Raw genomic sequence first — 47,633 nt, forward strand, 5'->3', positions numbered from 1 at the left:
CATCATGTTTTCGGCAACGCCCGGACCGGCCGACCCATGAACCGTCACCCTGCCGCCGTCATTCATGCCGGCGCAGTAGTAGCCGACTGATCCTCGGACAGCGACCGTAACGGGGCTGTCGATGCCAACGGCAACAGCATGACTGCCGCGTGGGTTGATGACTTCGAATTCCGTATCGTTCGCACCTTTGGAAAGGGCATGCAGCGCGCTGTTCAACTCGCGAAGAGGGGTGTTGGAAAGATCGAATGTGGGCATTGAATCCTCATTGTTCCGGGAGACGGTCTGAGCCGGCTCCTCCTTTTCAGGCGTCCCTCAGGCGGCCTTGTCGTGATCCCAGAAGTAAACGGTTGCCGGCTCCGGCTCCCAGACACGGGCATTCTCGATGCCGGGAAGGTTGACCAGCGCGCGATATTCCGAGCCGAAGGCGACATACTGGTCTGTTTCGGCCATGACGGCAGGCTTGCATGCGATCGGGTCGCGCACCACGCCGAAGCCGGACTTGGTGCCGACAACGAAGGTGAAGAAGCCATCGAGATCGTCGAGCGCACCGGTCAGCGCCTGGCCGAGATCCTTGCCCTTGGCCATTTCGGCCGTCAGATAGGCGGCGGCGACTTCGGAATCGTTCTGCGTCTCGAAGGTCATGCCTTCGCGTACCAGCTCGCGGCGCAGGTTGTTGTGGTTGGACAGCGAGCCGTTGTGCACGAGGCACTGGTCGGCGCCGGTCGAGAACGGGTGGGCGCCGAGCGTGGTGACGGCGGATTCAGTCGCCATGCGGGTATGCCCGATGCCGTGGGTTCCGCTCATCGCACGGACGTCGAACCGCGCCACGACGTCTTTTGGAAGACCGATTTCCTTATAAATCTCGACGCTTTCGCCCGATCCCATGAGACGGACTGCCGGGCGGATCTCTTCGAGCACTTTGCGTACATTTCCGAGCATGGATGCTTCCAGCTCGATGATCGCATGCGTGCTCTTGATCGACACATCGGCTCTAATGCCCGCCTTCTCAAGGTCACCAGCAAGGCCTTCGAAGTCCACGCCCGGATTGGCGGACTGGACGGTAATTTTCGCCCTGCCCTCAGCAGAACCGCCATAGATTGCGATGCCAGCCGAGTCCGGTCCGCGATCCGTCATGGTGATCAGCATATCCGAGAGCAGATTTCCAAGCTGAGGCTCAAGGCTCTTGTCCTTGAGGAACAGTCCAACAATGCCGCACATAGCGTGTGCCTCCGTTCAGTTGATGGAGAAACAGCTAGCACGCAGATTATCCTAGATCAACTCGGAAGAACTAAATGTTCGTAAGAAGAAACATTTTGGTTAGGCGATGGGCAGAATGCGTAAAAGATGCGCGGCAAAATGGGGCAAATGCCCATTGAGTGGACGCACTGGAAATACATTCAGGGAAATCGGCGCGCAAAAGCAGCGGCCTTTGGCTCTACAAGGATGCCAAAGGCCGCGATGTCTGCGCAATTCGACAGGCCAGAAGCCGGTCAGGCTTCGCTGCCAGCTTTGTTTGGATAGGAAATGATCGAAAGATAACGGCATGGAAGCTGAACGAGCTGTTCCGGTCCGTGCGGAGCGTCAGCGTCGAAGAAAAGGCTGTCCCCCGGCTCCATGTCATAGAGCTGGTCGCCATGCCGATAAACAACTCGACCTTCGAGCATATGAAGGAACTCCATCCCATCGTGCTGGAATGTCGGGAAAACATCCGACGCTGTCGTCAGCGTGATGAGATAGGGCTCAACCGAAACGCCGGTTGTGTTGTTATCGATATGTCCAAGCAGGCTATACTGGTGGCCAGCACGCGTGCCTCTTCGCTCGATATTCAGCCCCTGCCCCGACTTCACGAACGTAGCCTTGTGTGGCTCCTCGTATCCGCGAAAAAAGGTCGTGATCGGCACGCCGAGCGCCTTGGACAGAGATTGCAAAGTGCCGAGCGAGGGGGAGATGTTGCCGCGTTCGATCTTCGAGAGCATTCCGGATGAAACACCCGTTGCGCTCGCCAGATCCGCGATGGTGATGTTCAGCTTCTTACGGCACTCCTTGACAGCGTGGCCGATAGCCAGCTCAAGATTGTTTTCACGTGGTTCACGGACAGCGTGGGGATTTTGATCAAGCCAGTGTTTTACGGCCATCGCTTCCGCGAGTTTTTCTGCAGTCATTTATGCGTCGCTTTCCGCGTCGTTGGATTCTCAGATCTTACTCTAAAGCATATTCTGCGCTTCGTGCAGTCTTCGCTGCACGTCGTGCATCCTTGGGGCGCAAGCCAAAGAATGCTGTGAAGGCGTTCGAGAACTGTGCGGCGTTGGAAAATCCCGTCGCAAAGGCAACTTGTGAGACCGACAAGGCACTCTGCTCTATCAATCGCCGGGCATGCTTCAGACGTATCGCACGGTAGGCGCTGGAAAAGGTCGTATCCTGATGCTCGATAAACAGTCGGTTCAGGTGACGGGTACTCACGCCCGCCCACGTCGCCATCGCGTCCCGGCTAAGAGGGTTTTCTATGGAGATCTCCATCTTCTCCAACACGGAAAGAAGGACGCGGTGATGGGTCCCAAACCGTTCGGCGGATGAACCTCTCTGAGGATCCACCGAATCTCCAACCGCTGTGTGAAGATACCAATCGCTCACTCGCCGTGCGAAATCGGCTCCCATACGATCGGTGATGAGGGCGTGCATCATATCCAATGGTGCCACGCCGCCGCCGCACGTGATTCGTGCTCCGTCGATAACAAATCTCGTCTGTCTTGGTGTGAGGTGAGGAAACGTCTCGCGCAACAATGCGGCATGTTCCCAGTGGATCGTAAATTCATGATGATCAAGGAGGCCGGCGGCTGCGAGCATATAGGCTCCGCTCGAAATCGCGCCAATCTTCACACCCTGTCGAGCGAGCTTCCGCAGATGGGGATAAAGACTATCTGCCCCGGCCCAGTCTGCAGGACCACCGCCCGCGCAGACGAAGATGGTGTGAAAGGTGTCTCCCGTTTCGGCCAAGTCCTGACATTTCAGGTCAAAGCCCGCCGAACAGCTTACTGAAGCTGCATTCACCGAAAGTGGAACAACCTCGTACAAAGGGCTTCCAGAGATGAGATTGGCCGCCCGCAATGGTTCGGTCGCCGAGGCATAGCTCATGAGAGCGAAATTGCGGACCGGTACGAACCCGATCCTTTGTGTCATGCTTTTGTCGGTCATGTCCCAAAACACATGAAATACGTCCTTCTACAGCAATAATTGCGATGAAAGGCATGTTAGGTCAATCGATATCAACGTGAGATCGGGACATGAAATATTCGGCTCTATCCATTTTACTGAAGGGCTTGCGGGGCAACCGCACCTGGGGCGCCGCATGGCGCGAGCCGCAGCCCAAGCCACATTACGATGTCATCATCGTTGGTGGCGGCGGTCACGGTCTCGCTACCGCATACTATCTCGCCAAGGAATTCGGCATCACCAACGTTGCCGTGCTTGAAAAGAACTATATCGGCTCCGGTAATGTCGGGCGCAACACGACAATCATCCGCTCGAACTACCTGCTGGAAGGCAACAACCCCTTCTACGAACTTTCGATGAAGCTCTGGGAAGGGCTCGAACAGGATTTCAATTTCAACGCCATGGTGTCGCAGCGCGGTGTGGTAAACCTCTATCACTCGGATGCGCAGCGCGATGCCTATACGCGGCGCGGCAATGCCATGCGGCTGCATGGCGTCGATGCCGACCTTCTCGACCGCGCCGCCATCAAGGCGATGCTGCCCTTCCTCGACTTCGACAATGCCCGCTTCCCGATCCAGGGCGGGCTTCTGCAGCGCCGCGGCGGCACAGTACGTCATGACGGCGTCGCCTGGGGCTATGCACGCGGCGCCGACAGCCGGGGCGTCGACATCGTCATGAACTGCGAAGTGACCGGAATCCGCCAGGAAAACGGCCGCGTGGTCGGCGTCGAGACGACCAAAGGCTTCATCGGCTGCGGCAAGCTGGCGCTGGCGGCGGCGGGCAACTCGTCCCGCGTCGCGGAGATGGCCGGCATGAAACTGCCGATCGAAAGCCATGTGCTGCAGGCTTTCGTCTCCGAGGGTCTGAAGCCCTTTATCGATTGCGTCTGCACCTTCGGCGCAGGACACTTCTACGTGTCTCAGTCCGACAAGGGCGGCCTCGTCTTCGGCGGCGATATCGACGGCTACAATTCCTACGCCCAGCGCGGCAATCTCGCGACAGTCGAGCATGTCGCGGAAGCCGGCAAGGCGATGATCCCGGCGCTGTCGCGCGTCCGTGTGCTGCGCTCCTGGGGCGGCATCATGGACATGTCGATGGACGGTTCGCCGATCATCGACAAGACGCCGATCGGCAACCTCTATCTCAATGCCGGCTGGTGCTATGGCGGCTTCAAGGCCACGCCCGCTTCCGGCTTCTGCTTCGCCCATCTGCTGGCCAAGGACACGCCGCATCCCACCACGCGGCAGATGCGCCTCGACCGTTTCGAGCGCGGCTATCTGATCGACGAAAAGGGCCAGGGCGCCCAACCCAATCTGCACTGATCCGCAGTAGCAAGGACACCGAAATGGCCAGCCTCGTCGCCTGCCCGCATTGCGGCAAAAGACCCAAGGAAGAATTCACCGTCAAGGGTGCCGCGCTGAGCCGCCCCTCGCCCGAAGCAGACGGGGAAACCTGGTTCGACTATGTCTATCTGCGCGACAATCCGCGCGGCGCCTATCAGGAATATTGGCACCACACCTCCGGCTGCCGTCGCTGGCTGGTAGTTACCCGTGACACCGCAACCCATGAGATTTTCGAAAGCCGCGATGCAGCCCTGCGCCGCGAGGTGACCGCATGACCCCTCATCGCCTTCCCGCCGGCGGACTTGTCGAACGCAGCAAACCCCTCTCCTTTTCCTTCGACGGCCAGCGCATGCAGGGCTTCGAGGGTGACAGCCTCGCATCGGCGCTGCTGGCGAACGGCCGCCTGCTGGTCGGCCGCAGCTTCAAATACCATCGCCCGCGCGGCATCCTGACCGCCGGTGCCGCCGAGCCCAACGCGCTGATGACGATCGGCCAGGGCGGACGCACCGAGCCCAACACACGCGCAACGATGCAGGAGCTTTACCAGGGGCTGGAAGCGAAAAGCCAGAACCGCTGGCCGTCGCTCGATTTCGACATCGGCTCGCTGAACAGCCTCTTGTCGCCTTTCCTCGGCGCCGGCTTCTACTACAAGACCTTCATGTGGCCGGCGGGCCTTTGGGAAAAGCTCTACGAACCCTTCATCCGCCGCGCCGCCGGTCTCGGCCGCGCGACCTACGAAGCCGACCCGGATGCCTATGAGAAAAGCTGGGCACATTGCGACCTGCTGGTCGTCGGCGCCGGCGCCGCCGGCCTTGCTGGAGCGCTCTCAGCAGGGCGTGCCGGCGCGCGGGTGATCATAGCCGACGAACATGCGCAGCCGGGTGGCGGCCTGTTGTCGGAAACTGCGGCGATCGGCGGAGCAAAGGCGCAGGCCTTCGTGAAGGACGTGCTGGCCGAACTCGCTGCCCTGCCGAATGTCACGGTCATGCCGCGTACCACGGTCTTCGGCTGGTATGACGGCAATGTCTTCGGCGCCGTCGAGCGCGTTCAGAAACATATCGCCATCCCGTCCGGCAAGCTTCCCGTCGAGCGTCTTTGGCGCATCGTCGCCAAGCGGGCGCTGCTCGCCACCGGCGCCGAAGAACGCCCGCTCGTCTTCGGCGGCAACGATATCCCGGGGGTGATGATGGCAGGCGCGATGCGCAGCTATCTCAACCGCTACGCCGTTGCGCCCGGCCGCCAGGTGGCGATCTTCACCACCAACGACAGTGGTTATGCGCTGGCGCAGGATCTCGAAGCTGCCGGCATCGTACCGACGGCGATTATCGACAGCCGCGCGGCCACACCTTCCGCCTACACGGGCCGAGCCCGGATCGTTTCGGGCGCGGTCGTCAGGGATGCCACCGGCGGCAAGGTGCTGTCCGGCATCACAATTGATAGCCGCAGCGGCAGTGAATCGCTGAAGGTCGATGCGCTCGCGATGTCCGGCGGTTTCAGCCCGGTCATTCACCTCGCCTGCCATCGCGGCGGCAAGCCGCAATGGTCCGATGAGCTCTCGGCTTTCCTAGCCCCCTCGGGTCTGAAGGGATTGGCTCTGGCGGGTGCCGCTGCCGGCATCGATGGTTTGGCGGCCTGTTTGGAAGATGGCGCTGCAAAGGGCGCGGCCATTGCGGTGGAACTCGGCTTTGCCGCCGCCAAGCCCGGTTTCGGCGCCGTCTCCGGCGAGATCTCGTCGCCGCCGGCCAAGCCGCTCTGGACCATACCGGGCGTGCGCGGCAAGGCCTTCGTCGATTACCAGAACGACGTCCACCGCAAGGATCTCCATCTTGCCGTGCAGGAAGGCTATGGTCATGTGGAGCTTGCCAAGCGCTACACAACCAATGGCATGGCGACCGATCAGGGCAAGCTTTCCAATATCAATACCATCGCCCTGCTCGCGGAAGCCCGCGGCATTTCCCCCGCCGAGGTCGGCACGACCACCTTCCGGCCGTTCTACACGCCAGTTTCCTTCGGTGCGCTGACCGGCCCCTCGCATGGCAGCCATTTACAGCCGGTGCGCAAATCGCCGCTGCACGACTGGGCGAAGAAGAACGGCGCAATCTTTGTCGAAACCGGCCTCTGGTATCGTTCCGCCTGGTTCCCGCGTGCGGGCGAAACCGGCTGGCGCGAAAGCGTTGACCGAGAAGTCAGAAACGTCCGCCTCAACGCCGGTCTTTGCGATGTCTCGATGCTCGGCAAGATCGAGATCACCGGCGCGGATGCGGCCGAATTTCTCAACCGGGTCTATTGCAATGCCTTCCTTAAGCTGCCGGTCGGCAAGGCCCGCTACGGTCTGATGCTGCGCGAAGACGGCATGATCTATGACGACGGCACCACGAGCCGCCTCGATGAGAACCGCTACTTCATGACCACGACGACGGCCTATGCCGCAGGCGTCATGAATCATCTGGAATTTTGCGCGCAGGCGCTGTGGCCGGAACTCGACGTCCGGCTTGCCTCGGTCACAGACCAGTGGGCACAGATGGCAATTGCCGGGCCTAAATCGCGAGCGATCCTCGAACGTATCGTTGATGCCGATATTTCTAACGACGCCTTTCCCTTCCTGGCCGCATCGGAGGTTTCGCTCCTCGGTGGCCAGGTGCATGGCCGGCTGTTCCGCATCTCCTTCTCCGGCGAACTGGCCTATGAGCTGGCCGTGCCGGCGGGTTATGGAGAGGCCGTAGCCGACGCGATCACGGAGGCCGGCGCCGACCACGGCATCCAGCCCTACGGCGTCGAGACCCTGTCCGTGCTGCGTATCGAGAAGGGCCATGTCACCCATAACGAGATCAACGGTACTGTCGTGCCGGGCGATCTCGGTTTCGCGAAGATGGTCTCGGCTACGAAACCGGATTTCATCGGCAAACGGATGCTGGAGCGCAAAGGGTTGAACGACCCGCAACGCCAACAGCTTGTTGGGGTGGTGCCACTCGATGAGGCAACAAGCTTCCGCACCGGCTCACATATTCTGGAGAAAGGTGCGGCTCCGACGCTGGAAAACGATCAGGGCTATGTGAGCTCAAGCTGCTATTCGCCGCATCTTGGCTCGACCATCGGCCTCGCCCTCGTGCGCCGCGGTTCAGAACGCCATGGAGAAGAAGTGCTGGTCTGGAATGGTCTGCGCGGCGAATTCACGCCCGCCCGATTGTGCAGTCCAGTCTTCTACGATCCCGCCAATGAAAAGCTACATGTCTAAACCGGGAGATATCTGATGTCCGAATTCCGCGTCACGCTTCGCCCCGCATTGGCTGGCCGACCGCCGATCTCTCGATCTGGCGTGCATATCGAAGCGCTTCCTGAAGGAACGGTTCTGCATCTGCTGGCCAATACCTCCAGTCCGAAGGCCCCCGCACTCGATGCGGAAGCCAAAGCCGCAGGTCTCTCGCTTCGCACTTTGTCTCCGGGGCAATGGTTTGCGGTCAGCGCCGCGCCGTTCCCGTTTGCTGAACTGAATGACCTGAAGGCGATATTGAAACCCAAAGCGGATGTAGTGGATCAGAGCCACGGGCGCGGGCGGATTGCCATCCGCGGTTCCATGGCAACGCGTGTTCTCGCCAAGGGCACTGCCGTGGATTTTGCACTCGCCGAATTTTCAGTTGGACAGTCAACGACGACCCTCGTCGGTCATATTGCCGTATATCTGACGCGCACAGAGGAAGAGGCATTTGAACTGATCGTACTCCGAGGCTTTGCCGAAAGTCTTTGGGACGATCTGGCGCGAATGAGTGTGGAGTTCAGTTAGGAGTACCAGTTACACCTCTCTAAGCCGCGTGAGCGGACCCGAAGCTGAAGACTAGATCCGACAAACCGTCAGACATGGTTGGCGTGGCCGAGTGCCGCGAGGCTCGCCTCCTGCAGGGCTTCACCGAGGCTTGGATGGGCGTGGATCGTGACACCGGCGTCTATGAGGGCGGCGAGATCTCGATGTACTATGATCCGATGATCGCTAAGCTCTGCACCCGGGCACCGACGCGGCATGAGGCGATCGCAGCGATGGCCAACGCGCTCGACGAATATTCGAGGAGCCCCGAAAGCCGCAAAACGCTGATATCAGGCACGCTTGCCAACCGGACCCGCCGGCTGGGCGGTCAATATGTGGTAGTGAGCGGCAAATACCGCTGGCCGAGACTCTGAATGCCGATATGTCTAACCACACCAAAAGCCATTCACCGGCGGCCGCGACATCGACCGGGAAAGGTGGTATTTTAGCCCGTGGTCATTCCATGCCGGGGCCTGGGTCATGGGCACTATTCAGGAAAAACCGTCGGTGGCGTCGTCGTCTTCAGTGGGAAGCACTGTTGTGAACGAAATTCGTCAGACGCCGATTCTCGCGCTCATCATATTCGTGCCGGTCGTGATCCTTCTGGAACGGTTTTCCCCCGAAGCGCACACGCTGCTCTTCGTTATGTCGGTCCTGGCGATCATTCCTTTGGCGGCACTGCTCAGCCGCGCCACCGAGGCGGTCGCCGCCAAAACCGGAGATGCCGTCGGTGGCTTGCTCAACGCCACCCTCGGCAATCTGACCGAACTGGTTATATCGCTCGCGGCTCTCCAGGCCGGTCAATACCTCTTGGTCAAGGCGTCGATAGCGGGTGCGATTGTGACCAACACCCTCTTCATGCTGGGCGGCGCCTTCCTGTTCGGAGGTCTGAAGTATCACCTTCAGGAATTTAACCGGATCAACGCCAGGTTCCAGGCCTGCCTATTGTTCCTGGCGACGATCGCCGTCCTGGTTCCCTCGCTGATCAGCCAAGTGGATCAGCCACCCGCGCTCGCCGTTTCCCAGAAGCTGAGCTTGGGATTGGCCATCATTCTCATCGTTGTCTATGCGCTGGGCATGTTGTTTTCGCTGCGGACGCACCGAGAGCTTTTCGCCAGCGTCAGCCATGCCGAAGAACACGAAAAGCTGTGGCCGGTAAAACTGAGCATAGTCATGCTGGTCGTCGTCACGCTGCTGGTCGCGCTGGTTAGCGAGATCTTCGTGGGATCGGTCCAGGTCGCCGCCGAGCAGCTGGGAATGACGCCGGCCTTCGTAGGTTTCATCGTCGTCGCTCTGGTGGGCGCGGCAGCGGAAATGACAACCGCATTTTCGGCCGCCCGCGCAAATCGTCTGGATCTCAGTGTCGGGGTCGCGTTGGGCAGTGCGGTTCAGATCGCCCTCTTCGTCGCGCCGATTTTGGTGCTTGTCAGCTATTTCATCGGCCCTGAACCCATGACGCTTCAGTTCTGGCGGGGTGCCGTCACGATGATGGTCGTCGCCGCAATGGCGGCGGCTCTTTTGTCCAATGGTGGTCGTGGAGCCTGGTACGCGGGTGTCATGGCCCTGGCGCTTTATGCCATCTTTGCGTTTACGTTGTTTGTCTTGCCTCCGGCAACTCCGTCTTAATCTAACGGCACCACTTATGGAGGGGCACAGTCAGAAAAGTCGCTTGCGACCTCCACAGTATCAGCGCCTGCGCTTCGCATGCCTTTTTACAACCAGACAAGGGATCGAAGATGAGCCTCTATGTGGCCGAAATTTCCGGGCGTGGCGTCCTGGCGTTCGAAGCGGCGAACGATGTCGAGGCAACGACGCGGCTCGCAGACACGCTGCTCCTGCGGGACCTACGCATTCTCCAAAATCAAGGCCGCTCGCTATGGGACGGTGTTTCAAAAATGCGGCTGCGGGAACCGAACCCCAGGGAGCTCGAGATCTGGCAAACCAGACGCGCCGCTGCGGCCTCCTCTTCATCCGATGAAGATGACAAAAGCTGGCGCGTCTTCCTGATCGCCGTGGTCGATCCATCCGCATTCGACGACGACCACGACTATGATGGTCCCGGCGACTGAACAGTGCCACCCTGTTTGCGAGGACCATAAATCGAAAGGCAGGAGCCTATGGCGGGAGGTAAACGGTCTCAAACGAAGGGAATGAGAAGACTGTTTTTCGCCGCGCTCTTCCAGCAGGTTCGCATATTGTGGCCGATCTTTTCGGGAATGCTTATTGTCATGATCGGATGTGGCATGGTCATCGGACAGATCGAGGATTGGCGGCTCGGGGAAACCCTGTATTTCACCTTCGTCACGGGGCTTACGATCGGCTACGGCGATCTTGCGCCCAAGCACACTGTAGCGCGGCTATTGGCTCTTATGATCGGTCTTTCCGGCATCATTCTGACAGGCCTGGTTGCCGCCGTCAGTGTTCAGGCACTCAATGCAGTAGATCGCGATCGAGTAGAACGGGATGATGCTTCCGGCGGCTCTTGAGTTGCGGTTGGCTGTCCGCTGACCAGCACCGACAGCTAGTCTTTCAAGATCGCAGCATAGCGCGGATCGAATTCACGGCTGATTGGTCCGGCGGCAGCTCCGAGTGCGACGGACCAGGGGTCGGCCATGCCGATCTGTAAGCGTGGAACGGTCCGATCGCGACGCTCGGCGATCGAGGGCAGCAACGAACCCATGGCTGTGATGAGCCGGTCCACCAGAATCCGTGGTGCGCTGCCGCATAGGATGACGGTCTGCGGATCGAAGATGGTTTCGATCAAATGCACGCTCCATCTGAGATCGGAGGCGGCCGCTTCGATCCATTCGATGATCCTGCGATCGTCGGCCGATACGAGATCATGGATCTTGGCATAAAGATCCGGATCGGCCGGATCGAGCGATAGATATTGATAGAGTGATGCCAGCGACGCGCGATGTTCGAGGGGCGTCGACTTGCCTCCGACGGCGAGCAAGGCCATGCCGATTTCGCCGGCATTGCCGTTCGCGCCGGTATAGAGCTCGCCGCCGAGAACAAGGCCGGCACCGATGCCGTAGCCGACATAGAGGCAAACCGCATGATCCAGCCCGTGCGCGGCGCCTACCATTCGCTCGGCAATCGTCGCCGCGGCGGCATCGTTTTGGATGCTGACATTAAGACCGGTGCCAACGGCAAGGGTTTCAAGCAAGGGAAACTTCTGCCAGGCCTCCATCATCCAGGGATCGTCGCCGTTGCCGGCAAGGCCGAAGGGACCTGGCATCGCCGCCCCGAGGCCGACCAGCTTCTCCTCGGATTGCGGCGCGACCACTGCCAATTGCTGCCGAACATCCGCGACAAGGTCGAGAATGACCTTGGCGCCTGTCGTCGGTCCACCCGAGGGAAGCTTCGCCTCCAGCCGCACCAGCACATTTCCAATGAGATCGACGGCAATCGCTCTCGTCATATGCCGGTCGATTTGAAGGCCGATCGCAAACGCACCTTCCGGGACCAGAGCGTAGGGCGTCGAAGGCTGCCCGCGGCCATTGCGCACCGTCTGCCGCGATGCCACGAGACCATCGCGCTCAAGTTCGTCGATGATGTTGGAAACCGTCTGCTTGGTCAGCCGGGTGGCGCGCGCCAGATCCGCCCGTGAAAGCGCTCCATTGACGCGCAGAGCATCGATCATAACGCGTCGGTTATGAGCGCTGGTGCCTTCGTGATTGGTGCCGCTCTTGGCCCGGATCGGGCGGCTATCGTTCATGTGCAATTCCCTCTTGACACCAGTAGAATATTGAAGAAGTAATTAAGTCAAGACAATTGACTTAATGAGAAACCGAAGAGTTTCGTGGGAACAAATGGGCCGGCAGTGGCCCGACGATGACCCGAGAGTCGGACATCCGGCTCCCGGCTGCTTTTTAACAACCGGTCGCGGTGAGAGCCGCCATCGGAAATCGCGTGAAAGTCAAAAACTGGAGGGTGGAATGTTGAAATCCCTAAGCAAGACGTTGTTTGGCGCCGCGCTGATCGGCGCGTCTTTTGCATCGCATGCATTGGCCGAAACGACGATCAACGCGCTTTTCATGGCGCAGGCCGCCTATAGCGAAGCCGACGTGCGCGCCATGACCGACGCCTTTACCAAGGCTAATCCCGATATCAAGGTCAAGCTCGAATTCGTTCCCTATGAAGGCCTGCACGATAAGACCGTGCTGGCACAGGGCTCAGGCGGCGGCTATGACGTCGTCCTCTTCGACGTGATTTGGCCGGCCGAATATGCGACGAACAAAGTGCTCGTCGACGTGTCCTCGCGCATCACCGACGACATGAAAAAGGGCGTACTGCCCGGCGCTTGGACCACCGTGCAATATGACGGCAAATATTTCGGCATGCCGTGGATTCTCGATACCAAGTATCTGTTCTACAACAAGGAAATCCTGGAAAAAGCCGGCATCAAGAACCCGCCGAAGACCTGGGACGAACTCACCGAACAGGCAAAGACCATCAAGGACAAGGGGCTGCTGGCAACGCCGATCGCCTGGAGCTGGTCACAGGCCGAAGCCGCGATCTGCGATTACACGACGCTCGTCAGCGCCTATAAGGGTGACTTCCTGAAGGACGGCAAGCCGGCCTTCCAGACGGGCGGCGGCCTTGATGCCCTGAAGTATATGGTTTCGAGCTATAAATCCGGCCTGACCAATCCGAACTCCAAGGAATTCCTGGAAGAAGACGTCCGCAAGGTCTTCGAAAACGGCGATGCCGCTTTCGCGCTGAACTGGACCTACATGTACAATATGGCGAACGATCCGAAGGACAGCAAAGTGGCCGGCAAGGTCGGTGTCGTGCCGGCGCCGGGCGTAGCGGGCAAGAGCGACGCCTCCGCCGTGAACGGTTCGATGGGCCTTGGCATCACCGCAGCCAGTAAGCATCCGGACGAAGCCTGGAAATACATCAGCTTCATGACCTCGCAGCCGACGCAAAACCAATATGCAAAGCTCAGCCTGCCGATCTGGGCATCCTCCTACGAGGACCCGGCCGTCACCAAGGGGCAGGAAGAACTGATCGCCGCGGCAAAGGTCGGCCTTGCAGCCATGTACCCGCGCCCGACGACACCGAAATATCAGGAGCTTTCGACAGCACTTCAGCAGGCGATCCAGGAATCGCTGCTCGGTCAGTCCTCGCCGGAAGACGCTTTGAAATCGGCTGCCGATAACAGCGGTCTCTAATGCCGCCGCCAACGGGTGGCGCAAAGCGCCGCCCGTTTCCAATCCAGTCCGACAAATAAAAAGGGTGGCCTAAAAATGTCCGGCACCTGGATGACGACCCGCGCGTGGCTTTTGATGCTGCCGCTCCTCGTGGTCATGATCGCCGTTATCGGATGGCCCCTGGTGGATACCGTCCGTCTCTCCTTCACTGACGCCAAGCTCGTCGGCACTGAAGGCAGTTTCGTCGGGATCGATAACTACACGAAGATGATCTCAGGTTCGAACTTCCAGCGGACCCTTGTCACGACCGCCTTGTTTGCGATCATTTCCGTTGCCGCCGAGATGGTGATCGGCGTGCTTGCCGCATTGCTGCTCAATCAGGAATTCCGCGGCCGCACGGCGTTGCGTGCACTGATGATCCTGCCTTGGGCTCTGCCGACCGTCGTCAACGCGACGCTCTGGCGGCTGATCTATAATCCGGAATACGGCGCCTTGAACGCGGCGCTGACGCAGCTAGGCCTGATCGATGCTTATCGCTCATGGCTGGGAGAGCCCGCCACTGCCCTTTCGGCGCTGATCGTCGCCGATTGCTGGAAGAACTTTCCCCTCGTCGCGCTGATTGCTCTGGCGGCGCTGCAGGCCGTTCCGCGCGATATCACCGCCGCCTCGCTGGTCGACGGCGCCGGACCGATTGCCCGCTTTCGCTTCGTGATCCTGCCCTATCTCGCGGGTCCGCTGATGGTGGCGCTGGTGCTGCGGACCATCGAAGCCTTCAAGGTCTTCGACATCATCTGGGTCATGACGCGCGGCGGCCCCGCCAACAGCACGCGGACATTGTCGATCCTTGTCTATCAGGAGGCCTTCTCCTTCCAGCGGGCCGGATCCGGCGCGTCATTGGCGTTGATGGTGACGCTGCTGGTGACAGTGCTCGCCGCCGGCTACGCCGCGCTGGTGCGCAAGACGGTTGGGAGTGCTGCCTGATGGAACGCCGGAGCCCGATCTTCACCGTCTTCATCTATGTCGCGGCACTGCTGCTTGCTGCCGTCATTCTCGCGCCAATCCTCTGGCTGTTCGTCATGAGCATTTCGCCGGCCGCCGATCTCGCGGCGAAACCGCTGCGCTGGTGGCCGCAGACGGCCGATTTTTCCCGTTACCGGCTGCTGTTCTCGACGATCGAGAACAGTACCGGCGCTGCATTCACCTCCTCGCTGCGCAACAGCATCGAAATCGCGGCTATGGCGACGATCGCGGCTATTGCGCTTGCCATCCCGGCGGGCTGGGCCGTGTCGCGCACCCCGTCCGTCGGCTGGTCGCTATCCATGGTGATCGGCACCTACATGCTGCCGCCGGTGGCGCTCGCCGTGCCGCTCTATATGGGCCTTGCCTATCTCGGCATGCTGAACAACGTCTTCGGGCTTGCGCTCGTCTATCTCACCATCCTCGCGCCGTTCACGACCTGGCTCATGAAATCTGGTTTCGATTCCATTCCGAAAGAGATCGAATCCGCAGCCATGATCGACGGCGCCGGCCTCTTCCAGACGCTGAAGATCATCACGCTGCCGCTTGCCATGCCGGTGATCGCGACATCGGCGCTCTTCGCGTTCCTGCTGGCCTGGGATGAATTCTTCTATGCGCTGCTCTTTACGTCAGACCAGCGGGCGAAGACCCTGACCGTCGCCATCGCCGACTTGGCAGGCGGACGTGTATCCGATTACGGACTGATTGCGACCGCCGGTGTGCTTGCCGCCCTGCCCCCGGTGCTAGTCGGTCTCGTCATGCAACGCGCCCTGATTTCGGGGCTGACAAGCGGCGGCGTCAAGGGATGACCATGACCGGACAAAAGACACGACTGACAGGGCTTGTCGCGATCGATCGCGAAATGGCGCGCCAGCATGCGGATGCCATCGCCTCCTACCAAGGCGCTGCCGAAATGGCCGCAAAGGCAGCCTCCTCGCTGAAGAAAACGGGGAAGCTCCTGCTCCTCGGCATGGGTGGATCGCATGCGGTGAACCGCGCGGTCGAGCCGCTTTATCGCGCTCTTGGCATTGATGCGATCGCCTTGCCGCTCTCCGAGCAGCTCGGCCAGCCGTTGATGCTGGAGGGCCGAACGGTCTTCGTTACCTCGCAATCCGGCGAAAGCGCCGAAGTCGTCCGTTGGTTCAACGAAACCGGCGGCACGGACGAGACATTCGGGCTGACGCTCGAAGGCGGCTCGTTCCTGGCAAAGGCTGCACCATCCCTGGTCGGCGCCGGCGGCACGGAACTGGCCTTTGCGGCAACACGCAGTCTGACCGTCACGTTTGCCCTCCATCTCGCAATCCTTGCCGCGCTCGGCGAAGACCCGGTGGCGGCACTTGCCGTTTTGAAATCCCCTCGAGACGTCGATATCGCGCCGGCACTTTCCGCACTCGCGACTATCGACACAGTCGTCACGTCCGGCCGCAAATTGCAGGGTGTTGCGGAGGCGCTTGCGCTCGGTTTGACGGAGCTGTCCCGCCGCCCCTGCTTCTCGCTCGAAGGCGGACAGCTTCGCCACGGGCCTATGGAAATGCTCGGGCCGAACATCGGCGTCGTCCTGTTTCGCGGGCGGGACAATACGGCGGGTCTTGTCACCGCGATGATCGTCTCCGCCGTGGAAACCGGCGCGCCGACCGTCGTCTTCGATGCATCCGGTGAGGAGCCGGTGGCGGGCGCCGTGACCCTTCGCTTCGAGCCGGCGACCGGTCTTGCGGCGATCTTCGCCATGCTGCCGATCGCGCAACGGCTGATGATCGCCTTTGCGGAAGCCCGCGTCGAGAATGCAGGAACGCCGGTCCGATCGACGAAAATTACCCGGAGTGAATGAATGAAGCCGCTTGCAGTCATCGGCAATGTCAATGTCGACCTGATCCTCGGGCCTGCCGCACCTTGGCCGAAGGCAGGCACGGAGATCATCGTCGACCATGACGAACTGCGTGTCGGCGGCGCAGCGGGGAATAGCGCGCTTGCCTGGGAAGGCATGGGCGTCGACTTCGAGATCGCGGCAAGTGTCGGCAGCGATGAGTTCGGCCACTGGCTTGCCCAAGCTTTCGGCGAACGGGCTGCGAAGTGGCCCGTGCACCCTGAGCGCACGACGCTTTCGGTGGGGATCACCCATCCGGACGGCGAACGCACGTTCTTCACGACGCGCGGCCACCTGCCGCGCCTCAGCCTTGCCGATGTCTTTGCCGTTCTCGACGGATCAACGCTTTCCGGCGGTTATGCCCTTCTCTGCGGTCCCTTCCTGACGGACGACCTGACGCAGGATTACGGCGCATTGTTCGACTGGGCCGATAGTCACGGGATCGCGCTCGCACTCGATACCGGATGGCCGCTCAATGGTTGGACGGATGAAAATTGCACCGCCACGCGCGGGTGGCTGTCGCGCTGCCGCATTGCCCTGTTGAATGAGGTGGAAGCGACCACGCTCGCAGGTTTGGACGATCCTCCAGACGCCGCACGCCATCTCCGCTCGCATATGCCCGAAGGGGCGATCGTCGTCGTCAAACGCGGTTCTGACGGCGCGATCGCCATCGACGGGGATGGAGCACTCATTGCCGCCACCGCGCCCCAGGTGAAAGTCGTGGATACGATCGGCGCCGGCGACGTCTTCAATGCCGCATTTCTGGCCGCACTTGCCCGCGGCGAAATACTTTCCACCTGTTTGGCTGCTGGAACGGAGGTCGCCTCGCGCGCCATTTCCACCCTGCCCCGCAGCTATAGCGAGCTCAACGCGACGAAGGAGGCCGCACGATGAGCGCGCTCGAGATCCAGAATATCCGCAAGACCTATGGTCAGGTCGAAACGCTGAAGGGCATCGATATCGCGCTTGAGAGCGGCGAATTCCTGGTGCTGCTCGGCTCTTCCGGCTGCGGCAAGTCCACGCTGCTGAACATCATCGCCGGTCTTGCCGAGGCGACCAGTGGCGATGTGCGGATAGGTGATCGCTCGGTTCTGGGCGTGCATCCCAAAGACCGCGACATTGCCATGGTGTTCCAATCCTATGCGCTCTATCCAAACTTGACGGTCCACCGCAACATCGGCTTCGGCCTTGAGATGCGCAAAGTGCCGACGGCGGAGCGCGACAAGGCCGTGCGCGAGGCTGCGAGACTGCTTCAGATCGAAAATCTGCTGGATCGCAAGCCGAGCCAGCTTTCCGGCGGCCAACGGCAGCGCGTAGCGATCGGCCGCGCCCTTGTGCGGAAGCCGGAAGTCTTCCTTTTCGACGAGCCGCTTTCGAACCTCGATGCCAAACTGCGCATGGAAATGCGCACGGAGCTCAAGCGTCTTCATCAGATGCTGAAGACGACGGTCGTCTACGTCACCCACGATCAGATCGAGGCGATGACGCTCGCCACCCGGATCGCGGTCATGCGGGACGGAAGGATCGAGCAGTTGGGCACGCCGGAGGAGATCTATAACAGTCCCGCAACGCTCTATGTGGCAACCTTCGTCGGCGTACCGCCGATGAATCTCCTGAAGACCACGGTTCGCGCCGATGGGCTGCTATTGGAAGGCGCCGGCGCTCGGCTGCCGCTCCCCGAACGCTTCAAAGGGAAGGTCAAAGAAGGCCAGCATGTCATTCTCGGCATACGGCCTGAAGCACTGCGTCTGGAACAGGGCGCTCTATCCATCGAGGCAACGCCCGAAATCGCCGAATTGACCGGTCCCGAACTCGTGGTCTCCGCCATTGCCGGAGATCAGCGGCTGACCGCTTGCCTTGCTCCCCGCACGCCGATCAGCGCCGATCGGAAGATGACTCTGTTCTTCGACGATGAAGCAATACATCTCTTTGACGCAGAAACCGGGCTTAGCTGCCTCCGTTAGGCTCGCTCATTTCGCATCGTGAAAGATGATGCCGACGGTATGGCGCATACCCGATCGAAGACGGCTGACGCCGTGCCTAAGGTTGACGCGATAGCTCCCCTTGGAGCCCTGGACTGGGCGATTGTGGACCGCAAAGGCGACAGCGTCCCCCTGGCGCAGCGGCACCACCTCGACGCGGCTTTGCATGCGCGGGCGCTGCTCCGTCAGAACAAACTCGCCGCCGGTGAAATCCTTGCCCGGTTCGGAAAGCAGGATTGCCACCTGCAGCGGGAATGCCAGGTCGCCATAGAGGTCCTGGTGCAGGCAATTGAAGTCGCCTGGGACGTATTGCAACAGCAGCGGCGTCGGCCGCGTCTGGCCTTGATCATGGCACTGCTTGAGAAAGGCCGCATGGTTTGCACGATAGCGCTGATCGATGCCCATGCGGATGTTCCAATCGTTGGCAACCTCGGCCAACCGCGGATAGAGCGCCGTGCGCAGACTGCCAAGCAGATCCGGCAGCGGATATTTGAAATAGCGGTATTCGCCTTTGCCGAACCCATGGCGCGCCATGTGAATATGGCTGCGGAAATGCTCTTCCTGCGGATAAAGGCCGGCGATTTCCCGGCACTCCTCAGGCGACAGCAGCTTCTCCATGACCGCGCAGCCGAACCCGCTCAGCTCCTCCGACAGCGTCTGCCAGTTATACCCAGCGACGCGCTCTTCTGCGGACAGGACTGAAGAGCCCGATGGACTAAGCTTCGAATGGGCATTCATGATCTAGCCTCCTTATCGATGAGGGCGTTGCTGCGGGCGACAATAGGGCTGAAGCCATCCGTCCGCACTCCGGTCCTTGCTTTCAAATCGGCAAGTCTCGGCTGGGAAAGACAATTTTACTTCCGAATCATGGGATGAAGGATCGGCCGATAGCCGGCGCGAAGGGCCATGAATGTGGAAGGTGGCGTCAACATGCCTTCGGCGTGGATGAGCTTTTGCGGCGGTTCATAGCCATGCTCGGTCCAACGAAAGGCGCGACCGGCGGCGATCGTACAAGCCGCACCGGATGCCAGGATAACCGCACCATCCGGCAGCTCGGAGAGCGGTCCGGGAAGCGGATGTATCCGTTTGCGTCCGCGCTCCATGCGTTCACTATGGAGAACGGCGTCCATTGCACCGACCGAGGGTTCAGCTTGCCCTCTCGCGCCTGCCCATGCCGCGCGAAATGCCTTGGCGTCGTCCCGCCGGCAGAAGAAGCAGGGACGGTGACCCGCGGCTAATGCCACCGCTTCGTCCAGAAAAAAGAGCTCGGTCCAGCTCCGGTTGGCCATGACATCGCGGCGCCGCCCCTTGTATTCGCGAGTGCAAACCAGCCATGCCTTGCTCGACCAGCGCTTATTCAGCAGCGTTTTCGTCGCCGGATCGTGGATGATGCCGCGATTGCCTGTGAACAATCCTCGTTGCGAGATCGCCACGATATCGCCGAAGGGTGTCACACGGTTCTGAAGGGGAGCACTCATGTCAGCATATTGCCCCGCTCGGGCGGCATGCGCCAGATATACCGCGAGCCGAAAGCGTCGCTCATCCGGCTCTCAGCGAACTTGGGTCGCTTCGCGATCCAGCAGAACACGTTTTCGCTCCACGCCCCAGGCGTAGCCGGAAAGCGAACCGTCGTTTCGCACCACCCGATGGCATGGAATTGCGACAGCCAGATTGTTGGCCGCGCATGCTCCGGCAACGGCGCGCACCGCCTTGGGCGAGCCGATCCGGCGGGCGATTTCCGCGTAGGAGACGGTCCGGCCCGCCGGGATTTCCCGCAGCGCCTGCCAAACCCGCTGCTGAAACGCCGTACCGCGAACGTCGAGCGGCAAATCGATCCCAAGACCTGGCGCCTCCACTAGGCCGACGACACGCGCCACAAGGGCCTCATAATCCCCATCGGCACCGATCAGGTTGGCATTGGGAAAACGATCCTGAAGATCGCGCAGCAGCGCGTCGGGATCGCTGCCGAGGAGAATGGACGCCACGCCTTTCCTGCTCGACGCAACCAGGATCGCACCCAGCGACGATTGACCGACCGCGAAACGGATATCTTCATCAGCACCTCCCGATCGATAGTGAGTCGGCGTCATTCCGAGCATATCGGTGGATTTCTCATAGAAACGCCCGCTCGAATTGAACCCGGCATCGTAGATCGCCTCGGTCACGCTGTTGCCGTTCGCAAGGCCTTCACGGACTTTTGCCGCGCGATGCGCCGAGGCATAGTCCTTGGGCGTCAGGCCGGTTGCCGATTTGAACAACCGATGGAAATGGCTGACGCTGCGTCCGGCCGCATCCGCGAGTTCGTGCAAAGACGGTTCCTCCTCGCTCTCTTCGATCAATCGGCAAATGCGCGCGATGATGGCTGCGTTCTCTCCGGCTGCGGAAAGACTATCCGGCTTGCATCGCTTGCAGGCGCGAAAGCCCGTTGCTTTGGCGGCTTCGAGCGAATCATGCAGTTGCACATTCTTGGGGTTTGCAGTTCGCGAAGGGCAGGAGGGTCGGCAATAGACGCCAGTCGTTGCCACCGAATACCAGAGATAGCCGTCAGCGGTCCGGTCTCGGGCGACGATCCGCGCCCAACGCGGATCGTCGGCCACCGCCGTTTGTGTAAACATCATCCGGTTTCTGGGCATCACGGTCATATCACTCGTCCCTGTGTGTTCCGGCGTAAGTCCATCATTCTTGGCAGCGAAAGAGCCGCACAGCCACCCGATTCCTACGTGACCGGAGATCATCAGGAGGTCGCCGCCCGGATGATGGGCGGCGACCCTGCATCAGGCGGCCTTGATAAGGCCGAGCTGCGTGAGGGCCGTCACACCGTCGTCAAGGCCGATTTCCTCGGCGATCCTGCCATTCTCTATGCGCAGGATGGTGGTACCGGTGAAGTGCATCTTGCGACCGGTCGCAGCCGGCAGCGATCCGACCAGAAAGTCGGCAAAGGCCGGGCCGGTATGCGTGCCGCCGCCTTCCCATTGGCCGACGACATAGTCGCCTTCGGCAATGAGATCGGCGGTGCCCCAGAAATTCAGGTCCGGGAATGCCGTGCGGAAGTCGGTCATGAAAGCCTTGATGTCATCATGGCCGCGACGCGGCTCGTGCAGCGAGTATTTCAACAGCATGTCTGGCGCTGCGAGATCGGAAACGACAGATAGGTCGCAGGTCTCACCCCAGAATTCGCTGAACCAGCGCGCGACGATGGCCTTGTTGTCTTCTTCTTTGCTCATGTGGATTTCCTTTTTGACGTATCCAACGGGGATCATCGATTTCGATCGACGACCTGAGCAAAGGGATAGGCTGATCCGGCGGGGTCAAAACTCCGGTTCTTACCGTGCAATCAAATCCGTCCGGCGAACGAAGGCTTTCGCACCACGAATGATGACAGATGGCGCATAAAAGGAGATGCTTAAGTTTGAAAGCAAGAAACGGGGTGCCGGCCGACTGGATTGATGGGAAAGTTCGCCGGCTACAGAGGGAGAACGTAGATGAAAGCTCAAATCATAGTGCTTGCCGCGTTCGCGGTCTTCGCCGCCTCTCCGGTAGCCGCAATCCAGCGGCTGCAGACGGCCACGAGGTCGTGCGCCGAAGTCCAATCCTTCGTTCAGGCAAACCGCGCGGTCATCCTGCAATATCCGTCAACCCGGGGCTCCGGTGGCCTGCTCTATGATCGCGCCGTCGCCAATTCCGATGTCTGCCTCGGCAACGGCTTCGGTGAACGAAGCTCGGTGCCGTCGAAGGACAAGCGCAATTGCCCAATCTGGATCTGCGCCCCCAGCACCGATCTGCGCCCGTGACCGGTTGAAAATAGCGCTGACTTTTGATCGACGCCGTGCCGCGCAAGCCGGCCGAGACTGCAGGCTCACACCGGTGCGAAATCGCTCATCGCGCCGATGAAGGGCTTGGGCAGCGGTGAGGCATAGGAGCCGCGCTTGCTGGTGGAAAGGCCGAGCGACACCAGTGCTTCCGCCTGTTTGACCGCCGCCGCGACGCCGTCGATCACCGGCACGCCGTAGATCGCCTGTAACTCGCGCGCAAGATCAGTCATGCCGGCGCAGCCGAGCACGATCGCCTCCGCCCCGTCCTCGTCGAGCGCCCGTTCGATTTCCGCCCGTAACTTGCCGATTGCGCCAGAGACGGCATCCTCGAGTTCCAGCACGGCGATATCGGAAGCGCGCACTTTCGCCCGCCCACCCATGCCGTAACGCTGAACGAGATTGTCGATCAGGATGCGCGAACGCTCCAGCGTCGTCACGACCGTGAAGCGCTGGGCGAGAAAGCCGGCGGTCGCGACGGCGGATTCGCAAAGCCCCAGAATGGGGACATCCGAAAACGCTCGCGCGGCTTCAAGCCCGGTATCATCGAAACAGGCGATGATCGCCGCATCGTAGCCCATTATCCGGCGTTCCCTCAGTTCGCTCAGCAGGCCGGGAACGGCAAGCGCACCGTCATAATATCCCTCGATGGAGGCTGGACCCATCCGTGACGTGGCGGCGATAATTTCCGTCCCGGACGCAGCAACAGCCCGGGCGGCAATCGCAGCCTTCTCGGTCATCGACGCGCTAGTGTTCGGATTGATAAGCAATAAACGCATGATGTCAGCTTTTCTTGGCCTGCCGGCGGCCGAGCATGGTCATGATGCCGAGCGCCACGAGAATGATGGTGAAGGAAAAGAGAGTGGTCACCGTTCCCAACGCATAAAGCACAGGCGTGGTGACGTTGGTGGTCATGCCGTAGATTTCGAGCGGCAAGGTGTTGTAGGTGCCCGATGTCATCAACGTGCGCGCAAACTCGTCATAGGACAGCGTGAAGCCGAATAGGCCGACGCCGATCAGGCTCGGTGCGATCATCGGCAGCACGACATGGCGGAAGGTCTGCCACGAAGTTGCCCCGAGATCGCGCGCGGCCTCCTCGTAAGCCGGCGAAAAACGGTTGAAAACGGCAAACATGATCAGCACGCCGAAAGGCAGCGTCCAGGTCAGATGCGCGCCGAAGGCCGAGGAATACCAGGCCGGCGCAAGACCGCCCTGCTGGAAGACGACGCCGATGCCGAGAGAGATGATGATAGACGGAACCACCAGACTGGCGACCGTCGCGTAGAACAGCAACGATGCTCCGCGGAAGCGGCGGCGAAAGGCCAGGCCGGCCAGCAACGACACGACGACCGTGACGACCATCACCATCAACCCCAGCATGAACGATCGGCGGAACGAGGCGCCGAAATCGCCGACCGCCTGCTTCTCAAACAGGTTTGCGAACCAATGCAGCGAGACGCCGTTCAACGGAAAGGTCAGGCCGCCATCCGGTCCCTGGAAGGAAAGGATGAGGATCGCCGAAAGCGGACCGTAGAGAAACAGCACGAAGACAATGAAAAAGATGGCAAGGACGTAGAATTCCAGGCTGCGTTTTTCGCGGTTCATCTCAAAGCTCCTTGCGGATATCGACGATCCGCAGGATGGCGGAAACCATCAGCAGGACGAGGATCAGCAGCACCACCGCATTGGCCGCCGCCGCCGGATATTGCAGCAGCGACATCTGGTTTTTCATCATCAGCGCGATGGAGGCGCTCTGGCCGCCGGACATGACCTGCACGGTCGAAAAATCCGCCATGACCAGCGTGACGACGAAGATCGTGCCGATCGCCATGCCGGGCTTGGCAAGCGGGATCACCACGTTCCAAAGGACCTGCCAGCCGCTGGCGCCGGCATCGCGGGCGGCTTCGAACAGCGAGCGGTCGATGCGCATCAGCGTGTTGAAGATCGGCGTCACCATGAACAGCGTATAGAGATGCACCATGGCGAGCACGACGGCAAAATCGGAATAGAGCAGCCATTCGATCGGCTTCGGGATGAGCCCCATCTGGATCAGGGTGGAATTGACGAGCCCGTTGCGCCCGAGCACCGGGATCCAGGAGATCATGCGGATGATGTTCGACGTCATGAACGGCACGGTGCAGACGAGGAAGAGGATCATCTGCGTCGACGTGCGGCGGATATGGAAGGCGAGGAAATAGGCGACCCAGAAGCCAATCACCAGCGTCAATGCCCAGACGATGGCGGTAAATTTCAGCGTGTTGAGATAGGTCTTCCAGGTGACCCACGAACCCAGCGTGTCGGTGTAATTCGTGGTTAGGAAGGCGGGATAGAGACCGGCGAAATCATAATCCCAAAAACTGACGACGCCGATCATTGCAATCGGCAGCAGAAAGAAGAAGCCCAGGATCAGAAACAGCGGCGCCGCCTGCAGATAGGAGACGAACCGCAGCGGCACGCCAAAACCACGTCCGCCACCCGCTTTTTGCGCTGCCTGGTCCGTCTCTGAGGAAGCGATCGTCGCCATGTTCCGGTTTCTCCGTTTGCGGCTTCCTCCCCCCGCTTACGGGGAGAGGATTTGATTTGAGGGCGATGCTGCTTAGGCGGCGATGAACTCGTTCCAGCGGCGAACCATGTAGCGGTCTTCGTCCATCACCGAGTTCCAGCAGGCGACCGCGCCCATGCGGGCTTCGAACGAGCCGCCATCGCGAACGGCGCCGGCCTTCTCCATGACCTTGCCTTCCGGAGACAGGATATCGCCCTGCGCCGGCTTGCCCTCGATCCAGTAGCCCCATTCGTCGGCCGACATGAATTGCTTGGCCGTTTCCATGCAGGCGGAATAGTAGCCCTGGCGGTTGAGATAGCCGCCGACCCAGCCGGACGTGTACCAGTTGATATAGTCATAGGCAGCGTCGAGCTGCGCGCCCTTCAAATGCGAGGCGAGGCCAAGGCCGCCACCCCAGGCGCGATAACCTTCTTTGAGCGGCTGGAAGGTGCAGGCAATGCCCTTGGAACGAACGGCAGCAACGGCCGGCGACCACATGGACTGGATGACGACTTCGCCGGACGCCATCAGGTTGACGCTTTCGTCGAAGGACTTCCAGAAGGCGCGGAACTGGCCGTCACCCTTGGTCTTGATCAGGAAGTCGATCGTCTTGTCGATCTCGGCCTTCGTCATGTTGCCCTTGTCGGCATATTTGATCTTGCCGGCAGCTTCCATGATCATCGCGGCATCCATGATACCGATCGACGGGATATTGAGGATCGCGGTCTTGCCCTTGAAGGCCGGATCGAGAATGTCGGCCCAGCTCGTGATCGGGCGGCCGGTCAAGTCCGGACGGATACCCAACGTGTCGGCGTTGTAGATGGTCGGAACCATCGTCATCCACTGCGTCGGCTCCTTGGCGAATTTCTTGGAGCCCTGCGCTTCGACGAAGCCGACCGTGTGCGGCGCCGTGCCCTGGGCGATGACGCTGTCCGACTTCAGCTTGCCGTTGATGAACAGCGGCACGATCTTGTCGAAATATTTGAGCTTCTTGACGTCCATCGGCTGCATGACGCCGGTCGGGAAGACCTTCTTGGCGATCCAGTATTCGATGTCGGCAATGTCATAGCTGTCCGGCTGGGTAACCGCGCGCTGGGCGGCGGCATCGGAATCGGTCGCCGTCATCTCCAGCGTAATGCCGAGATCGGCCTTGCACTTCTCAGCGATCGCATTGATGTTCGAAACGCCGGTGCCGAACTGGCGAAGCGTGATGTTGGATTGCGCCCAGATGGTCGGAAAGCCGGTGATGAGGCCGGAGCCGGCGATCGCGCCGGCGGCGGCAGCGCCGGTCTTCAATAGCGAGCGGCGGGAGATTCCCTTTACCGCCTTGGTCGTCTTCGTTTCAGTCGTCATGTCAGTTCCCCTTGTGTGATGCTTGAAATTCATGCGGAAGCCCGGCCAAGGAGGATTGCGTCCTCCAGGGCCCAGCTCAGAGACACCGCATCGCCGACCGATACGGGTTTGGCGAAATAATCGCCGTCGCTCGCGATGACCGTGAAGTCGTCGCTGCCCGCGCCGATGACGGTGATCTTCACCGACGCGCCGCGATATTCGATGTTGGAGACGATGCCATTGAAGCCGACGGCCTTTTCGGAGGCCTCCTGCAGGCTCACGCGGTCAGTGCGAATGCCGATATCGACAGCCTCGCCCACCTCCCTGCCGGTTCCGCGCACGGAAAATGTCTGCCCCTCGGGAGCTGTCATCGTCAGAACGCCATCTTCACTGGACGTAACCCGCCCGGAGAGGACGTTGTGGTCCCCCATGAAGCGAGCGACGAAGGCCGTCGCCGGACGCTCAAAGACCTGACGCGGCGCGGCGGCCTGCTCGATCCTGCCATCGTTCATGATGACGATGATATCGGCGAGCGCCATGGCCTCTTCCTGGCTGTGCGTCACATGCACGAAGGTGATCCCGAGCGTCTTCTGCAGCTTCTTCAGCTCTGCACGCATGCGGATCTTCAGGAACGGATCGAGCGCCGACAGCGGCTCGTCGAGCAGCAGGGCCTCGGGGTCTGTAATCAGCGCGCGGGCAAGCGCCACACGTTGCTGCTGCCCGCCGGAAAGCTGCGCCGGACGCCGCGTGGCATAGGCCTCCATCTGCATCAGCTTCAGCATCTCAAGCGCCTTGGCCCGGCGCTCGTCCCTGTCCACGCCCTTCATCTTCAGGCTGAAGGCGACGTTGTCGATGAGGTCGAGATGGGGAAAGAGCGCGTAGGATTGGAACATCATCGCCGTGCCGCGCTTGGCAGGCGGAAAATCGGTGACGACGATGTTTCCGAGGCGGATATCGCCCGACGAAATGCTTTCATGACCGGCGATCATGCGAAGGGTCGATGTCTTGCCGCAGCCGGACGGCCCTAGAAAGCAGCAATAGGAGCCGGCCGGAATCTTCAGGCTGATCGCATGCACGGCGGTCGTCGTGCCATAGACCTTCGAAACGGATGCTATATCGATCTCTGCCGCTTTCGACATCGTGTCTTCCTCTGTTTGAGAAAGACAATGCATCTGCCGTGCCAATTCTGGTGCAGCGCACCAACTCTTTGTGAATCATGATTTTTTGCGGCAAACTCAGAAAATTGCCTCGGGAGAGGTAAACACTCGTCTGCACACGAAATAGGCTTTTGTCTGCAATATCGGCATAAAATCGTATACAATTTAACCGCCATTTTGCGGCAAATTCCATTTAACTTTTGTAAGGAATACGGATACCATCACGCCGATTATCAGGTATCCGATTTCATGACCTCCACAGTCGACGCGCTTCAAACAACCTCCGATTCCACTGAAACCGGTGCGCAGCAGATCCGCGACGCCATTCGCGAAGCGATCGTCGAGCGCAGGCTTTCGCCAGGCACGAAACTTTCGGAAAGCGATGTCGGCAATCTCTTCAACGTCAGCCGGACGCTGGCGCGCGCCGCCTTGCAGGCCCTCTCCTATGAAGGACTTGTCAGCGTCGAGAAGAACCGTGGCGCTTTCGTAGCCTATCCTTCTCCAGACGAAGCCCGGCACATCTTCGCTGCCCGCCGTCTGGTGGAGCCCGGCATTCTCTGCGAAGCGGCAAGAAGGATCACGCCCTCAGAGGTTCAACACCTGAAGCAGCTTCTGCTTGAGGAAGGCCGGCTCATGAACGAGCGCGGCCAGTCCGCGCGCCGCGCCGAAATCAAGGCGTCGGGCGATTTTCATCTTATGCTCGCCTCGATCTCCGGCAATTTGATCATGCAGCGCTTCATGGAAGAGCTCGTCGCCCGCTCGTCGCTCGTGATCGCGCTCTACGGCCAGTCGAGCGCGTCGAGCTGCGGCCATGCGGAACATGGCGACATCATCGCTGCCATCGAGCGCAACGATATCGAGACGGCGTGCCATCTCATGCTCCACCATATTTCGCACATCGAAGCGGATCTCGATCTGCGAGAGCGCAAGAGCTTCGGCCTGAAGGAAGCCTTCGAGCCTTAGACTAGCTTTCCTGGCGGCCCAGCGCCAAGCGTTCGTCGCAACGCACGACGAAGTGATGACAATGATTGATCGCCATGGCATTTTCAGTATGGGCATCGGCTATACAGATGCCCATTTGCTCGCCTCGATACTGCTTGATCGGCGAGCGGCGTTATGGACCAGGGACAAGCGCCTGCAGGCGGCGGCCGAAAAGGCAGGCGCTTCACTGCATACACCGGGCAATGCACGCAACTAAACACCTAAATGGTGCTGCCGAGGCTTCCGGATTTTTCCGATCTCTCGCTCTTGAGGGATCAGAACAGGCGATCCCCCTTTGAACCACTCGACAACAACGATTTATTGGCCTTTCGCTCGGGCCATCTCGCCTTCGTCCAAAAATCATTCGTTCAGACGAGCAGCCAAACGCTTCATGAGATCCATGCGTTCATGAAGAATTGCCACGATAAGGGCAGGCGCCTCCTCTCGAAGCAGACAAAAGACGTAGTGATGTTCGCATCGCGCCATTCGTAACGCCGGATAAAGCGCGCTCATATCCTTGAAAGGAGCTTTGCCCACGGCAAGGTTTGCGATACCTCGCTCCAACGCCGAGACGTAGCGGCGTACGTGGGCGGCACTCCATTGAGCTCGTGTGTAGCGGATTACCGAACGTAGATCAGATTCCGCCTCTGCGGTAAGAATGTAGGCCGTCAAGCACGACCCTCGGCAATCTCCTCGTCGAGGATCTCGCTTACGGTTTTGGTCGACAGTTTTCCGGCGAGCCCTTCATTGATGCGCGTGTTCATTAACGTCTTCAGCTCCTCCCAGGCTCGTTCTCCATCTGTGTCTCCGGGAAAGAGGCGCTCGAGTGCATACTGCTTGATTGTCTTGCCCTGCAAAGCCGCCAGCGCCTTTAAGCTTTGATGTTGCTGGTCCGTTATGTCGATCGTCAATCGGCTCATCTCACGTGTTCCTGAACTATGGAGACCCACATTAGCACATATGTGGGTATGTGGCTACGGCCGCGATGCTCTGATGTCATTTGGACGGATATGCTATTTCGAAGAAGATGCCGATCCGCCTATCCAGCCCTTGACGGGAGCAGAACCGAACCCGGTCACTCGACGTGTGCATTGCAGTTGATGAGAATCGAACTGCGGACGGCGATCTGCAACTTGCCGGCTCTGAAAAGTTACGCGAGAGCTAGGCGTGAAACGCCCAGATAGTCGCGCAGCGTCGAACTTTCGTACTTGGTGCGGAAGAGAACCCTTTTCCTGTAGCTGGGGACAAGATCAACTCCGTGCCCCCCAATCAACACGATTGCCCATTATCGATCGACCAGGTGCGCGCGCGACTGCGCCGGATCAAAAGGATTCGCGAAGTATTGGGTCTCTTTCGCCACAAGACCATCCGTGAGTTCCATGATGCTTACGGCGTGGGAAGGCATGCCATCGTAGGTGAGGACGAATTCCGTAACCCAGAGTTCGCCGCTGCCAACGATGCGGCGGACGCTGAAGCGCTTCTTGTTTGGTTGAGCGAACCGGCTTTCCTGAATCTTTCGACGACCGTGGATCCGCTCGCCGGACTGAGGATATTCGAGGAGAGCGTTGTCCTGATAAATTTCATGTTCCAGTTCGAAATCCCCGGCGTCCGAAGCGGCCCAATGCTGTTCGAGTGCCATTCTGAATTTTTGATCTTCCATATCGGATTTCCCATCTGACGATGCATGACTCTCTCAGGGCGTGGTGTTTTTCCAGCCATTGCGCGGCGGCAGCTCAGTAGAATGAACTGTGGGCCGCACCTGAAGCAGGCCTCGGCCTCCCTCTGAAACCTCAAAATTCGCGACAAGGGTAGCGGCATCCTGAATGAACGCCTGCGACGAGTTCGCTACGGCGCCTTATGGGCTGCTTGAGATCATATGTCCCCGCTTGATCGTTACCACAAGAAATGACGAACATCTAATTTAAGGAATAGGCGACAAAGGCAAAGAGATTTGATAAAACTAGACTACCGGTTGCGGTTTGACGTGTCGGTAGAAATTTGCCGGGCATCTTCGCACTGTTAGCCGGATCGTGGTGGTGGAGGAGAGCTGCTGTGGCGGCGTTTCATGTCATGGCCGGCCGCGCTTTTGGGATTGATCGTCGCGGCGCTGCTCGTCGTCGGCACGATCCCGATCTTTGCCAGCTTTGTCGTCATGCCCATCCTCGGGCATCCGACCTGGCATTTATATCGAAAATTGATTGCCTCCGCCTATCCGAACCGCACGCTTTGAATTCACAAGAAAATTTTCCGTGGGATCATCCTCCAAGCCGTTGCGAACTGTCAGATGGCAGTCGCCTTGGTTGGGATAGCGATGAAGAGAATGAGGATTGCCATGTCTTACCGTTTTCTTCCGATCTGTCTGCTTTTCGCCTTTGCTCTACCGCTTGATGCCCTCGCGCAGGAGGGTGACGCCACGGCCGGCGCCACCGTCTTCAAGAAATGCGCCATCTGTCATATCGCCGAAACCGATCAGAACAAAGTCGGCCCTTCGCTGAACGGCTTGTTCGGCAGGACGGCCGGAACACATCCAAATTTCGCCTATTCGCCCGCCATGCAGCAGGCGGGCAAGGATGGCCTGGTATGGAACGAGACGTCGCTGCGCGACTATTTGCATGCGCCCCAGGCAAAGGTGAAGGGCACGAAGATGACCTTCACCGGGATAAAGGATGACACCGAGATTACCAATCTGATCGCCTATCTGAAGCAATATTCCAAATAGCGAGATGCCTGATGCGGATGAGCTGTTTTCTATGTCGCCGTCGGATCGGCGGGAGCTCGGCTCAATGATGGACGCCGCCGATCCGGCCCGCGGCGTTGATATGCCCCGTGTGGTTCGCCGGATGAACAGCTGCCGTTGCTGCAATTGCCCGTGTGATTTGTTCATGAGATAATACTAAAACGTTTCGCGATGGGATTGTGGAAACGCTCGGCCGGGTCAGGGAGGAGACGATGGCTGTCGTATTGGTTCTCGTTCTACTGGTAGTGGGATCGATCACGTTCCACCTGCTGAGCCCTTGGTGGTGGACGCCGATCGCTTCCAATTGGAGCTATATCGACAACACGATTATCATCACGTTCTGGATCACCGGCGTCGTCTTCACCGTCGTCGTGCTGTTCGTTGCCTATTGCGTCTTCCGTTTCAGGCACCGCGCCGGAAACCAGGCGGCATACCAGCCCGAAAACAAGCGGTTGGAATGGTGGCTTGCCGCCGGAACCGCGATCGGCGTCGCGGCAATGCTCGCGCCGGGCCTCTTCGTGTGGAAACAATTCGTCACGGTCCCCGCCGATGCCAGCGAGGTCGAAGTCGTCAGTCAGCAATGGCAATGGAGCTTCCGGCTGCCGGGGGCGGACGGGCGGCTTGGGCGGGCGAATACGCGCGACGTCACTCCGGACAACCCGCTCGGTCTGGACAAGAATGATCCTGCGGGCCTGGATGACGTTATCGTCGAGGGTGGCGAACTGCATATACCGGCCGGCAAGTCGGTGAAGGTGCTGCTGCGCTCGATCGACGTGCTGCACGATTTCTACGTGCCGGAGTTCCGGGCCAAGATGGATATGATCCCCGGCACGGTCACCTATTATTGGTTCACGCCGACGCGGACGGGAACCTTCGAGGTTCTCTGCGCGGAGCTATGCGGCGTCGGTCATCCACAAATGCGCGGCACGGTCGTCGTCGATACCGACACCGCCTATCAAGCCTGGCTGCAGCAGCAGCCGACTTTCGCGAAATCGCTGGCGTCTGCGGAGAAGTCGGCGGCCAAGTAAGTGCGACCGGTACCTGAAGAGGAAGGCCGCATCGGAAGGAACAGGGAGGATGGAATATGGTCGATATTGGATCGGGCACCGAGCAGGTCATCCAGCCCGCTGAAGTCGAGGATGTGGAGCTTTATCATCCGAAAAGCTGGTGGACGAGATATGTCTTCAGCCAGGATGCCAAGATCATCGCCATTCAGTATTCTCTAACCGCCATCTCCATCGGCATGGTGGCGCTGGTGCTGTCCTGGCTCATGCGCCTGCAGCTCGGCTTTCCCGGCTACTTCTCCTTTATCGATGCGGACCACTATTACCAGTTCATCACCATGCACGGCATGATCATGGTGATCTACCTGCTGACGGCGCTGTTCCTCGGCGGGTTCGGCAACTATCTGATCCCCCTGATGCTCGGCGCGCGCGATATGGTGTTTCCCTATGCGAATATGCTGAGCTACTGGCTCTACCTGCTTGCCGTCATCGTGCTGGTCGTCGGCTTTTTCGCGCCCGGCGGACCGACGGGCGCCGGCTGGACGCTCTATCCGCCGCAGGCTCTTCTATCGGGCACGCCGGGAGGGCGTGACTGGGGCATCATCCTGATGCTGTCATCGCTGATCCTGTTCATCATCGGCTTTACCATGGGCGGGCTGAACTATGTCGTCACGGTGCTGCAGGGACGCACCCGCGGCATGACCCTGATGCGGATGCCCCTGACGGTATGGGGGATTTTCACCGCAACCGTCATGGCGCTGCTCGCCTTCCCGGCCCTCTTCGTCGCCGCCGTCATGATGCTGTTCGACCGCTTGCTCGGCACGAGCTTCTTCATGCCTGCCATCGTCGAGATGGGCCAGCAGTTGCAGCAAGGGGGCGGCAGCCCCATCCTGTTCCAGCATCTCTTCTGGTTCTTCGGTCACCCCGAAGTCTATATCGTTGCACTTCCAGCCTTCGGCATCGTCTCGGATCTGATCAGCACGCATGCGCGCAAGAACATCTTCGGCTATCGGATGATGGTTTGGGCGATCGTCATCATCGCAGCGCTGAGCTTCGTCGTATGGGCGCATCACATGTATGTCAGCGGCATGAACCCGAACTTCGGGTTCTTTTTTGCGACCACGACTTTGATCATCGCCATTCCGACGGCAATCAAGGTCTATAACTGGGTACTGACGCTCTGGCGCGGCGATATCCATCTGACAATGCCGATGCTGTTTGCTCTGGCCTTCATCGTCACCTTCATCAATGGCGGGCTGACCGGCCTCTTTCTCGGCAATGTCGTCGTCGACGTGCCGCTGTCAGACACCATGTTCGTCGTCGCCCATTTCCACATGGTGATGGGGGTCGCGCCGATCCTGGTGATCTTCGGCGCAATCCACCATTGGTATCCGAAAGTCACCGGGCGCATGCTGAACGTGACGATGGGCCATATCCACTTCTGGATCACCTTCCTCGGCGCCTATGCGATCTTCTTCCCGATGCACTATCTCGGTCTGATGGGGGTGCCGCGCCGCTATTACGAGCTCGGCGAAACGGCCTTCATTCCGCCGTCAGCGCATACGCTGAACATGTTCATCACCGTCGCCGCGCTGATCGTCGGCGCTGCACAGATTCTCTTCCTGTTCAATCTCGCCTGGAGCCTACGCTGGGGCCGGCAGGCGGGCGGCAATCCCTGGCGGGCAACGACATTGGAATGGCAGACGCCGCAAACGCCGCCTGCGCATGGAAATTGGGGCAAGGAGCTGCCGATCGTCTATCGCTGGCCCTATGATTACAGTGTGCCCGGCGCGGATCAGGACTTCATTCCGCAGAACCAGCCGGCGCCAAGCCGATTGCCCGAAAGGGCGTCGTCATGAGCGCCATTCTCATCTTCATGGCGGGGATTGCCTGCATCATCGCCTGGTGGATGGCGCGGCAGAGGCTGACCTCGAAGCCCTGGTTGGAAACGGGCTTGGTGGACGATGCGCCGGAGATGCGGGGATCGTCGGAGACAACGGCAAAAGTCGGTCTCGGCATCTTTCTCGCCGTCGTCGGCGCCTTATTCGCGCTCCTCATCAGCGCCTACTTGACACGCCTCAGCGGCTCCGATTGGTGGAGCATTCCCATCCCTCGGATGCTTTGGGTGAATACGGCCGCCCTTGCCGCCAGTAGCGTCGCCCTGCAATGGGCGAAAACCGAAGCCCGTCTTGACCGCAGCGAGATGCTGAACACGGCTCTTGCGGTGGCTTTGGTGCTCGCCGTTCTTTTCCTTGTCGGGCAGGTTTTGGCGTGGCGGCAATTGGTTGCGGCGGGCTATGTGCTCGCCGACAATCCATCGAACAGCTTCTTCTACATGATTACCGGGCTGCACGGCCTGCACATTCTTGGCGGGCTTTTCGTGCTCGGGCGCACGACAATCCGTGCCCAAGGCAACGTCGGGCAGGCGAGAGTGCGCCTGAGCGTCGATCTCTGCGCCATCTACTGGCATTTCATGCTCGTTGTCTGGCTGGTCCTTTTTGCGCTTTTTGCCGGCTGGGCCAATAGTTTCGCCGATCTCTGCCGTCAATTGGTCACCTGAGGAGCTTCGACGATGACCGAATCCATAGAAAGACCGGTACACGATCCACTTCTGCGGCCGACGGGACTGCGCGGCGTCGCGGCCGATCTGTCATCGGACCAGCGGGCGTTCAAGAACGTCTCCTGGGGCAAGGCGATGATGTGGATATTCCTCCTCAGCGACACCTTCATTTTCGGGTGTTTTCTGCTGGCCTATATGACGGCGCGCATGTCGACGAACGTTCCCTGGCCCAATCCCAGCGAGGTTTTCGCCCTAAGGATCGGCGGCCAGGAAATCCCGCTGATCCTGATCGCTATCATGACCTTCGTCCTCATCAGCAGCAGCGGCACGATGGCCATGGCCGTCAACTTCGGATACCGCCGCGATCGGCGCAAGACGGCTGTGCTGATGCTGGCGACAGCGGCTCTCGGCGCGACATTCGTCGGAATGCAGGCATTCGAATGGACCAAACTGATCACGGAAGGGGTTCGCCCCTGGGGAAATCCCTGGGGTGCGGCACAGTTTGGCTCCTCCTTTTTCATGATTACCGGCTTTCACGGCACCCACGTCTCGATCGGCGTCATTTTTCTCCTCATCATCGCACGCAAGGTATGGCGCGGAGATTTCGATCACGGAAGACGAGGATTTTTCACCAGCCGCAAGGGCCATTATGAAATCGTCGAGATCATGGGGCTTTATTGGCACTTCGTCGATCTCGTCTGGGTATTCATCTTTGCATTCTTCTATCTGTGGTGAGGATGGCATCATGGCACAGACGCAGGCACATTCAGGACAGCAGCATCCGATAAGACTGTACATGGTGGTCTGGGGGCTGCTCTTCGTCCTCAGCACCTTCTCCTATCTCGTCGACTATCTCGGCATACAGGGCTATCTCAGATGGTTTCTGATCCTGCTGTTCATGATCCTCAAGGCGGGGCTGATCGTTGCCGTTTTCATGCACATGGCCTGGGAACGGTTAGCGTTGATCTACGCTATTCTGGTTCCGCCAGTCCTGGTGCTTGTCTTCGTCGCCCTTATGGTGTCGGAATCGCATTATACGGCGCTTACCCGGCTGGCCTTTTTCGGCGCCGACCAATAGGGGGACGACGCGGCCATGGTGCCGACACCAGCCGACTTTCGCGGCGGCTCGCTCACCTTAGCGTGAAGGTTCGATCTCAAAAATCTGGGGAACCCATCCTGTCCGCACCAGTTGTTCAAGTGTACGACTTGAACAACGGAGACAAAAATGAGCAAAAGCGACGTTCATAAGCTCCAGAAGCGAGCCGAACGCCAAGTGAAAAACACCAGCGCCGGCGGTCATCTTGGCGGAACCTATTTCGGTCAACAGCCTGACGGCAAAACAATCTCGTCATCCAGCAATGACAGCGCCAAAGCGCGCAAGAACGATGGAAGCAACTAGCTCCATTGTAAGTTAGGCTTGCATAGCCCAACGATTGTTCGAACCTCCTCCCAATCTGCGCCGACAATGGCCCGCCCGATCGGGCGAGCCACCATCGCAATCCTCAGAAGTCCATTCCGGCGCCGGGCGGCAGAGCTGGCGCGGAGCCCTTCTTCGGCTTCTCGGCGATCATCGCTTCCGTCGTCACCAACAGCCCAGCAATGGAGGCTGCATCCTGCAGCGCCGTGCGCACGACCTTGGCAGGGTCGATCACACCCATGGCGTAGAGATCGCCATACTCACTGGTCTGAGCGTTCCAGCCGAACGAAAAATCGGCCGTCTCGCGCAACCTGCCGACGATGATGGAGCCCTCGGCGCCGGAATTCTCGGCAATCTGGCGGACGGGCGCCTCGATCGCCCGGCGGACGATCTCGACACCGACGCGCTGGTCTTCGTTTTCGGCCTTGAGCCCGTCGAGCGATTTGACCGCGCGCATCAGCGCCACGCCACCGCCCGGCAGGATACCTTCCTCAACGGCCGCACGCGTCGCATGCAGTGCATCGTCGACGCGATCCTTCTTTTCCTTCACCTCGATTTCGGTCGAGCCGCCGACGCGGATGACGGCAACGCCGCCAGCGAGCTTGGCAAGGCGTTCCTGCAGCTTTTCGCGGTCGTAGTCGGCGGTGGTTTCCTCGATCTGACCACGAATCTGCGTCACACGCGCCTCGATCTCGCCCTTCGATCCGGCACCATCGATGATGGTGGTGTTCTCCTTCTCGATCATCACCTTCTTGGAACGGCCGAGCATGTTGAGCGTGACGTTTTCCAGCTTGATGCCGAGGTCTTCGGAGATGACGCTACCGCCCGTCAGGATGGCGATATCTTCCAGCATGGCCTTGCGGCGATCGCCGAAGCCCGGAGCCTTGACAGCAGCGATCTTCAGACCACCGCGCAGCTTGTTGACGACGAGCGTTGCCAGCGCTTCGCCTTCGACGTCCTCGGCAATGATCAGTAACGGGCTACTCGATTGCACCACAGCCTCGAGGATCGGCAGCATGGCCTGAAGGTTGGAGAGCTTCTTCTCATGGATCAGGATATATGGGTCTTCCAGTTCCGCCCGCATCTTGTCCGGGTTGGTCACGAAGTAGGGGCTGAGATAGCCGCGATCGAACTGCATGCCTTCGACGACTTCGAGTTCGGTTTCAGCCGTCTTGGCTTCTTCGACGGTGATCACGCCTTCATTGCCGACCTTCTGCATGGCTTCCGCCAGATAGCGCCCGATTTCCGGGTCGCCATTGGCAGAGATGGTGCCGACCTGAACGATTTCGGAATTGTTGGAGATCTTGCGGGCGTTTGTCTTCAGTTCCTTGACGACGGCGTCGACGGCGAGGTCGATGCCGCGCTTCAGGTCCATCGGGTTCATGCCGGCTGCAACAGCCTTGGCGCCTTCGCGAACGATGGCCTGGGCGAGAACGGTTGCGGTCGTGGTGCCATCGCCAGCGATATCGCTGGTTCTGGAGGCGACCTCCCGCAGCATCTGTGCGCCCATGTTTTCGAACTTGTCTTCGAGTTCGATTTCCTTGGCGACGGTGACGCCATCCTTGGTGATGCGCGGAGCGCCGTAGGACTTGTCGATGACGACGTTGCGGCCCTTCGGACCGAGCGTCACCTTGACCGCGTTGGCGAGAATATCCACCCCCCTCAGCATGCGTTCACGGGCGTCGGTGTGAAATTTGACTTCTTTGGCAGCCATTTTTTACTCCTCCATAGGCAGCGCAGTTTTGACTGATGCTTGAAAGAAGACGGCTCAGGCAGACCTCTGGTCTTCCGCCGGAAACTCGATGATGCCCAGGACGTCGGTTTCTTTCATGATCAGCAGGTCTTCATTGTCGATCTTGATCTCGGTACCGGACCATTTCCCGAACAGGATGCGGTCGCCGGCCTTGACATCGAGCGGTTGGACTTGGCCGGCCTCGTTGCGTGCGCCAGAGCCGACGGCGATGACTTCGCCTTCCTGCGGCTTCTCCTTGGCAGTGTCGGGGATGATGATGCCGCCCTTCGTCTTTTCTTCAGATTCGACGCGGCGAACGAGAATGCGATCGTGAAGCGGTCGAAACGTCATGCTCTCCTCCATGGCAAACAATGATGATCAATGCCCCGTGACCGGGCCGGACGACCGTCCGGATAGATGCCGAAACCCTCTAGCGTCCGGCGAAATTTGATCTGGTTCCGGAAACCGCGCTTACAAGGGAAATAAGAGAACTTTAGCACTCTGCGCCCACGACTTCTAATGCGATCGAAAGAAAGATGAATTCTATTCAGTCGTTCGACATCTCGCAGCCTGAACGCTGTGGCAGATGACATGGTTTTGCGGGCATTGCCGAGGTTCCAGTCTTGCCTCGCCAATCCTTTCGCGGGACAAGCACAAGATGAGCGTTCCAACGACACACCCCTTCGCCTTCGATCCGACCTATGGCATGCAGCTCGAGCAGCTCCTGGCGATCAAGCCGCCCGAGGAAATCTCCGGTTTCGATGATTTTTGGACCGAGCGGTATCGGCGCGCCATCGCGGTCGATCCCCAGCCGAAACTCCGCCGCAGCAAAATCCAGCATCCCGACTGGCATGTTCTCGACGTGACCTATAGGTCGACTGGCACGTTTCGGATCAGCGGCTGGCTGCTTCTTCCCCGCACCGGGGCGGTGCGGCGTGGCCTTGTCGTGGGACATGGCTATGGCGGGCGGGATATGCCCGACTTCGATTTGTCGGTGGAAGAGACGGCCATACTGTTTCCTTGCTCTCGCGGCCTCTCCCTCAGCGCTCGTCCGCCGATTCCAGCCGATCCTGGCGGGCATGTGCTTTACGGTATCGAAAAACCCGATTCCTATATCATCGGCGGCTGCGTCGACGATCTGTGGCTCGCCGTCTCGACGCTTATTGCCCTTTATCCCTGGCTTGAGGGGCATATTGGCTACAGCGGCATCAGCTTCGGCGGCGGTATCGGGGCGCTGGCAATCCCCTTCGACAGCCGGATCGATCGCGGGCATCTCATCGTACCGACCTTCGGGCACAGGTCGCTATGGCTGAGCTTGCCGACGATCGGCAGCGCGCAATCCGTCCAGGCGTACGAGAAGAAGCATGGAAGCGTGTTCGAAACCCTGCGCCTGTTCGATGCCGCAAACGCGGCGGCCCGTATCAAGGTACCAATGCTCGTCGCAGCAGCCCTCTTCGATCCCGCGGTAGCGCCGCCCTGCCAGTTCGCGGTGGCGAACGCGCTGCCAAAGTTTAACGAAATCTTCATCCTGGACGCCGGTCACTTCGACTATGTTGGCAGCACCGAGCAACAAGCGGTGCTTCGCGAAAAAGTCGAACGATTTTTTAGGTGCCATGAACCGGGAATACCTGCGCTGGTATAGCCAGCGCCTGCATCGAGACATGGAGCTGCTGGTGTTCGGCCATGCCGGCGCCAAGGTATTGATGTTTCCGACGAGAGACGGGCGTTTCTGGGAGTATGAGCAGCTTGGCATCGTCGCCAGCCTAGCCGACAAATTGCAGGCCGGTCATCTCCAGCTTTATTGTATCGAGGGTCTGGCCGCCGAGACCTTCTACGGATCGCGACAGCATCCGGCCGACCGCATTCGCCGGCACGCCGCCTTCGAGGAATATATTCTGAACGAAGTTCTGCCGCTGATGGCGCAGAAAAATCCTCATGACTGCACCATCGTACACGGCTGCAGCCTCGGCGCCTTCCAGGCGGCCAGCTTGGTCTTTCGCCACCCTCACCTCTTTCGCAAGCTCGTCGCCTTTTCCGGCCGCTACGATCTCACGATGAAGGTCGAATACTTCGGCGACCTGTTCGAGGGATACTACGACGACAATGTCTACTTCCACACGCCGACGCACTTCCTTCCAGGGCTTTCCTGCGAATGCCGGCTCGAAAGTCTACGTCAGGTCGACATCGTCCTCACCATCGGGGACGCAGATCCCTTCCTCGACAACAACCGCCACCTAAGCCAGCTTCTCGTCGACAAACAGGTCGGTCATCAACTGCATGTCTGGGGCGGCCGTGCCCATCGGGCAGGCGCGTGGCGTAAAATGGCGGCGCTGTACATTTGACGACCGGCCTGAGTAAAGGCCGAAGGGCAAAAGCTGCGGCGATCGTTGCCCGAGAGACCTGCTCTCGAACCATCAAGGTATCAATGGATGGCCGGCTCACACGTAGCCGACCGGGATGGGCGCAAGCTTTTTGCCGGCACCGTAATCGCGCTCGTGAGATCTGCGGTTAAGTTTTTCCCGACTTGAGGAAAAGTCGATACGATCGCGCTCCATCATGCCATCTGGATAGGTTCCGGTGTCCTCGGTTTCCACTTCGGACTGAGCGGTGACGATTTTGAAATTCATCATGTTTCCTCCGGTGCCGCGCGGAAACGATTAGTCCCGCGCTTAGTTCCATGAGTAAACACAAAATTATTAAAAAATTAACTACGATCGTTAATCAATTTGGGTGAGCCGAGCAATTTCAGCGCGCCAACAAAGGTGCTCGCTTTGCGCGGAACATTTCCGCTGGCCTTACGTTCAACTTAAGATTTTGTTTTGGAGGTCTTCATGGATCGATCCAAAATCGGCGACCCCAATCGATATCGTTTCCACCCTCACTCTCCCGAGTTTCAGCTTCGCCGGGTGTGATCCGCAAGCGGATCCTGACCGATCGTCGTCGCCTGCGCTCGATCAATCGCCGCCAACAAGCGGATAGAGACTGGAGTAGATCATGGCCATTCTTATCACATCGGCACTTCTGGCGATCATCGGCTTATGGCTCGGCGGCGGCGGACTATGGCTTGTCCTGCTCGGCGGCAGTTTCTTCTATCTCTTTGCCGGCCTGATGTTCATCGCCACCGCGCTTTTGCTGTTCATGCGCAAACCGGCTGCCCTTTGGCTCTATGCAATCCTCGTGCTCGCCGCACTCCTCTGGGCCATATGGGAGGTGGGCTTCGATTGGTGGCAGCTCGGCCCGCGGGGCGGCCTCATCATCCTGATCGGGCTCTGGATGCTCACGCCCTGGATCAGGCGTCCACTCGGTTTCCGCAGCCCGGCGGGCGTCGACTACGCCGCAAATCCCTGGCCACTTGCCGTACCGCTGATCGTCTCCATCCTCGTCGCGATCTATTCGATGACCACCGATCCGCATGATCATTCAGGCGAGCTGCCGACGACGGTTGCGGCTAATGCGCCGATGGGCGGCGACGTAGCGGATAGCGAATGGCATCAATATGGCCGGACACCTTTCGGCCAGCGCTATTCGCCGCTCGATCAGATCAATGTCCAGAACGTCGCCAATCTGAAGGAAATCTGGCGGTATCAAACCGGCGACGTAAAGCGCCCGGACGATGTCGGCGAGACGACCTATCAGGTGACGCCGCTCAAGGTCGGCGACACCCTCTACCTGTGTACGCCACACAATCTGGCGATCGCGCTCGATGCGCAAACCGGCAAGGAGAAATGGAAATTCGACGCCAATTCCGGCATGAATCCGGATCGCCAACATCAGACATGCCGTGGTGTCACCTACTACCACGATCAAACGGCGACGGCCGGAACACCCTGCGCCGACCGCGTCTATCTGCCCACGTCCGACGCGCGGCTGATCGCGCTCGATGCCGCCAATGGCAAGATCTGTACGAGCTTTGCCAACCAGGGTGCACTCCATCTAGAAGCTGGAATGAAGTACAACCCGGCCGGCTACTACTACTCGACCTCGCCGCCCGTTGCCGTCGCGGATAAGCTGATCGTCGGCGGGGCCGTCAACGACAACTATTCCACTCAGGAGCAATCCGGCGTCATCCGCGCCTTCGATATCAGGACCGGCGCACTGCTCTGGAACTGGGACTCCGGCAACCCCGACCAGACGACGCCCCTCCTGGCCGGTCAGACCTACACTACCAACTCGCCCAATAGCTGGTCGGTGTTCAGCGTCGATGAAGCCTTGGGCATGGTCTATATTCCGCTCGGCAATCAGGTCCCCGATCAGCTCGGGATGGGCCGCAGCGCAAATGTCGAGCGCTTTTCCTCCTCGGTCGTTGCGTTGGACATCAACACCGGCCAGCTCAAATGGGTACAGCAATTCGTCCATCACGATCTATGGGACATGGACGTTCCGGCGCAGCCCGTTCTTTTCGACATGACAAAATCCGATGGCACAGTGGTTCCCGCGCTTGTCGCTTCGACCAAACAGGGCGACATCTACGTACTCGACCGGCGCACCGGCGCGCCGCTCATTCCCTTCAAGGAGATACCGGCACCGGGTGGTGCCATTCCCGAAGATTACACCGCGCCGACGCAGCCGATTTCGGATCTGACCTTCTCGCCCCCGCCGCTGCAGGAAAAAGACATGTGGGGGGTGACGCTCCTCGATCAACTCGCCTGCCGCATCGCCTTCCACCGGTACAAATATAAGGGCCGCTACACGCCACCATCCCTGCGTGGATCGATCATCTATCCCGGCAATTTCGGCACCTTCAACTGGGGCAGCGTCGCCGTCGATCCCGAACGCCAGATCATGTTCGGCATGCCAACCTATCTCGCCTTCACCTCCGAACTCGTTGCCCGTGCGAATATCCCGCCAAGAGGTCAGGATGAGAAGGGCAGCGAGCAGGGTTTGAACCGAAACGAAGGTGCGCCATACGGCGTCTATATGGGGCCGTTTCTCGGCCCGCTCGGTATTCCCTGCCAGGCGCCGCCATGGGGCTACGTCGCCGGCGTCGACCTCAGGACCGGCAAGATCGTCTATAAGCACAAAAACGGCACGGTGCATGACATGACGCCGCTGCCCCTGCCCTTCAAGGTTGGCGTTCCCGGAATCGGCGGACCGATCATGACCAAGGGCGGCGTTGCGTTCCTCGGAGCGGCGGTCGACAACTATCTGCGCGCCTATGACGTCACCACCGGGCGGCAGCTTTGGCAAGCTCGCTTGCCCGCAGGTGGCCAGGCGACGCCGATGACCTATACGGCGGGCGACAACAAGCAATATGTGGTCATGGTCGCAGGCGGCCACGGCTCGATCGGCACCAAGCCCGGCGATTATGTCATCGCCTACCGACTGCCTTAGGCCAGACGGCGGCGAGAGCGGTCTTCGCTATCGGGAACATTTCCCCAATGTCTGATGTTTCCAGTTCGCGCGAGGCGTCAGGTTGCACTCAATAGGCACGGAGGCTTTTGAAATGACATTGCGACATGGATCATGCCGCTGCGGAAGGGTTCGCTATTCCATCAGCGGTGAGCCGAACCGCGTCGGTATTTGCCATTGCACCGACTGCCGCCAAGAAAGCGGTTCGGCCTTTGCGTTTTTCGGGATCTGGAAGGCCGAGGCCTTCTCGACGACGGGCGAGACAACCGCCTACGAAGGCCGGAGCTTCTGCCCTCATTGTGGGTCGCATGTTTTTGCGATCAACGACGTCGAGGCCGAGATCAAGTTCGGATGCCTCGATAGCGCACCGACCGATATGGTTCCGACCTACGAACTCTGGGTAAAGCGGCGCGAACCCTGGCTGAAGCCTTTACCGGGCGCGGAGCAATATGATCAGGATCGAGTGGCCGATCAGCCCGGACTTTAAGGGGAAATACACCCGGCAGGGCGTGCATCAATGCTCGACCCGCAAGACGATTTTGCCGCGATTATGTTCGTTCATGATCGCCTCTTGTGCGGCGCGCGCCTGATCAAGCGGATAAACGCGGCGAATCTCGACGCGCACCTTTCCATCGTCGATGAGGCGGCTGATCTCCGCGAGCTGCACACCGTTCGGCTGCGCCGTATAGCGAATGGCGCGTATCCCTAGCTCGGTTGCACGTTTCTTATCGGGCTGGGCAAGCGTCGAAACTAGGATACCGTCCGTCTTTATCACGCTGAACGACCGATCCTGGGTTTCGCCGGCGACGAGATCGAACACCATGTCCACCGGCTGGATCGCCTCCTCGAAGCGCTCACTCTCATAGTCGATGACCTGATCGGCACCGAGGTAACGCGCGAATTCCATATCGCCGCCGGAAACCGTCGTCGCGACCCAGGCGCCTTTCGCCTTCGCAAACTGAATGGCCAAATGACCGACACCACCCGCGCCGCCATGGATGAGGACGCGCTGGCCTGCCTGAAGCCCGCCATGCTCGAATAGGCCCTGCCATGCGGTAATGCCCGCCAGCGGAATTGCGGCAGCCTCCACCGGGTTCATCAGCCTCGGCTTCGGCGCTACTTCTTCCGGCCTGGCGATGACGAATTGTTCGTAACCGCCGTGCCGTGGATTGAGAAAGGCATAGACCGCCTCGCCGAGGCGAAACGCGCCGACCCCCTCCCCTACCTTCTCGACCGTTCCGCAGACATCTCGACCGAGCACGTAAGGCAAATCGTCTTCCTGAACAGCCGGATAGCTTCCCTCACGCATCTTCCAATCGACAGGGTTGACGCTGGCAGCCTCGACCCGGATCAGAATTTCGTCGATCTTGGGCTCGGGACGTTCGATTTCTTCGAGACGAAGAACTTCCGGACCGCCAAATGCGTGGATACGCACAGCTTTCATGACGCTCATCGTTTCTCTCCTCACGGTTTGAGAATGGAAGCCGGCCGATCGCCACCGACTTTCGCTGGCCCTATTCGGACGCTGAACGTTTCCAGAGATTGTCGATGGCCGGCCCAGATCAGACGGCGTTGATTGACGGCAGGAAGGACATCACCTCGTTGCGGCCCCTGGGGCTCAGCGTCTCGATACGCTCGCTCCAGAAGCTGTCCGCCTCCGGCGAATCCGGCTCCCAACAATTCGTCGACAAGAGGTTGTCGTCCATCACCAGCAGACGATGGCCACCCAACCGCAAATATTCTGTCGCCAGCTCTTTCGCAGCATTCGTCATCATCATCCCGCTCCTTGCGCCAGTTATCAGGATGTCAACAATCGAACGGGGAATATGTTCCCTTTGGCACGAAAGCCTATTTTGTCAGTCTTTTGACGGCTGCCGGCGTCTCTCCATCTCGTCTTCGGATTGGGCGGGAGGCTCCCAGCCGAACACGCTGCGTCCGCCGTAAAAAGTGGACCTGTCGAATTCGCCGGCAACGATTTCCTTGAGATCGGGGCCGGTGACATATCGTTCGAGCATACGGGACTGATCGTCCAGGCGCTTCAGCGCCTGCAACTCCTCGTCACGGCCGAGCCGCCCTTTCCGCACCGCCGATTTCATCACGTTGATGGTCTGGTCGTAGACCTTCAAAGGCACGGGAAAAGGGTGGCGATCCTTGCCGCCATGCGCCAGCGAAAACCGGGCGGGATCAGAAAAGCGGTAGGGGGCGCCATGCACAACTTCGGCAACCATCGCCAGCGCCTTGACCGTTCTTGCGCCAACGCCTGGCGTCAGCAACAGGTCCTCGAAATCCACCGGCCCGCGATCGGCTGCCGCCGCCAGATTCCCATGCAATCGCCTCATATTCACATCGGTTTCGCGAACATCGTGATGAGCCGGCATGATCAGGTGCGGCAACATGGGTTGCGCGTTGTTTTCAGCAATTGCCGCCGGCTCTGCTTCCAGCGCGGCGACTTCGCGCACGATCCTGTCCGGCCCTAGCGATGAAAGTAGATCGAGCTGACCTGCACGCGACCGGTCGGCGCGCCGATCAGCAAGATTGACGATCCGGCCCTGGTCTCTTCCCTCGATCGCCGCATGCGGGGAATCGAGAAAGCTTGTCAGCCCTTCGGACAACCAATGATAGCGACGCGCCTGCCGCCGATCGCCATTCATCCCCTGCTGGACGACGACCCATTTGCCATCGTCTGTCACTATGAAACCGTGCAGATAGAGATCGAATCCATCCTGTAAGGCGGCGCTGTCCACCTTGGCGACAAGCCGGCTTTTCGCCGCGAGCGCCACACCGTCGATGCCGACACGACGGCCGATGGCCGTAAGTTCATCCGGCGTCTTGCGCGACTGAGCGCCGCGGCCACCGCAGACGTGAATTCCAAGTTCGCCCGAGAGCGGCGTCAGGCCTCGTTTCAGCGCGCCGAGGACGCTGGTGGTGATGCCCGAGGAATGCCAGTCCATGCCCATGACGGCGCCGAAGGACTGGAACCAGAAGGGGCTCGCCAGCCGGCGCAACAGTTCGTCGCGCCCATAATGTTGAACGACCGCCTCGGTAATCACGGCGCCCAAACGCGTCATTCGGTCGCCGAGCCATTTCGGCACCCGCCCTCCATGCAAGGGAAGATCCGCGTTGCCAGCTCTTTGCGCCAAGTTCGTCGCACTCCATTTCAGATACGACGCACTTTAGTACCGGCAACCGGATTGCGCCATGCACGGATTTGATCCCAGGCAGTCTGGACCCTATCCGATGGCGCTACGAATGGTCTTCGAAAGGCGCAACAGGAAGGCGGGCCGGGAGGAGGCGACGAGTTTCCACGACAGGATCGCCTTCGCCATGCGGCCGGGAAGGACGCCGACCGAAAGAAACCATGCCGCCAGCATGGCACGCCGTCGCAGCGATGCATTCATCTCCAGGCTGGCGACGGCACCGGCAGTACCGAGTGCAAATCTGGAATCGCTGACCATGGGATGCCGGGATTTGTCCATGGTCAGGGATGCCAGACGCTCTTCCAAATGGACGGGATCATGGAGATTGACATCCTCTGGCACCGTCAACCCGATCTCGGCTGCCTGATCCGACAAGGCGTCGATGCGACGGAAGTCATGCTCCATTCGCCAGCGCGCGCGCTGACCAAGTTTTTCCGCGAAGACGGAGTGATTGGCACCATGGATGCGGTAGGCTCCAAGGCAGGACTCGATCGACGTCACCTTTCCATGGAGAGGCGCAACGGTGACGAGATAACCATCGGCGCCCTGGCGAAAATCCGTCTCCGGAACCGGCATGACCACCTCCAGAGCCGAGCGTTTGAAAGCCAAGCCGCTGGTGACAGTCGTCTGATACCGTCCCCTCTGCAGCAGTTTTGGGGTCACGTCGCCGGAGTCGAACGGGAGCTCCGGAGGCGGAAAGACGTCCTTTACCTGCATATCCTCATCGACGATATGCAATCTGAACTGCACCTGGACGGCATCGTCTTCCCAGGCGTCGACGATCTCGGATATTGCGTTCGGATAAAGGTAATCATCGGCGTCGAGAAAGAGGACGATCGCACCGCGGCTCGCCGCAAAACCGGTATTGAATGCCGCTGCATGCCCACCGTTCTTCTCTCTCAGGCAGGCCCTAATCCGCGACCCGTAGGAAGCAACAACATCGGCTGTGTCATCGGTCGATGCATCGTCGACGACGATGACTTCCATATTGTCGTAACTTTGCTCTAACGCGCTGTCGATGCAGCGTGGTAGAAAGCGAGCGTAATTGTAGTTCGAGATGATAATAGAAACTAAAGCACGGTCTGTGATGGAGTGCATCGCATTGAACCTCGCAAATTTGCTTTGGTCGCGGCGAACCTACTCATTCAGGTCCTGTGGATTAAAACCCATTCCGGCGAGCACAACTCTCCGAAGCTGAAAAGCTGCTGTCACAGACATGCTGGCCGATGGGTGGCGAAGATAGACTTGATTTGTCTGTACGGGCGACGAGCCTCCCCAGCTTTATGGCTTTTGAATGGCCATGACGTCCAAACACCCCGGTTGAATGCCCGGCACGTCTCATGTCGTCTCGCCTTATCAAAGACTAAAAAATAGTCTTCAGGTGGCTGTCAGCGTCATTGCCGATAGTCGCGCCCCACCGGAACAGGAAGCGATCTCTTATG

49 protein-coding genes and 4 pseudogenes are annotated in these 47,633 nt (G+C 59.7%); 29 read left to right on the forward strand and 24 right to left on the reverse strand.

Annotated elements, in window-relative coordinates; translation table 11 throughout:
- The 4 genes and pseudogenes from C9E91_RS05030 to C9E91_RS05045 all read right to left on the reverse strand — a co-directional run.
- Positions 1–255, reverse strand: a pseudogene (locus tag C9E91_RS05030) (protein GlxC); the annotation flags it as partial.
- Between the two features lie 57 nt (positions 256–312).
- Complete coding sequence (locus C9E91_RS05035; protein WP_107107280.1) at positions 313–1,218, reverse strand: class II glutamine amidotransferase; 906 nt, start codon at positions 1,216–1,218, stop codon at positions 313–315.
- 272 nt (positions 1,219–1,490) lie between these two features.
- Complete coding sequence (locus C9E91_RS05040) at positions 1,491–2,162, reverse strand: helix-turn-helix domain-containing protein (RefSeq protein ID WP_181316011.1); 672 nt, start codon at positions 2,160–2,162, stop codon at positions 1,491–1,493.
- A gap of 37 nt (positions 2,163–2,199) precedes the next feature.
- A complete protein-coding gene (locus tag C9E91_RS05045; RefSeq protein WP_107107281.1) occupies positions 2,200–3,192 on the reverse strand; it encodes a GlxA family transcriptional regulator in 993 nt (330 codons plus the stop codon).
- A gap of 89 nt (positions 3,193–3,281) precedes the next feature.
- On the opposite strand from C9E91_RS05045, the gene C9E91_RS05050 reads away from it, so the two are divergent.
- The 8 genes and pseudogenes from C9E91_RS05050 (at position 3,282) to C9E91_RS05085 (ending at position 10,838) form a co-directional block, all read left to right on the forward strand.
- A complete protein-coding gene (locus C9E91_RS05050; RefSeq protein WP_107107282.1) occupies positions 3,282–4,532 on the forward strand; it encodes a sarcosine oxidase subunit beta family protein in 1,251 nt (416 codons plus the stop codon).
- Between the two features lie 23 nt (positions 4,533–4,555).
- Positions 4,556–4,828, forward strand: a complete 273-nt coding sequence (locus C9E91_RS05055) for a sarcosine oxidase subunit delta (RefSeq protein ID WP_107107283.1) — start codon at positions 4,556–4,558, stop codon at positions 4,826–4,828.
- Positions 4,825–7,788 carry a sarcosine oxidase subunit alpha family protein gene (locus tag C9E91_RS05060; RefSeq protein ID WP_107107284.1) on the forward strand — a complete coding sequence of 988 codons (2,964 nt, stop codon included), beginning with the start codon at positions 4,825–4,827 and terminating at the stop codon, positions 7,786–7,788. Before C9E91_RS05055 ends, C9E91_RS05060 begins: the two co-directional genes overlap by 4 nt.
- Before the next feature lie 15 nt (positions 7,789–7,803).
- Positions 7,804–8,334, forward strand: coding sequence for a sarcosine oxidase subunit gamma family protein (locus tag C9E91_RS05065; RefSeq protein ID WP_107107285.1), 531 nt, complete (start codon positions 7,804–7,806; stop codon positions 8,332–8,334).
- Between the two features lie 85 nt (positions 8,335–8,419).
- A pseudogene (locus tag C9E91_RS19945) lies at positions 8,420–8,609 on the forward strand (acetyl/propionyl-CoA carboxylase subunit alpha); the annotation flags it as partial.
- A 223-nt stretch (positions 8,610–8,832) separates the two neighbouring features.
- The gene (cax, locus tag C9E91_RS05075) at positions 8,833–9,978 is read left to right on the forward strand and encodes a calcium/proton exchanger (protein ID WP_107107286.1); all 1,146 of its coding nucleotides are present in this window, start codon (positions 8,833–8,835) and stop codon (positions 9,976–9,978) included.
- 110 nt (positions 9,979–10,088) lie between these two features.
- Positions 10,089–10,421: a hypothetical protein gene (locus C9E91_RS05080; protein WP_107107287.1), complete on the forward strand. Its 333-nt coding sequence runs from the start codon at positions 10,089–10,091 to the stop codon at positions 10,419–10,421.
- 81 nt (positions 10,422–10,502) lie between these two features.
- A complete protein-coding gene (locus C9E91_RS05085; protein WP_107107326.1) occupies positions 10,503–10,838 on the forward strand; it encodes a potassium channel family protein in 336 nt (111 codons plus the stop codon).
- A 35-nt stretch (positions 10,839–10,873) separates the two neighbouring features.
- Here the strand turns inward: C9E91_RS05085 and C9E91_RS05090 are convergent, their stop codons facing one another.
- Positions 10,874–12,073: an ROK family transcriptional regulator gene (locus tag C9E91_RS05090; RefSeq protein ID WP_107107288.1), complete on the reverse strand. Its 1,200-nt coding sequence runs from the start codon at positions 12,071–12,073 to the stop codon at positions 10,874–10,876.
- A 220-nt stretch (positions 12,074–12,293) separates the two neighbouring features.
- Between C9E91_RS05090 and C9E91_RS05095 the strand changes: the two genes are divergently transcribed.
- From C9E91_RS05095 to C9E91_RS05120, 6 genes are all read left to right on the forward strand, one after another.
- Complete coding sequence (locus C9E91_RS05095) at positions 12,294–13,532, forward strand: extracellular solute-binding protein (RefSeq protein ID WP_107107289.1); 1,239 nt, start codon at positions 12,294–12,296, stop codon at positions 13,530–13,532.
- Between the two features lie 75 nt (positions 13,533–13,607).
- The gene (locus C9E91_RS05100) at positions 13,608–14,492 is read left to right on the forward strand and encodes a carbohydrate ABC transporter permease (RefSeq protein WP_107107290.1); all 885 of its coding nucleotides are present in this window, start codon (positions 13,608–13,610) and stop codon (positions 14,490–14,492) included.
- A complete protein-coding gene (locus C9E91_RS05105; RefSeq protein WP_107107291.1) occupies positions 14,492–15,337 on the forward strand; it encodes a carbohydrate ABC transporter permease in 846 nt (281 codons plus the stop codon). Before C9E91_RS05100 ends, C9E91_RS05105 begins: the two co-directional genes overlap by 1 nt.
- Positions 15,334–16,356 (forward strand): SIS domain-containing protein, encoded by a 1,023-nt coding sequence (locus tag C9E91_RS05110; RefSeq protein ID WP_107107292.1) that lies wholly within the window; start codon positions 15,334–15,336, stop codon positions 16,354–16,356. Before C9E91_RS05105 ends, C9E91_RS05110 begins: the two co-directional genes overlap by 4 nt.
- Positions 16,357–17,286, forward strand: coding sequence for a PfkB family carbohydrate kinase (locus tag C9E91_RS05115; RefSeq protein WP_107107293.1), 930 nt, complete (start codon positions 16,357–16,359; stop codon positions 17,284–17,286).
- Positions 17,283–18,356: an ABC transporter ATP-binding protein gene (locus tag C9E91_RS05120; protein WP_107107294.1), complete on the forward strand. Its 1,074-nt coding sequence runs from the start codon at positions 17,283–17,285 to the stop codon at positions 18,354–18,356. The genes C9E91_RS05115 and C9E91_RS05120 overlap by 4 nt, the downstream gene beginning before the upstream one ends.
- Before the next feature lie 6 nt (positions 18,357–18,362).
- Here C9E91_RS05120 and C9E91_RS05125 read toward each other — a convergent pair whose 3' ends face one another.
- From C9E91_RS05125 to C9E91_RS05140, 4 genes are all read right to left on the reverse strand, one after another.
- Positions 18,363–19,112, reverse strand: coding sequence for a 2OG-Fe(II) oxygenase (locus tag C9E91_RS05125; protein WP_107107295.1), 750 nt, complete (start codon positions 19,110–19,112; stop codon positions 18,363–18,365).
- A 116-nt stretch (positions 19,113–19,228) separates the two neighbouring features.
- On the reverse strand, positions 19,229–19,852 hold the full coding sequence (locus tag C9E91_RS05130) for a hypothetical protein (RefSeq protein WP_107107296.1): 624 nt from the start codon (positions 19,850–19,852) through the stop codon (positions 19,229–19,231).
- 72 nt (positions 19,853–19,924) lie between these two features.
- A complete protein-coding gene (gene ada / locus C9E91_RS05135; protein WP_245407427.1) occupies positions 19,925–20,992 on the reverse strand; it encodes a bifunctional DNA-binding transcriptional regulator/O6-methylguanine-DNA methyltransferase Ada in 1,068 nt (355 codons plus the stop codon).
- Between the two features lie 156 nt (positions 20,993–21,148).
- Positions 21,149–21,598, reverse strand: coding sequence for an ester cyclase (locus tag C9E91_RS05140; protein WP_107107298.1), 450 nt, complete (start codon positions 21,596–21,598; stop codon positions 21,149–21,151).
- A 258-nt stretch (positions 21,599–21,856) separates the two neighbouring features.
- Between C9E91_RS05140 and C9E91_RS05145 the strand changes: the two genes are divergently transcribed.
- The gene (locus C9E91_RS05145; RefSeq protein WP_107107299.1) at positions 21,857–22,165 is read left to right on the forward strand and encodes a hypothetical protein; all 309 of its coding nucleotides are present in this window, start codon (positions 21,857–21,859) and stop codon (positions 22,163–22,165) included.
- Positions 22,166–22,230: 65 nt separating this feature from the next.
- Here C9E91_RS05145 and C9E91_RS05150 read toward each other — a convergent pair whose 3' ends face one another.
- The 5 genes from C9E91_RS05150 to C9E91_RS05170 form a co-directional block, all read right to left on the reverse strand.
- A complete protein-coding gene (locus C9E91_RS05150) occupies positions 22,231–22,962 on the reverse strand; it encodes an aspartate/glutamate racemase family protein (protein ID WP_107107300.1) in 732 nt (243 codons plus the stop codon).
- A gap of 4 nt (positions 22,963–22,966) precedes the next feature.
- Entirely contained in the window at positions 22,967–23,788 is an 822-nt protein-coding gene (locus tag C9E91_RS05155) for an ABC transporter permease (RefSeq protein ID WP_107107301.1), read from the reverse strand.
- 1 nt (position 23,789) lies between these two features.
- Entirely contained in the window at positions 23,790–24,707 is a 918-nt protein-coding gene (locus tag C9E91_RS05160; RefSeq protein WP_107107302.1) for an ABC transporter permease, read from the reverse strand.
- Between the two features lie 72 nt (positions 24,708–24,779).
- A complete protein-coding gene (locus C9E91_RS05165; protein WP_107107303.1) occupies positions 24,780–26,078 on the reverse strand; it encodes an ABC transporter substrate-binding protein in 1,299 nt (432 codons plus the stop codon).
- 29 nt (positions 26,079–26,107) lie between these two features.
- A complete protein-coding gene (locus C9E91_RS05170; protein ID WP_107107304.1) occupies positions 26,108–27,196 on the reverse strand; it encodes an ABC transporter ATP-binding protein in 1,089 nt (362 codons plus the stop codon).
- 267 nt (positions 27,197–27,463) lie between these two features.
- On the opposite strand from C9E91_RS05170, the gene C9E91_RS05175 reads away from it, so the two are divergent.
- Together C9E91_RS05175 and C9E91_RS05180 are read left to right on the forward strand one after the other, a co-directional pair.
- Positions 27,464–28,177 (forward strand): GntR family transcriptional regulator, encoded by a 714-nt coding sequence (locus C9E91_RS05175; protein ID WP_107107305.1) that lies wholly within the window; start codon positions 27,464–27,466, stop codon positions 28,175–28,177.
- Between the two features lies 1 nt (position 28,178).
- Positions 28,179–28,412, forward strand: a pseudogene (locus tag C9E91_RS05180) (type II toxin-antitoxin system VapC family toxin); the annotation flags it as partial.
- Positions 28,413–28,555: 143 nt separating this feature from the next.
- On the opposite strand, the gene C9E91_RS05185 reads toward C9E91_RS05180, so the two are convergent.
- The 3 genes from C9E91_RS05185 to C9E91_RS05195 form a co-directional block, all read right to left on the reverse strand.
- A complete protein-coding gene (locus C9E91_RS05185; RefSeq protein ID WP_107107306.1) occupies positions 28,556–28,867 on the reverse strand; it encodes a type II toxin-antitoxin system RelE/ParE family toxin in 312 nt (103 codons plus the stop codon).
- Positions 28,864–29,115, reverse strand: coding sequence for a type II TA system antitoxin, ParD family (locus tag C9E91_RS05190; protein WP_107107307.1), 252 nt, complete (start codon positions 29,113–29,115; stop codon positions 28,864–28,866). Before C9E91_RS05190 ends, C9E91_RS05185 begins: the two co-directional genes overlap by 4 nt.
- Positions 29,116–29,480: 365 nt before the next feature.
- On the reverse strand, positions 29,481–29,855 hold the full coding sequence (locus C9E91_RS05195) for a nuclear transport factor 2 family protein (RefSeq protein WP_107107308.1): 375 nt from the start codon (positions 29,853–29,855) through the stop codon (positions 29,481–29,483).
- A gap of 414 nt (positions 29,856–30,269) precedes the next feature.
- Here C9E91_RS05195 and C9E91_RS19720 point away from each other — a divergent pair.
- From C9E91_RS19720 to C9E91_RS19725, 8 genes and pseudogenes are all read left to right on the forward strand, one after another.
- Positions 30,270–30,425 (forward strand): annotated as a pseudogene (locus tag C9E91_RS19720) (DUF2189 domain-containing protein); the annotation flags it as partial.
- Between the two features lie 102 nt (positions 30,426–30,527).
- Positions 30,528–30,914, forward strand: coding sequence for a c-type cytochrome (locus tag C9E91_RS05200; protein ID WP_107107309.1), 387 nt, complete (start codon positions 30,528–30,530; stop codon positions 30,912–30,914).
- A gap of 230 nt (positions 30,915–31,144) precedes the next feature.
- Complete coding sequence (locus C9E91_RS05205; RefSeq protein WP_107107310.1) at positions 31,145–31,960, forward strand: cytochrome c oxidase subunit II; 816 nt, start codon at positions 31,145–31,147, stop codon at positions 31,958–31,960.
- Between the two features lie 56 nt (positions 31,961–32,016).
- A complete protein-coding gene (locus C9E91_RS05210; protein WP_107107311.1) occupies positions 32,017–33,795 on the forward strand; it encodes a cbb3-type cytochrome c oxidase subunit I in 1,779 nt (592 codons plus the stop codon).
- Positions 33,792–34,496 (forward strand): cytochrome c oxidase subunit 3, encoded by a 705-nt coding sequence (locus C9E91_RS05215; protein WP_107107312.1) that lies wholly within the window; start codon positions 33,792–33,794, stop codon positions 34,494–34,496. The genes C9E91_RS05210 and C9E91_RS05215 overlap by 4 nt, the downstream gene beginning before the upstream one ends.
- 12 nt (positions 34,497–34,508) lie before the next feature.
- Entirely contained in the window at positions 34,509–35,231 is a 723-nt protein-coding gene (locus tag C9E91_RS05220; RefSeq protein WP_107107313.1) for a heme-copper oxidase subunit III family protein, read from the forward strand.
- A gap of 10 nt (positions 35,232–35,241) precedes the next feature.
- Positions 35,242–35,574, forward strand: a complete 333-nt coding sequence (locus C9E91_RS05225) for a cytochrome C oxidase subunit IV family protein (protein ID WP_107107314.1) — start codon at positions 35,242–35,244, stop codon at positions 35,572–35,574.
- Positions 35,575–35,721: 147 nt separating this feature from the next.
- Positions 35,722–35,895 (forward strand): hypothetical protein, encoded by a 174-nt coding sequence (locus C9E91_RS19725; RefSeq protein ID WP_181316012.1) that lies wholly within the window; start codon positions 35,722–35,724, stop codon positions 35,893–35,895.
- Between the two features lie 103 nt (positions 35,896–35,998).
- Here the strand turns inward: C9E91_RS19725 and groL are convergent, their stop codons facing one another.
- The gene (gene groL / locus C9E91_RS05230; protein WP_107107315.1) at positions 35,999–37,627 is read right to left on the reverse strand and encodes a chaperonin GroEL; all 1,629 of its coding nucleotides are present in this window, start codon (positions 37,625–37,627) and stop codon (positions 35,999–36,001) included.
- 54 nt (positions 37,628–37,681) lie between these two features.
- The gene (groES, locus tag C9E91_RS05235; RefSeq protein WP_107107316.1) at positions 37,682–37,996 is read right to left on the reverse strand and encodes a co-chaperone GroES; all 315 of its coding nucleotides are present in this window, start codon (positions 37,994–37,996) and stop codon (positions 37,682–37,684) included.
- 307 nt (positions 37,997–38,303) lie between these two features.
- Between groES and C9E91_RS05240 the strand changes: the two genes are divergently transcribed.
- Entirely contained in the window at positions 38,304–39,287 is a 984-nt protein-coding gene (locus C9E91_RS05240) for an acetylxylan esterase (protein WP_107107317.1), read from the forward strand.
- Positions 39,259–39,987, forward strand: coding sequence for an esterase family protein (locus tag C9E91_RS05245; RefSeq protein ID WP_107107318.1), 729 nt, complete (start codon positions 39,259–39,261; stop codon positions 39,985–39,987). The genes C9E91_RS05240 and C9E91_RS05245 overlap by 29 nt, the downstream gene beginning before the upstream one ends.
- Positions 39,988–40,083: 96 nt before the next feature.
- Here the strand turns inward: C9E91_RS05245 and C9E91_RS05250 are convergent, their stop codons facing one another.
- On the reverse strand, positions 40,084–40,272 hold the full coding sequence (locus C9E91_RS05250; RefSeq protein ID WP_107107319.1) for a hypothetical protein: 189 nt from the start codon (positions 40,270–40,272) through the stop codon (positions 40,084–40,086).
- Positions 40,273–40,639: 367 nt separating this feature from the next.
- Here C9E91_RS05250 and C9E91_RS05255 point away from each other — a divergent pair, with 367 nt between their 5' ends.
- Positions 40,640–42,976: a glucose/quinate/shikimate family membrane-bound PQQ-dependent dehydrogenase gene (locus C9E91_RS05255; protein ID WP_107107320.1), complete on the forward strand. Its 2,337-nt coding sequence runs from the start codon at positions 40,640–40,642 to the stop codon at positions 42,974–42,976.
- Between the two features lie 112 nt (positions 42,977–43,088).
- Positions 43,089–43,481, forward strand: coding sequence for a GFA family protein (locus C9E91_RS05260; protein WP_107107321.1), 393 nt, complete (start codon positions 43,089–43,091; stop codon positions 43,479–43,481).
- A gap of 27 nt (positions 43,482–43,508) precedes the next feature.
- On the opposite strand, the gene C9E91_RS05265 is transcribed toward C9E91_RS05260, so the two are convergent.
- The 4 genes from C9E91_RS05265 to C9E91_RS05280 all read right to left on the reverse strand — a co-directional run bounded on the left by C9E91_RS05265 (position 43,509) and on the right by C9E91_RS05280 (position 47,289).
- Positions 43,509–44,447 carry an NADP-dependent oxidoreductase gene (locus C9E91_RS05265; protein WP_245407428.1) on the reverse strand — a complete coding sequence of 313 codons (939 nt, stop codon included), beginning with the start codon at positions 44,445–44,447 and terminating at the stop codon, positions 43,509–43,511.
- A 109-nt stretch (positions 44,448–44,556) separates the two neighbouring features.
- Positions 44,557–44,772: a hypothetical protein gene (locus C9E91_RS05270; protein ID WP_181316013.1), complete on the reverse strand. Its 216-nt coding sequence runs from the start codon at positions 44,770–44,772 to the stop codon at positions 44,557–44,559.
- Positions 44,773–44,850: 78 nt separating this feature from the next.
- Positions 44,851–46,134 (reverse strand): DUF763 domain-containing protein, encoded by a 1,284-nt coding sequence (locus C9E91_RS05275; RefSeq protein WP_107107323.1) that lies wholly within the window; start codon positions 46,132–46,134, stop codon positions 44,851–44,853.
- A 90-nt stretch (positions 46,135–46,224) separates the two neighbouring features.
- Positions 46,225–47,289 (reverse strand): glycosyltransferase family 2 protein, encoded by a 1,065-nt coding sequence (locus tag C9E91_RS05280; protein WP_107107324.1) that lies wholly within the window; start codon positions 47,287–47,289, stop codon positions 46,225–46,227.
- Positions 47,290–47,633 lie beyond the last annotated feature (344 nt).

It is taken from the genome of Rhizobium sp. SEMIA4064 (genome assembly GCF_003025035.1).
In the GTDB taxonomy this organism is placed as follows: Bacteria; Pseudomonadota; Alphaproteobacteria; order Rhizobiales; family Rhizobiaceae; genus Rhizobium; species Rhizobium paranaense.

Bases quoted from the DNA above. Each gene is read 5' to 3' on its own strand.
- C9E91_RS05035 (WP_107107280.1), bottom strand. From the start codon at position 1,218: ATGTGCGGCATTGTTGGACTGTTCCTCAAGGACAAGAGCCTTGAGCCT.
- C9E91_RS05040 (WP_181316011.1), bottom strand. From the start codon at position 2,162: ATGACTGCAGAAAAACTCGCGGAAGCGATGGCCGTAAAACACTGGCTT.
- C9E91_RS05045 (WP_107107281.1), bottom strand. From the start codon at position 3,192: ATGACCGACAAAAGCATGACACAAAGGATCGGGTTCGTACCGGTCCGC.
- C9E91_RS05050 (WP_107107282.1), top strand. From the start codon at position 3,282: ATGAAATATTCGGCTCTATCCATTTTACTGAAGGGCTTGCGGGGCAAC.
- C9E91_RS05055 (WP_107107283.1), top strand. From the start codon at position 4,556: ATGGCCAGCCTCGTCGCCTGCCCGCATTGCGGCAAAAGACCCAAGGAA.
- C9E91_RS05060 (WP_107107284.1), top strand. From the start codon at position 4,825: ATGACCCCTCATCGCCTTCCCGCCGGCGGACTTGTCGAACGCAGCAAA.
- C9E91_RS05065 (WP_107107285.1), top strand. From the start codon at position 7,804: ATGTCCGAATTCCGCGTCACGCTTCGCCCCGCATTGGCTGGCCGACCG.
- cax (WP_107107286.1), top strand. From the start codon at position 8,833: ATGGGCACTATTCAGGAAAAACCGTCGGTGGCGTCGTCGTCTTCAGTG.
- C9E91_RS05080 (WP_107107287.1), top strand. From the start codon at position 10,089: ATGAGCCTCTATGTGGCCGAAATTTCCGGGCGTGGCGTCCTGGCGTTC.
- C9E91_RS05085 (WP_107107326.1), top strand. From the start codon at position 10,503: ATGAGAAGACTGTTTTTCGCCGCGCTCTTCCAGCAGGTTCGCATATTG.
- C9E91_RS05090 (WP_107107288.1), bottom strand. From the start codon at position 12,073: ATGAACGATAGCCGCCCGATCCGGGCCAAGAGCGGCACCAATCACGAA.
- C9E91_RS05095 (WP_107107289.1), top strand. From the start codon at position 12,294: ATGTTGAAATCCCTAAGCAAGACGTTGTTTGGCGCCGCGCTGATCGGC.
- C9E91_RS05100 (WP_107107290.1), top strand. From the start codon at position 13,608: ATGTCCGGCACCTGGATGACGACCCGCGCGTGGCTTTTGATGCTGCCG.
- C9E91_RS05105 (WP_107107291.1), top strand. From the start codon at position 14,492: ATGGAACGCCGGAGCCCGATCTTCACCGTCTTCATCTATGTCGCGGCA.
- C9E91_RS05110 (WP_107107292.1), top strand. From the start codon at position 15,334: ATGACCATGACCGGACAAAAGACACGACTGACAGGGCTTGTCGCGATC.
- C9E91_RS05115 (WP_107107293.1), top strand. From the start codon at position 16,357: ATGAAGCCGCTTGCAGTCATCGGCAATGTCAATGTCGACCTGATCCTC.
- C9E91_RS05120 (WP_107107294.1), top strand. From the start codon at position 17,283: ATGAGCGCGCTCGAGATCCAGAATATCCGCAAGACCTATGGTCAGGTC.
- C9E91_RS05125 (WP_107107295.1), bottom strand. From the start codon at position 19,112: ATGAATGCCCATTCGAAGCTTAGTCCATCGGGCTCTTCAGTCCTGTCC.
- C9E91_RS05130 (WP_107107296.1), bottom strand. From the start codon at position 19,852: ATGAGTGCTCCCCTTCAGAACCGTGTGACACCCTTCGGCGATATCGTG.
- ada (WP_245407427.1), bottom strand. From the start codon at position 20,992: ATGATGTTTACACAAACGGCGGTGGCCGACGATCCGCGTTGGGCGCGG.
- C9E91_RS05140 (WP_107107298.1), bottom strand. From the start codon at position 21,598: ATGAGCAAAGAAGAAGACAACAAGGCCATCGTCGCGCGCTGGTTCAGC.
- C9E91_RS05145 (WP_107107299.1), top strand. From the start codon at position 21,857: ATGAAAGCTCAAATCATAGTGCTTGCCGCGTTCGCGGTCTTCGCCGCC.
- C9E91_RS05150 (WP_107107300.1), bottom strand. From the start codon at position 22,962: ATGCGTTTATTGCTTATCAATCCGAACACTAGCGCGTCGATGACCGAG.
- C9E91_RS05155 (WP_107107301.1), bottom strand. From the start codon at position 23,788: ATGAACCGCGAAAAACGCAGCCTGGAATTCTACGTCCTTGCCATCTTT.
- C9E91_RS05160 (WP_107107302.1), bottom strand. From the start codon at position 24,707: ATGGCGACGATCGCTTCCTCAGAGACGGACCAGGCAGCGCAAAAAGCG.
- C9E91_RS05165 (WP_107107303.1), bottom strand. From the start codon at position 26,078: ATGACGACTGAAACGAAGACGACCAAGGCGGTAAAGGGAATCTCCCGC.
- C9E91_RS05170 (WP_107107304.1), bottom strand. From the start codon at position 27,196: ATGTCGAAAGCGGCAGAGATCGATATAGCATCCGTTTCGAAGGTCTAT.
- C9E91_RS05175 (WP_107107305.1), top strand. From the start codon at position 27,464: ATGACCTCCACAGTCGACGCGCTTCAAACAACCTCCGATTCCACTGAA.
- C9E91_RS05190 (WP_107107307.1), bottom strand. From the start codon at position 29,115: ATGAGCCGATTGACGATCGACATAACGGACCAGCAACATCAAAGCTTA.
- C9E91_RS05195 (WP_107107308.1), bottom strand. From the start codon at position 29,855: ATGGAAGATCAAAAATTCAGAATGGCACTCGAACAGCATTGGGCCGCT.
- C9E91_RS05200 (WP_107107309.1), top strand. From the start codon at position 30,528: ATGTCTTACCGTTTTCTTCCGATCTGTCTGCTTTTCGCCTTTGCTCTA.
- C9E91_RS05205 (WP_107107310.1), top strand. From the start codon at position 31,145: ATGGCTGTCGTATTGGTTCTCGTTCTACTGGTAGTGGGATCGATCACG.
- C9E91_RS05210 (WP_107107311.1), top strand. From the start codon at position 32,017: ATGGTCGATATTGGATCGGGCACCGAGCAGGTCATCCAGCCCGCTGAA.
- C9E91_RS05215 (WP_107107312.1), top strand. From the start codon at position 33,792: ATGAGCGCCATTCTCATCTTCATGGCGGGGATTGCCTGCATCATCGCC.
- C9E91_RS05220 (WP_107107313.1), top strand. From the start codon at position 34,509: ATGACCGAATCCATAGAAAGACCGGTACACGATCCACTTCTGCGGCCG.
- C9E91_RS05225 (WP_107107314.1), top strand. From the start codon at position 35,242: ATGGCACAGACGCAGGCACATTCAGGACAGCAGCATCCGATAAGACTG.
- C9E91_RS19725 (WP_181316012.1), top strand. From the start codon at position 35,722: ATGAGCAAAAGCGACGTTCATAAGCTCCAGAAGCGAGCCGAACGCCAA.
- groL (WP_107107315.1), bottom strand. From the start codon at position 37,627: ATGGCTGCCAAAGAAGTCAAATTTCACACCGACGCCCGTGAACGCATG.
- groES (WP_107107316.1), bottom strand. From the start codon at position 37,996: ATGACGTTTCGACCGCTTCACGATCGCATTCTCGTTCGCCGCGTCGAA.
- C9E91_RS05240 (WP_107107317.1), top strand. From the start codon at position 38,304: ATGAGCGTTCCAACGACACACCCCTTCGCCTTCGATCCGACCTATGGC.
- C9E91_RS05245 (WP_107107318.1), top strand. From the start codon at position 39,259: ATGAACCGGGAATACCTGCGCTGGTATAGCCAGCGCCTGCATCGAGAC.
- C9E91_RS05250 (WP_107107319.1), bottom strand. From the start codon at position 40,272: ATGAATTTCAAAATCGTCACCGCTCAGTCCGAAGTGGAAACCGAGGAC.
- C9E91_RS05255 (WP_107107320.1), top strand. From the start codon at position 40,640: ATGGCCATTCTTATCACATCGGCACTTCTGGCGATCATCGGCTTATGG.
- C9E91_RS05260 (WP_107107321.1), top strand. From the start codon at position 43,089: ATGACATTGCGACATGGATCATGCCGCTGCGGAAGGGTTCGCTATTCC.
- C9E91_RS05265 (WP_245407428.1), bottom strand. From the start codon at position 44,447: ATGAGCGTCATGAAAGCTGTGCGTATCCACGCATTTGGCGGTCCGGAA.
- C9E91_RS05270 (WP_181316013.1), bottom strand. From the start codon at position 44,772: ATGATGATGACGAATGCTGCGAAAGAGCTGGCGACAGAATATTTGCGG.
- C9E91_RS05280 (WP_107107324.1), bottom strand. From the start codon at position 47,289: ATGCACTCCATCACAGACCGTGCTTTAGTTTCTATTATCATCTCGAAC.